The organism is Yoonia sp. SDW83-1, from assembly GCF_046762885.1.
Taxonomy (GTDB): Bacteria; Pseudomonadota; Alphaproteobacteria; order Rhodobacterales; family Rhodobacteraceae; genus Yoonia.
Genome location: NZ_JBKQXO010000010.1, coordinates 1 through 56,771, shown reverse-complemented (window position 1 = coordinate 56,771; position 56,771 = coordinate 1). Strand labels below are relative to the sequence as shown.

Sequence of the window (56,771 nt, the reverse complement as noted above, 5' to 3'; positions counted from 1 at the left end):
TACTAACTCTTCCGTATCCAAACGGATCCATTCGGTATTTTTCATATCAGGTTCAAAGCGTTGCGTCTGAAAGCATTCGGAGAACTCAGTTCCAACGACCGCACCGCAGATACATATTCGGGTCGGGCCATCGTCCCCGTTGATCCCGCAGCAGCCGATAAGTTTGTGTCTTGGCTTGGTGTACTTCACCATTTCGGAAACGTCCCCAAGACTGGCAAAGCTACCGGGGACGTCTAATTGAGTTCCTGTTTCCTTCACGAAAACTTTCCGTAACTCCAAGCTCGGCGTTAGAAACCAGCCCGACGCAATGCCAAGACCATCGGCATGGTTCTCGCAGTGTTCAAGGAGCTGCGGATAAGTCACAATCGCTCGAACAGGATTGCTCAGGAAAGCGTGGCATATCCTGCAGGCAAGCACATATCTCGTTGGTTCTCTCATCTCATTCACTCTCAAATCAAACCACGACCGGAACAAGGCGTTTGCAGGATGATTTTCCGCCACCGGATTGCTCCGGGCTGGGGTTGAACCAGCACAGGCCTGATGGCCCAAGCCCGTTTGGGCCTCGCGTCTACCTGTAATCCTGCAGGCATTTCCAACTCGTAGGTCCGGGGGACAAGGGTGCGTGAGATGCGTTTCCGCGACGATTTTGGGTCGATGTAATCCCACGGGCATTCCCCCGGTTGTTTCCTTTCTGTTGCGATGAGGCACGGCCCGGTGATGCCGCAAGGCGCCTCGTTGAATCCTTTTGGCTGGAAGGGCAGGGTTCGAACCTGCGACCTGCGGTACCAAAAACCGTTGCTCTACCAACTGAGCTACCTTCCAATATTGGCTCGGCTGGTAGGGGTCGAACCTACGACATCCTGATTAACAGTCAGGCGCTCTGCCGCTGAGCTACAGCCGAATAGTGGAGGACAAGAATTCAGTGAGACGCTGACATTTTGGCTAGATGTAGTCCCACAGGCATTCCTCCGGTTTGGGTGGTCAGGGATAGAGGATTTGAACCTCCGGCCTCTGCAATCCGAATGCAGCACTCTACCAGACTGAGCTAATCCCTGGCCGTTTTGATCCCGAACGGGGCCGTCATGGGCGGTACATTTTTAGCACCGCTCGATTTGGCCCCGCAAGGGGGTGATCAGAAACCCCGGCGACAAGAAAAGGTGAAACGTTACGCGCTCTCTCCGCTGAGCTACCCTGCAATGGAAGCAGGGGTGGGATTCGAACCCACGACCTCGACATTCGTAATGTAGTTCCAACCAGCATTCGCCAGGGTTTGGTTTCGGGTCCGGCAACAAGGGTACAGTGAAACATTCGCGCTCTACCAACTGAGCTACCCTCTCGGGGCGGGACTCGAACCCGCGACCACGACATTAAGAATGTAGTTCCACCAGCATTTGCCGGATGTTTCGGGGCTGGCGACAAAGGGTAAAGAAACGTTTCGGGGCCCCGCCCCCATGTCCGAAGATATGGTTTTCCGTCTGGGCGTGTCGCAAGAGGGGAGTTGAACCCTCGGGTGATCCCGCTTTGGTGCGATGTAGTTCCTTTGGCATTCGCCAGTGATTTCGGGTCTTGGCAACAAGGGTTTGATGAAACAGCTTACGCGCCCGTGATCTGCAAGCAGAACCGGCATCGCGTCCTGGATGTAGTTCCATCGGCATTTGCCAAGATGTTTGTCTTTCGGTCCCGGCGACAAGAGTGGGTGAAACGTTCACTGAGCTACATCATCTGCATGATGGCGAGAGTTGAACCCGCGACCTCCGGCCCGTGCGGACCGGCGCTCTATCCCTGTAGTTCCACCAGCATTCGCCGGGTCAGTCATTCCTTTCTATTCCAGCAGCCTTGCGACCGCCTCTTCCAATCTCATTGGGGTGAAGCCGGTGGCATCCACCCCCACATTTCCACGCCGTTTCCCCGAAACAAAATCAGGTTTGTGCGTATGGCAATGCAGATGCACCGCCCCTCTGTACCAGCCGTCCCACTCCTCGATCGGATAGTGAAACAGGACCGCGCGGGTCTTGTTGCATTTGACCCGCATGTAATCCGCGCCCCAGCCATTGGGGTCATGATTGCCCTGCAGGCGGACGATCCGACCGTTCAGGCGTTTCAGATATTCCTCACCCGGCCCACCCCGAAAGGCAAAATCACCCAGATGATATACCGTGTCCCGCTGTCCTACGACCGCATTCCAGTTGGCGATCAGTGTCCGGTCCATCTCATCCACATCTGCAAACGGGCGGTTTGCCAACTTGATGATATTGGCATGCCCGAAATGGGTGCAGCCCGTTACAAAATCAGTCATTCCCTTTGTTCCTTCGGTTGGGTCAGGCGCAACCGCCTGACCCGTTTTCAAACCTCCACGGCCTCGATTTGACCAGCCCAGTGGTCCGGACCCATCTCGCCGCTCGCAAAAGCCGCGATCTGGTCAAAGACCGTGTCCGAGAACCCGCCGATGTTCAGCACATCGGCACGCTCTTTCGCCTGGGTCGTCCCGTATGGGGCGATGTCGATGCAGACCAGTTTGGCCTGCGGGTTCCGCTGTTTCAGCTTCTCCCACGCTTGCATCATCACCGTCCCGGCATTGCCGTACTGGTTATGCGCCCAGGACTGGTTGTCCGAGACGATGATCACCAAATCCGGGGCACGCCCCTTCTTCAGCAACCATTGCAGCGGTGCCGCACAGTTGGTCCCGCCGCCCCACTGATCCGCCAAACGCGCCGCGTTTGTCAGGATCGTGTCGCGTGGTTCCAGCCGCGTCTCGCGCACCTTCACCTCGAACGGCAGCACCGTCGCGGACGGGTTACGCCGCAGCACAGCCGCAGACACCAGACCAGCCACATCCACGAACCGGGTCGCTGTTGTGGCCCCCTTGCGGAAACCGGTCACAGCGCCGGACATGGACCCGGACACGTCCGGGGCGACAACCACCTGACCGCGCAGCTTTGGCACGTTTTGCACCGAAAGCTCCATCGCGTCATGCAGCGCCTCCCGGATCTCCTCCGGCATCTCCGCCGACAGGGCCTGGTAGGCCGTCATCAGCTGGTACGGGAACACCCGCGCCTTGGCGATCAGGTCCGGATCACGCAAACGATCCGCGATCATGCGCCGCATCTTCGGCAGGGCCAGAACCCCGTGCCGCAGGAACGTGTTCAGGTTCATACGGGTCATCTGCCAGGATGCGTTTTCAGCGATCCCTGCCCACTGCTTCGTGGACAGCTCAATCTGCGTCAGCATCTGGAACGGCACATCCGGCACGCGGCCACGCCCCGTTTTCTTGAACCGCAGGAAATCCTGCACATTTTCCGGCAGCAGGGCCACGTCACTCGGTTTCCCGATGATCCACGCAAAGAGCGCTTCACGCGCCTTTGACGCAGGCTTCGGGTGGACCATCCTGATCACATCCGCCAGCGACGGGTCGTTACCCACATTGGCCTGCAACAGCGCCCGGTCGGACGCATTGATCAGCCAATTCGCGACCATCCGCTTTGGCGCAGAGCCAAGCGATTTCCGCCCGGTCTGCCCCGACCGCATGACCTGCACAAAGGTGCGCAGCATCTTCCCGTTATCCACAACACGCCCGAAAACGCGCTGAAACAGGATCGGGTCACGGCCCGAAAGCACCGCCAACAGAACCGCAGGCATATCCTTCATATGCCCTTCGGTCCGGGTATATACCGCCGCCTTTGCAAGGAAGGACGGATCAACCTTTTGCGCCAGTTCCAGCGTGCGGGACAGCTCCTGCATCGGGTCCTGGTAGAATGTCTGCCCAAACGTGCCGGTCATCGCCAGCTGCGCCAAGGCATGCGCATCGGAATAGGTGTAGGCCGGTGCCCCCGCCAGGTTCTTGGCAGAAGCCGCCGGAAGCAACCGGCCCTTCAACGATGCAAACACGGATTTGTTTGCCATTTCTCTCTTGTCCTTCTCTCTTTCAGTGAGGCTGTTCTCGCTGATTTGCACCGCCGGACGAAGAAATAACGAAAATGCTGTAACGCACTGTTTTTATTTGAGTATTTTTGGAAGAATGAAATAGTCAGTCAGAAAAGCGATTGAAATGTATCGCATCTTATCTGTATGGATAACATCATGAAGAATAACGTGGTCATCGGCTTTCTCGGCACGAATCTGGATGCGGGCAAACGCCGGCGCTGGCGCCCATCCGTCCAGATCGCCGAACATGCCGATTTTCCGATCGACCGGCTGGAGCTGATCTATTCCGGTCGCTGGCGTGGCCTGGCCGAAAAGATCAAAGGCGAGGTGACGCGTAAGAACCCTCAGACCGAGGTCCTGCTGCAGCGGATCGACATCGCCGATCCCTGGGATTTTGAGGAAATGTATGGCGCGCTCTATGATTTCGCGCGCGATTATGGGTTCGACGACGAACGCGAAGACTATCACGTTCACCTGACCACCGGCACGCATGTCGCCCAGATCTGCTGGTTCCTGCTGACAGAATCCCGGCACATCCCGGCCAAGCTGGTCCAGACCGGGCCACCACGGGGCGACGACATTGGCCCCGGCACCCTGCAGGTCGTCGATCTGGACCTGTCGAAATACAACGCCATCCAGCAACGCTTCGATCTGGTCACCCGCGAATACAACACCCTGCTAAAAGGCGGGATCGAAACGCGCAACGCCGGCTTCAACGCCATGATCGACCGGATGGAGGTTGTGACATCGAACTCCGACGCCCCGCTTTTGCTGATGGGACCCACGGGCACCGGCAAATCCGATCTGGCCGCGCGCCTGTACGAGTTGAAACTGCAACGCCGCCGCATCAAGGGGCGACTGGTGCATGTGAATTGTTCAACGCTCAAGGGCGAACGGGCCATGTCCACCCTGTTCGGACATCGCAGGCAAGCCATCCCCGGTGCAGGGGCCGACCGGCGCGGGCTTTTGCAAGAGGCGGATGGCGGCGTCCTTTTCCTAGATGAAATCGACGAACTTGGCCTTGATGAACAGGCGATGATCCTGCACGCGATCGAGACTGGCAAATACTTCCCGCTTGGATCGGATTACGAGGTCACCAGCCGGTTCCACCTGATCGCCGGAGCCGGGCGCGATCTGGCCGCGCAGGTCGCCAAAGGCCGGTTCCGCGCCGATCTTTTCGCGCGCCTCAACCTCTGGACCTTTGCCTTACCTGCCCTGCGCGACCGGCCAGAGGATATCGCCCCGAACCTCGAATACGAGCTGGCCCGCGTCGAAAAATTGCTCGGCACGCAGGTCAGCTTCAACGCCGACGCCTTCACTCGCTATCAACGGTTCGCAACCGACCCCGGCACGCTCTGGCCGGGCAATTTCCGCGATTTGTCTGCCTCAGTCCAGCGCATGTGTACCCTCGCCCCGCGCGGGCGGATCACGCTGGCCATGGTCGAGGATGAAATCACCACGCTGCAATCGATCTGGACGCAGGCCAGCCGCGACCCGGACATGCAACTGCTGACCGAACATCTGGGCGAGGCCGCACAGAACATCGACGAATTCGACCGCGTGCAGCTGGCCGCCGTGATCCGGGTCTGCCAGCAATCCGCCAGTATCAGCGCGGCGGGTCGCAGGCTCTTTGCCGCCTCGCGGGCCGCCAAATCCAGCCGAAACGATGCCGACCGCCTGCGCAAATACCTTGACCGGTTTGGTTTGGACTGGGCGCAATGCCAGCAATAGGCGGTCCGCTGGATTTTCCGCATACAAAAGCGCACCATACCTGTCGATTTGCAGTTGAAATTTGGCCGGAACACCTAATTTAACATCAAACATCTTTGACCATTTGGAAACAAATTACGTCGCGTCCCCTTGAGGATAGCGCCGATTTAGCACAAACAGGTCAAGGTCGAAGACCCTTAGATATGGAGTGCGCGTGTCTCTCTTTCTTGTCGTCGCTGTACCTTTTCTCGGGGCGCTTCTTCCCGGTTTGATGTATTCAGCAGGCCGTGCAGCCTGCGCGGGCGTGACCTTTACCGTCGCGCTGGTCGCATTTGTGGGCCTTTTGACCAATCTGCCAGCCGTGATCGCGGGCGAGGTTGTGACCGTCGGGGTCGACTGGCTGCCGTCACTCGGCCTGAATGTAACCTTCATGCTCGATGGGCTGGGGTTCTTCTTTGCGTCACTGATCCTTGGCATCGGCCTTCTGATCATCACATATGCCCGCTACTACCTGTCGCGCGACGACAATATGGGCGAATTTTTCACCTACCTCCTGCTCTTCCAGGGCGCGATGGTGGGGATCGTTCTCAGCAACAACATCCTGCTTTTGCTGATCTTCTGGGAACTGACATCGCTGTCATCCTTCCTGCTGATCGGCTACTGGAAACATCTGCCAGAAGGGCGGCAAGGCGCGCGGATGGCGCTCGCCGTGACCGGTATGGGTGGCCTTGCCATGGTCGGTGGCATGCTGATCCTTGGCAATATCGTGGGCAGTTATGACCTGACCGTCATTCTGGAAAACCGCGATCTGATCCAGGCATCACCGCTTTACCTGCCTGCGCTGATCCTGATCCTGCTGGGCTGCTTCACCAAATCCGCCCAATTCCCGTTCCATTTCTGGTTGCCCCACGCCATGGCAGCACCAACACCCGTGTCGGCCTATCTGCACTCGGCCACCATGGTAAAGGCCGGGATTTTCCTGATGGCGCGGATGTGGCCAGTTCTGTCCGGAACCACCGAATGGTTTGTCATCGTCACCACCGCAGGCCTGATCACCATGGTTCTGGGGGCGGTTATCGCGCTCTTCAAACACGACCTCAAGGCGCTGCTCGCCTTCTCAACAGTCAGCCATCTGGGGCTGATCACCATGCTTCTTGGCACCGGCACGGCCTTCGGCGCCATGGCAGCGGTATTCCACATCCTCAACCACGCCACGTTCAAGGCCGCCCTCTTTATGTCCGCCGGGATCATCGATCACGAGGCGCATACACGCGACATCAGGCGTCTGGGCGGCTTGCGGCACCTGATGCCGATTACGTTCATCATCGCAACGCTCGCGGCCCTTTCCATGGCTGGCATTCCGTTCCTCAACGGCTTCCTGTCGAAAGAGATGATGCTGGAAGAGGCGAACCATACGGTCCTGTTCAACTCGCCCATGCTGGTGCCGGTTCTGGCCACCATCGGATCGCTCTTTTCCGCCGCCTACTGTTTCCGTCTGATCTGGCATGTCTTCCTTGGCCCGGTCCGCGATGATTACCCGGCCAAACCGCATGACCCTGGTTTTGGGATGTGGGGGCCGCCATCACTGCTGGTCATTCTGGTGGTTGTCATCGGCTCTGCCCCGTTCCTGGCCGAACCTTTCGTCAAGATGGTTACCGCCTCCGTGCTGGGGTCAGCGGCAGAAGTGCCATCGAACTATCTGAAAATCTGGCACGGTCTGGTGCCTGCGCTTTACATGTCGATCATCGCCGTGGTCGGCGGCCTGATCGTACTGGCCATGCTCAAGCCGCTGCTGAAAGCGTGGGATGCAACGCCGCGGCCCGAGGCGAAAACCATATTCGACGCCATCATCGCCGCCGCGGTCACGCTGGCGCGTGGATTCACCCACACTCTGCATAACGGCGCCTTCACCCGCTATGCGGCAATCTTTGCAGTCACGGTGATCGGTGTCGGCTATCACGCTTGGGCCACCGGCACGGTCGGCCCCGCCACGCGCGAGATGCAGCCAGTAGGCATTGTGCCCATCGCCGGTTGGTTGATGCTGGCTGCGGCCACCATTGGCATGGTGTTCATGCATCGTAACCGCCTGATGTCATTGATCCTGATCGGGATTGTGGGGCTAATGGTATCCATCGGCTTTGTCTTCTTCAGCGCACCGGATCTGGCGATGACCCAAATCACGGTCGAAGTGGTGACAATCATCCTGCTGCTGTTGGCGCTGAACTTTCTGCCCAACCAGACCCCGGTGGAAAGCACTGTTTTCCGGCGCATGCGCGATATCACCGTTGCCGTGGCGGGTGGTCTGGCAACAATGGCAATATCCTTCCACTACTTGCTGCGGGACACGGTCGCGCCAACAATATCCGATTTCCACCTCGCCAATTCCTACAAGGGCGGTGGCGGCACCAACGTGGTGAACGTGATCCTTGTCGATTTCCGGGGCTTTGATACCTACGGCGAAATCATCGTGCTGGGGATTGCGGCGTTGCTGATCTATGCCCTGACCGAAACTCTGTTGTCCGGGCCGGTGCGGGCGCGCCTGTTGAACCGTAAACCCGATCAGCCGCGCGCAGGCGATATGCATCCGATGATGATGGTTGTGCTGACACGGGTGATCATGCCGGTTGTACTGATGGTCGGCTTCTACATCTTCCTGCGCGGCCATAACGAACCGGGCGGTGGTTTCATCGCGGGGCTTGTCGTGTCAATCGGCGTGGTGATGCAATACATGGCCAGCGGGTTCAGCTGGGCATCGGCGCGGCTGCGCTATCCCTATCACGGGATCATCGGGGCGGGCGTGCTGGTCGCAGGCCTCACCGGGATCGGGTCATGGTTCGTCAGCAAACCGTTCCTGACCTCTGACTTCGAATATGTACGCATCCCGCCATTCCAGGAATTCGAACTGGCGACCGCGGCGGCCTTCGACCTTGGCGTGTTCCTTGCCGTTGTCGGCGCAGTGATGCTGTCACTGGAAAGCTTCTCGCGATTGGCGCGGCGCGCCCATGTCGCCGACAGCGATTACCCGATGGATATCGATCCATCCCGCGACGAAAAGGCGGAGGCATAAAATGGAACTCCTCGTTGCTTCCGCCATCGGCATTCTGACGGCTGCAGGTCTCTACCTTGTCATGCGCCTGCGCACCTTCCCGGTGATTATGGGCATATCGCTGCTGACCTACGCGGTGAACGTATTCCTCTTCGCCTCCGGCAGGCTCAAGGTCGGGGCACCACCCATCTTGACGGATGCCACCAACTACACCGATCCGCTGCCGCAGGCGCTGGTCCTGACCGCCATCGTGATTTCCTTCGGGATGACAGCCGTTGTGGTGATGGTCGCTCTGGGGGCCTATCTGGGCTCCAATGACGACCACGTGGATGACCCGGTGACAGACGATACCGCACCCGAGGATGCGACATGAGCCATTGGATCATCCTTCCCGTGATGTTGCCCGCCTTCGTAGCGCCCTTCATCGTGCTGGCCGCCCGATATCAGATCGGCATTCAGCGGGTCCTATCTGTTGCCGGCGTCGTCGGGCTGATCTGCATTGCCGCCGGGCTTGCTTGGCAGGCCTCCGACGGCACTGTCACGCTCTACCAGTTAGGTGACTGGGCCGCACCTTTCGGGATCGTACTGGTCGCCGACCGGCTGTCGACACTGATGGTCCTACTGACCTCGGTTCTGGCGCTCTTCGTGCTGCTCTACGCCATCGGATCGAAATGGGACGAACGCGGGCGGCATTTCCATGCGCTCTACCAGTTCCAACTGATGGGGATCATGGGGGCCTTCCTGACCGGTGACCTTTTCAACCTCTTCGTTTTCTTCGAGGTTTTGCTGATCGCCTCCTACGGCCTGATGATCCACTCCGGCGGTAACGCCCGGCTGCGGGCCGGCGTGCAATACGTGCTCTTCAACCTGCTCGGATCGACACTGTTCCTGTTCGCGCTCGGGTCCATCTACGCCGAAACCGGCACGCTGAACATGGCCGACCTTGCCATGCGGGTGCAATTGATCGACCCGGAGGCCACGGTCGGCATCCGCATCGCCGCGGTGCTTCTGCTGATGGTCTTCGCGATCAAAGCGGCGGTGATCCCGCTACATTTCTGGCTGCCATCCAGTTATGCCGAGGCCCCGGGGCCAGTCGCCGCCCTGTTCGCGATCATGACCAAGGTCGGCGCCTACGCCATCATCCGTGTCTACACCATCGTCTTCCCCCCGGATCTTGAGGCGACAGCAGGGCTGCACGGGCTCTGGCTGCTACCTGTCGCACTGCTATCTCTCGCTATCGGCATGGTCGGGGTCCTCGCCGCCAAGAAACTCGACCGGCTCGTGGCCTTCTCGGTCATCGGGTCGATGGGCATGGTGATGACGGCCACAGCCCTTTTCACGCCCGACGGGATCGCGGCGGCCCTTTACTACATCGTGCATTCCACGCTGGCAGCAAGCGCGCTGTTCCTGATCACCGATCTGGTGCGCAACGGGCGGGCCAACCTGGCGCTGACCACAGCACCGCCCATAGCAGGTGCATCCCTAACAGCGGGGATGTTCTTTGTCGCGGCTATCGCCATGACAGGCCTACCACCGCTATCGGGTTTTCTTGGCAAACTGCTGATCCTTGACGCGACCTTCAATTCGCCGCTTGCTGTCTGGGCATGGGCAATAATCCTGACCGCAAGCCTGATCAGCGTGATCGGCTTCGCCCGGGCAGGCAGCGTGGTATTCTGGAAAGCGCACAGCGTTGAACATCCAGAAGACAGCCCACCGCAAACGGCACCCGCCACCTTGTCATACGTCGCAGTCGGCGGCCTTCTGACCCTTCTGGTGGCGCACACGGTCTTCGCCGGACCCGCCTACAATTACATGACCGCCACATCCGCCCAGCTCTTTGCGCCGGAACCCTATATCAGCACCGTGCTGGACACACCGGGCAAGCTCAGCGAACCAAAGGAAGGGTATTGATATGATCAGATCACTACGCTGGCTTATGCCGCACCCCTTCCTGACACTGCTGCTTGCAGTCGTCTGGACATTGCTCCAAAACAGCGTCTCGGCAGGGATGGTCGTGTTTGGGATCATCCTTGGTATCCTGATCCCCTGGGCAACGGCAGTCTGGTGGCCGGACACACCGCGCAGCTTCCACCTGACCAAGATGATGCGCTATGCCGTGGTAGTCATCTGGGACATCATGGTCGCCAATGTGCAGGTGGCATGGATCGTGCTGACGGTGCCGAATGCAAAACTCAAACCCGCATGGATCGTCGTACCGTTGGAACTCAAACAGCCCGAGGCGATCACGATGCTCGCCGGGACTATCACCCTGACACCCGGCACCGTATCGGCGGACCTGTCCGACGCCGGTCACAGCCTTTTGGTGCATGTCCTGCATACCGATGATCCTGACGCGGTAAGGGACGAGATCAAGGACCGCTATGAACGGCGCCTGAAGGAGATTTTCGCATGAGCTTTGCCGAGGATTTCATGAATATCGCCCTGATCATTGCATTCTGCGCAGTGGCAATTGCGCAAGTCATGTCGATGATCCGGCTGGTGATGGGGCCAACAACCGGCGACCGAATACTGGCGCTGGACACGATGGTGATCAACGCGATCGGGCTGATCGTGCTTTTGGGCATCGCCCAAGGGATACGCATTTATTTCGAGGCATCGCTGATCATCGCCATGCTCGGCTTTGTCTCGACAGTGGCTTATGCACGGTTCGTGCTACGGGGGGACATCATCGAATGATCTGGCAAGTGATCGGTATGTATGCCGTGGGGCTGGCCCTTTTGATCGGGGCAGGCTTTGCACTGGTCGGGGCCATTGGCCTGATGAAATTCAATGACTCCATGACCCGGCTGCACGCGCCGACCAAGGTGGGCACGGTCGGCATCGGGTCGCTCCTGCTCGCCTCGATGATCCATTCCTATGTCTATGCCGAAGGGTCGATGCACGAATTGCTGATCATGGCGTTTCTCTTTGTAACCGCCCCGATTTCAGCAAACTTCATCGCCAAGGTGAACATTCACAAACGGTCCTGCGATACACCACCTTCGCCACCGCGTGACGATACATGGTCAACGCTCAACGTGCCCGAGGCCGACCGCGAAGTCGCCGCCGAATAGCTCAGGCCAGCGCCGCAATCGCGGCCTGACCCAACGATATGCCACCATCGTTTGCCGGGACTTGCCGGTGGGCCAACACGTTGAAACCGTTTGATCGCAGGCGGGCATACACGCCCTCCACCAGCAAACGGTTCTGCATCACGCCACCCGATAAAACGATACGACCCGTCCCCGCCTCGGTGGCGACCTGCGTTACAACATCGGCCAGCGCCACCACCAGACCGCCATGAAAGCGGGCGGCGATCACGCCGTGATCGACCCCTGATCGCAGATCGTCCAGCAATGCCATCCACATGGGCCGCCACGATAAGGTGTTGTCCGCAACACACACCGGATAACCCGTGGCTGGCACTGAACCGGTCACCAAAGCCTCAAGCTCCATCGCCGCCTGTCCTTCATAATGCTGACGACCAAACACGATGCCCAGCGCTGCGGCGACAGCATCAAACAACCGGCCCGCCGAGGACGCAAGCGGCGCGTTTAAGCTTTGAGCGATCATCCGTTCAATCAGATCGACGGGCTTTTCATCCGTAAGATCCGCCAAACCGGTGCCGACAAGATGGATCCGCCAATCAATGCCAAAAGCGGCAACCAGATGCGCGACAAGATTGCGCCACGGTTCCAGAACGGCCCGTTCGCCACCTGGCAGGGCGACGGGCGCAAAATGGGCCTTGCGCTCGAAACCAGCATAATCACCCAACAGGATCTCGCCACCCCAGATGGTTTCGTCCGTCCCAAGACCCGTACCATCCAGGATCACACCAACAGTCTTGGCGTCATCCGGGTCAATCTGATGTTCAGCCAGACAGCCGACCAGATGGGCATGGTGGTGCTGTACCCGGATCAGCGTCGCGCCAGTATCCTCTGCCAACCGCTCACCCCATTTCGTCGACAGGTAATCAGGATGCAGATCAACAGCGACCACCGCTGGGTCAAACTGATAAAGGTCGCGGAACAGCGTGACCTTCTCGCGATAATCGGCATAGGTTTCCGCGTTCTTCAGATCACCGATATGCTGAGAAGGGACCGCCTGACCACCCTTGATCAGACAGAATGTCGATTTCAACTCGGCCCCCATGGCCAGTGTCGGCGGCGCCTCTGCGAAACGCTCGTGCAGCCGGATCGCGGCCGGTGCCATGCCCCGGCCGCGCCGCAAGACGACAGGGGCCGCCAGATCAACCCGCATGATACTGTCATCCAACCTGTTCACGATATCCCGGTCATGCAACAGCCACGCATCAGCGATGCCCGCCAAGTCCACGCGCGCCTGCGCATTATCGGTGACTTGCGGCGTATCGGCGAAATTACCGGATGTCATGACAAGCGGCCCGCCAAATTCAGTCAACAGCAAATGATGCAGCGGCGACTGGGGCAACATGACGCCCATGCAATTCAGCCCCGGCGCAACGCCGATCAATCCCGCATGGTCCCGGCTCCGCAACAAAACAATGGGGGCAATGGAAGAGCTCAGCAAATCCGCCTCCGGCGCAGTCACATCACAAAACCCCCTGATCTGCTCCAGATCCTTTGCCATCAGCGCCAGCGGCTTGGCGACCCGGCGTTTGCGCCGACGCAATTCCGCCACTGCATCCGCACTCGTCGCATCACAGGCCAAATGAAAACCGCCCACGCCCTTGACCGCAATGATCTGGCCTCCCTTCAGACGGCGAACGGCCTCATCAATGGGATCACCCCTTGCGACTTCCCCTCGCACATCCTCGATCCAAAGCCTTGGCCCGCAGATCGGACACGCATTCGGCTGCGCATGAAACCGGCGGTCAGCCGGATCCTCGTACTCCCGGCGGCAGTCATCGCACATGTCAAACGTCCGCATAGACGTGCGCGCACGGTCATACGGTATACCCTCCACGATCGACAGACGCGGACCGCAATGGGTGCAATTGGCAAAGGCATAGCGATAGCGCCTGTCAGCCGGATCGCAGATTTCTCTCAGGCAATCCGGGCATGTTGCAGCGTCCGGCGCAATCTCCGTGTTAATATCTCCATCAACGCTTTGGACAATCTGAAATTGGTCAGGGGGCAACCCTTCAAGCACCGTCCAGACAACCGCCTCAATCCGCGCCAACGGAGGCGGATCACGCTCCAGCTCATGTAAGAACCGATCCAGATCGGCGCTTTTCCCCCAAACCTCAATACGGACACCCGCACCATCATTCAGCACGTGACCGGTCACAGCCGCCTCATGCGCCAGTCGCCAGACAAACGGGCGAAACCCGACACCCTGTACGCGACCTCGCACGGTGATCTGCCGACCAACCACACCCACCTTGGTCAACAGATGCGCGGCAATTGTTCGCCCGCCAGCCAGTCGACAATGCGGGAGCCACCAAACGCAGTCCGCATCTGCACCAGATGCGCGGGGTCCTCCGTCACTTCACCAATGATCGACGCATCGCAGCCAAGAGGATGCGCACGCATCGTGGCCAGCAACGCTTCAGCATCCCCAGCAGGACAAATCGCGATCAGCTTGCCTTCATTGGCCGTGTTCAGCGGATCAAGGCCCAGCAATTCACACGCCGCCGCCACATCGGGGGCGACAGGAACCTGCGCCTCATCCAGCATCATGCCAACCCCCGCCGCTGTCGCAATTTCATTCAGCGTCGCAGCCAGCCCACCACGGGTCGGATCGCGCAGCATGACCATACTCGGAACAGCAGCAACCATCTCCGCCACCAACCCATGCAAGGCAGCCGAATCCGACAATATCTCGGTCTCAAACTCCAGATTTTCCCGTTTCGACAAAACAGCGACCCCATGATCGCCCATCGTGCCTGACACCAGCACCGCCTGACCGGCCCGGACATGGCGCGCGGACAGGTCCAGACCGTCGGGCACAACGCCAAGCCCGGTCGTCGTGATGAACACACCATCACCCTTGCCCCGCTCGACCACCTTGGTGTCACCGCTGATCACCTGCACACCCGCCGCATTTGCAGCACCCGCCATGGACCTGACAATGCGATCCAGATCGTCCAACGGAAACCCTTCCTCCAGAATGAACCCCGCCGTCAGATACAGCGGCTGCGCCCCCATCATCGCCAGATCATTGATCGTGCCGTGAACCGACAGCGCACCGATATCGCCACCGGGAAAGAACAGGGGCGAAATCACATGGCCATCGGTAGACATGACCAGCCGCTGCCCCGGCACACTCACCAGCCCCGCATCATCGCCCCGATCAAGGATCGGATTGGTCAGGTGCCGCTGAAAGACATTGCGGATCAGATCGGCCATGGCCCGGCCACCGCCGCCATGGGTCATGTCGACCATACCGGTCATCATGCGGCGGTTTCCGGTTGGCGCTGGCGGCCATAGCTCCAATAGGCGGCACATGCCCCTTCGGACGACACCATGCAGGCCCCCATCGGGTTGTCCGGTGTGCAGACCGTGCCAAACAGCTTGCAATCCGTGGGTTTCTTGACGCCGCGCAGCACGGCGGGACATTCGCAGGATTTCACCTCGCGCGATTGCTTGTCCGACACGGCAAAGCGTCTTTCGGCATCAAATTCCGCATAAGCCTCCCTGATCCGCAACGCGCTATCCGGCACAGCCCCCAGCCCCCGCCATTCGAAACTGTCGCGCAGCTCCAGCACCTCAGCCACCAAACCTTGCGCCTTTTGGTTGCCATCACGGGTCACCACGCGGGTATACTCATTCTCCACCTCGGCGCGGCCTTCATTCACCTGACGGATCAGCATCAACACCGATTGCATGACATCCAGCGGCTCAAACCCCGCAATCACAACCGGTTTGTGATATCTTTGCGCAGCCGCTTCATAAGGCCGCGAGCCGATCACTGCGCTAACATGGGAGGGCCCCAGAAACCCGTCGATCCGCGCTGGCCCACCCGGTGCAAAATCAGGGGAATCGAGGATATGCCCAATCGCCGCCGGTGTCAGAACATGGTTGCAGAACACCGTAAAGTTGGTCAGCCCCTCCGCCTTTGCCATCTTGATCGCCACCGCCGTCGGCGGTGTCGTCGTCTCGAACCCGATAGCAAAGAACACAACCTGCCGATCCGGATTGTCCCGCGCAATCTTCAGGGCATCCAGCGTGGAATAGACCATACGGATATCGGCCCCATCCGCCTTGGCCCGGATCAGCGACCGCCGCCCGGTGCCGGGCACACGCATCATGTCGCCGTAGGTACACAGGATCACGCCATGCGCCTCTGCCAATTCCACCGCATCATCCAACCGGCGCACCGGAAGCACGCAAACCGGGCAACCGGGGCCATGCACAAAATGCACATTCTCTGGCATCAGATCCTGCACACCATAACGAAAAATCGCATGGGTATGCCCGCCGCAAAACTCCATGAAGTGATAATCGCGCGCCGCATCAGCCTCCTGCGCGATGCCTTTGGCCAGTTTCTCAGCCAGCGCCCGATCCCTGAATTCACTGATATAGCGCATCAGGTCTCCCCTCTGATATCTGCCAGTTCTTCCTGCAGAACACCCGCTTCGGCCATCAACGCGAGCGTATGCGCCGCCTCCTCCTCGCTCAGCAGATGCAGGGCATAGCCCACATGCACCAGCACGTAATCGCCCTCTGCCACCTGCTCCAGCAAGGCGGTCGAAATGCGCTTCTTCACATTCTCAACCGCGACGACAGCCATGTCATCCGGCTCAATGCTCAAAACGCGGGCAGGGATTGCGAGGCACATTATTCCGCCGCCGTGGCAGGGCGCATGGCCGACTGCGCCGCGCGGATCCAGTCGAGCCAATCTTGCATGCCTTCGCCCGTTCGTGCAGAAATCCGGATGAGATCCAGCTTTGGATTGATCCGGCGCGCATTGGCGACAATCCGGTCCATATCCACATCCAGATGCGGCAACAGATCAGCCTTGTTGATCAACGCCAGATCGGCAGCCGCAAACATGTCAGGATATTTCAGCGGTTTGTCCTCGCCTTCGGTTACGGACAGCACAACCACCTTATGCGCCTCGCCCAGATCAAAACCCGCTGGACAGACCAGATTGCCAACATTCTCAATGAACAGGATCGACCCGGACCTGGGCGCCAAATCATCCACCGCATGCCCCACCATATGCGCGTCCAGATGGCAGCCCTTGCCGGTATTGATCTGCACCGCAGGCGCGCCCGTCGCACGGATACGGTCGGCATCGTGCGATGTTTGCTGATCGCCTTCGATCACGGAACAGGCCGCATCACCCAGCATCTCAATCGTCTTCACAAGCAGGGATGTCTTGCCAGACCCCGGGCTGGACACAAGGTTCAGCGCCAGAACATCACCGTCACGAAACCGCTGGCGATTGGCAGCCGCATAGCCATCATTCTTGGCCATGATATCGCGCTCCAGCACGATCTCGCGCGTATCGCCATGGTGGTGCCTGCCGTCGATCTGCACCTGCCCTTCACCACATCCGCATGTACCGCACATCACACGACCTCCAATTTGCTGATCTTCAACGCATCGCCCTGGGTGACCTGCATCTCCACCGCGCCGCAAGCGGGACACGGATCATACCGATGCGCAACCACAGCCACCTGCCCACACGCCAGACACCGCGCCTTCGCCGCTGGCGTCGCAATCTCCAGCGCAGCACCCTCCGCCACCGACCCGCGCATCACCACATCAAATCCAAAGCGCAGCGCGTCCGGTTCAACACAGGACAACGCCCCAACCTCCAGCCAGACCCGATTGACCCGAACAAACCCGCTCTCAGCGGCCTGCGCCTGAATGATATCGCGAATATTCTCGCACAGGGACATTTCATGCATGGGCAAATCCCCCATCAGACCGCACCAGCCAATCGTCAAAAAACGCCAGCGCCAGACGCAGGTTTTCCTCAGCCCTCGCGCTCAAACCTTCCTTCACCTCACCAAACTCATACCCCGTGATCCCCAGCACAAACGCTTCCGGCGTGGCCCCGAACAATGTTCCCGACAAGGCCAGAACAGCCGCCGGGCTCAGGCTGTGACTGGTCACATCATGCCTGTCAGACGGCACAACCGGCGCGAATTCAAACGGCTGCTCCGACCGGATCAGCGCATCGACAAACACAACCCGCTCCGCCTCGGCAATCCACAGCGCGTGATCAACGGTCAGCTGATAATCAGTCGACACCACCACCCCCGGCACATCGCCCATTCGCCCGGCAAAGGCCGGTCCCAGCCCGTCATCCCCCCGCCCCGGGTTACCATATCCAATCAGGCGGATCATGTCGCCCGCGCCCGTTTATCCAGCCTCTGACCCGCGGCATCCAGCAACTCCACCTCAAGCGGCATCTGGCCCAGCGCATGGGTGGCGCAGGACAGGCACGGGTCATAAGCGCGGATCGCCACCTCCACATGGTTCAGCATCCCCTCGGTAATCTCCGGCTGGCCCGAGATATGCTTGACCGCCACATCCTTGACCGCGCGGTTCATGCCCTCATTGTTATGCGTCGTCGACACGATCAGGTTGCAATAGGTCACCTGATCATTCTCATCGACCTTGTAATGGTGGATCAGGTTACCGCGCGGCGCCTCGATCACACCAATCCCCTCCTCGCGCCGATCACCACTCGCCTTCAGGTCGGTCCCCTGCAGATCCGGGTCATGCAGCAATTCGGTAATCTTCTCCACACAATGCAGCACCTCGATCATGCGCGCCCAGTGGTTGGCAAGAACCGCGTGAACCTTCACCGTACCATGCGCCGCCATCAGCTCCTCGCGGGCGGCGTTCGCCAGCGGTGTATCAATCAGGCTGACGGTATTCATACGGGCCAGCGGGCCAACGCGGTACCAACCCGTGTCTGGCCCGATCTCCTTGATGAACGGGAATTTCATGTAGGACCACGACCGCACATCCTCGACCAGCACCTCGTGATACCTGTCATAAGGCAACTGATCAAAAATCGTGCCGCCCTCGGCATCAATCATCCGCAGATTGCCGTGGTATAGGTCCAGCGCTCCGTCGCCTTCCCGGACCAGCGACATGTATTTCGACGGGAAAGACGCAAAACCACCCACCAATTCGGCATGTTCCAGCGTATAATCCCGCGCAAGCGCCAGGGCATCCAGCGACCAGTCCTGCATCTCGGCCACGGTTTTCAGAAATCCATCGCGCGTCTCAATTGGCAGGTTGCGATTGATCCCGCCGGGGATCGCGGCAGTCCCGTGGATCTTCTTGCCCGCCGTTGCCTCGATAATATCCTGCCCGAACTTGCGCATCATGATCGCGCGACGGCCCAGTTCCGGCTTTTCGCGCAGCACCTCAAAGATATTGCGGCGTTCTGCAGGGGCATCGAAACCAAACAGCAGATCAGGTGCTGCCAAATGAAAGAAATGCAGCACATGGCTTTGCATCACCTGCCCGTAGTGCATCAGGCGGCGCATCTTTTCCGCCGTGGGCGGCAGTTGATCAACGCCACAGATCACATCCATCGCCTTGGCGGCGGCCAGATGGTGGCTGACCGGGCAGATGCCACACAAGCGCTGCACGATCACCGGCACCTCCCACAGCAAACGACCATGAATGAAACGCTCAAATCCGCGAAACTCCACGATATGCAACCGGGCTTCATCCACCATCCCATCCTTGTCGAGGTGGATCGTCACCTTGCCATGCCCTTCGACGCGGGTCACAGGCGAGATTTCGATCAGTCGTGGTTCAGCCATCCATTGGCCCCCTAGTCAAAGCGGATATGTGCGCGTTCGAACCCCTGAAACCGGCCACTCAGCAACCCAGCCAGTGCCTCGAAAATCACGTCACCCGTCGGTGCGCAGCCGGGGATCTGGTAGTCGATCTCGACCACTTCGGAACACGGGTAAACCTTGTCCAGCAGCAGCGGCAGGGCCGGATCGTTCGGGATGATCTGGGTCTTGTTCTGGGTGAACGGGCCCTTGATATACGCCTCTTCCAGACATTCGCGCAGGGGTTCGTCCGAATGCATGATCGCATTGCGCATCGCGGGCAGCCCACCCATGATCGCACATTGCCCGATGCCGACAAGGATATCACAATTGCGCCGGAAATCCTGCAACACATGCACATTTTCCTCGTTGCAGCAGCCCCCCTCGATGATCCCGATATCGCAGCGGCGGGTAAACCGTTTGATATCCGTCAGGGGCGAACGGTCAAACTCCACCAGTTTCATCAGTTCGATCAGCCGCTCATCAATGTCCAGCAAGGCCATATGGCAGCCGAAACAGCCCGCAAGCGATGCGGTGGCGATACGGGCTTTGGGCAGATCACTCATCGCGCTTCTTCTCGATGTCATAGCCGATCAGGTGGTCGTCATAATCCCGTTCACCGATGGGTCGGGCAAAGCCTTCGCGTTTGCGGATGATGCAACCCACCGGGCACACCTCGGCGGATATGGCAAAATCCGTCACCTCTGCATCCGTATGCCGCAAATCCGGACCATTCGCTGCGATATGGCGGTGAATACCACGACCGACATAGCCAAAGATGCCTTTGCCATCGACATCCTGCGACGCCCGCACACAACGCCCGCAGGAAATACAGCGGTTGTTATCCAGCGCGATATCAGGGTGCGAGGCATCGACCGGGCGGCAGGGCTCCAGATAGGGGAACTTGGTCGGCTCCGTCATCCCCAGCCGATACGCCATGGCCTGCAACTCGCAATTCCCGCTTGCCTCGCAAATTGGGCACAGATGGTTGCCCTCATTAAACAGCATCCCCACCAGATCGCGGCGTAGCTTGTTGATGTGGGGCGTCTCGTTCTCGACCACCAGATCAGGCGCGGCGGGCTGGGTGCAGGCCGCCACGCTGCGCCCGCCCGCCTTGACCGTGCAGACCCGGCAACCGCCCTGATGGCGCAGCCCCTCATGATCGCAGAGACGCGGGATATAGATACCGGCCTCATCCGCCGCCTCCATGATTGTCTGGCCGGGCTTGGCGGTCACCTCAACACCATCAATCTGAAAGCTAAACCCACTCATTTGGTGAAATCCTTGTCATAGATCGAAGAGCGGCGCTTCGCGAGAACACGCGCGTCACTGATGGCGGACTGAATGTCAAAGGTCGCGCGGATACGGTCCTTGGGCGGCTTGACCATGGCCGAATAAACCAGCGGAAAGTTTTCTAGGGTCGACAGGATCGGATTGGGCGACGTCATGCCCAGCCCACAGCGACTGGTCTCGATAATGGTCGCCGACAGGTCCTTGAGGTAAGCAATGTCAGCAGGGTTGGCGAGGCCCTGACGAAACTTCGCCACCGCCTTTTGCAGAAACACATTGCCCACCCGGCACGGCGTGCAATAGCCGCAGCTTTCATGCACGAAGAACGACATATAGTATTCGACGATCTCCAGAATGTTCCGCTCAGGCGAAAACACCACGATCGCCCCACCGGTCGCCAGATCGTCAAAGGTCAGCTTCCGATCAAACGTATCACGGGCAATCATCGTCCCGCTCGGGCCGCCAACCAGCACCGCGGCCGCATCCTCACCCCCCGCCATCTCCAGCAACGCGCGCACCGACAGGCCATAGGGCAGTTCGTAAATCCCGGGATTGATGCAGTCGCCGGAGACACTGAAAAGCTTGGTGCCGTGGCTGCCCTCCGTCCCCATGTCGAAAAACCACTGCGCACCGCAATCCAGAATACGCGCCGCATGGCAAAAGGTCTCGACATTGTTCACGACGGTCGGAAATCCCAGATACCCGCAGGTCACCGGAAACGGCGGCCGCGTCTTGGGCTCACCCGGCAACCCCTCGCAAGAACTGATCAGCGCACCCTCTTCGCCACAGATATAGGCACCCGCGCCCATCTGCAGGCGGATGTCAAAATCAAACCCCTCAACCCCCATAATGGCCGTGCCCAACAGACCACGCGCACGTCGCTCCGCCAGAACCTCCTCGATCAGCGGGCGCAAATACACATACTCGCCACGCAGATACAAAATACCTTCACGCGCCCCAACCGCCCGCGCGGCAATCGTCATCCCTTCGATCAGCAAATGCGGGCGCTCGGTCAGCAGCACACGGTCCTTGAACGTCCCCGGCTCACCCTCATCAGCGTTACAAATGATGAACTTGCGGTCGGCCTCAGCCTGCGCCGCAAACCGCCATTTCATACCCGTCGTGAAACCGGCACCCCCGCACCCCCGCAAGCCACTCGCCGCGATCTGATCAATGATCGCGGCAGGCGTCTGCGCCAGCGCCTTCATCAACCCGGCATCCTCCGGCACCGGCCCAAGCAGCACCGCACCCGCATGTCTGACGTTATTCTTCACCATCCGCTTAGCGCGCTCATACGGCGACAATGCATCAAACCGATGCGAAATCAGGTCTTCTGGCCGCTTGCCACCCTTCAAGGCAGCCACCATCTCGCGAACCTTCTCAGGTGTCAGACCCGTCAGCACCACATCATTGATCATCGCCGCCGGGGCCTGATCACAAAGGCCGATGCAGGGGGTATATTCCAGCGAAAACGCACCATCCGCCGATGTCTGGCCAACGGCGATGCCCAGCGCGTTCTCAAACGCCTCAACCACCGCAGGCAAACCGGCAAAGCGATCCACGATATCATCACACAAACGGATCGTGACACGCCCCCTCGGCGTCAGCGACAAAAACGCATAAAAACTGGCAACCCCTTCGACAGCAACCTGCGTCAGCCCGGTCTTCGCGGCCACGGTCGCCATCGTCTCACGCGAAATCCAGCGGAACCGATCCTGCACATCGCGCAGGATATCCAGCATCCGGTGCGGATCGCTCTGATAGCGCTCACATATCAGGGCAACCTGATCCTGATCCGCCGTTTTTCCCTGTGCCATATCGTTATCGCATCCCTGCGTTGTTGCATGACACCTACCCAAACGGCGGCAACCCGACATTGATGCAGGTCAATACATTTGCCGCGCACTTGGGCATCATCGGCACGACATTCCGAAACAACGCAAAAGGCGGGACATCGCATGAAAGACCCAGAGATCGACATCCTGATCGCCGAACTGGAACGGCAAACCGACCTGACCGTCGCCGATTTCGACGGGATCATCCATGCGCTGGCATTCCTGCTGCCCGACACGGTCGACCCGGCCAAGAACCCGGCGGACCGGCTGAACACCACAGACGCCGCCATGCATATCGCCGATGATGCCTTTCCCAACTGGGCGGTCCATATCCGGGGGCGTGCCAATGACAAGGACGGACACTGGCGCTGCACATTGCGCGAAAACGACAGCCGCGACAGCGATGCATTCATCGGAACAGGGCGGTCACCGATCCTTGGGCAGGCAGTTCTGGCAGCGGTGATGCGGCTGGCAATGGTCCGGAAAAAGGATTGATGCACCTTGATTGACATCAAACGCGCGCCGCGCGGAAAGGGTATATGCTGGACCGGTCAATAAAAAGGCCAGCCCATGCGCGACATCCTGACAATCACGCTCAACCCCGCCCTTGATCTGGCGACATCTGTCGATCAGGTCATCGCAGGACCAAAACTGCGATGCAATTCACCCCGGATTGACCCGGGCGGCGGCGGCGTCAACGTGGCACGCACAATCGGCAAACTTGGCGGCCATGTCACCGCACTGGTTGCCATCGGTGGGGCAACAGGCGCGCAATTGTGCAACCTTCTGTCCGCTGAAAATATCCCCTTCATCCCTGTCCCCGTCAGTGGCGAAACACGGCAAAGCTTTGCTGTCACCGACGAAACCAGCGGCGCGCAATATCGGTTCGGATTACCGGGGGAGGAACTGACCAGCACCGATGCCACACATCTGCTCAGCATGATCCACGCAGCGGCCCCGCCAGACGGGCTGACCGTCATCAGCGGCAGCGTCGCGCCGGGTCTGCCACCAGATTTCCTGCAACAGGTCATCGCGTCCCTGACGCCAATCGGCAGCAAACTGATCATCGACACCGCAGGTCCGGGTCTGGCCCAACTGATCGCGGCACCGACACAGCCGGTCCACCTGCTGCGCGTCGATCAGAAGGAAGCGAACGAAGCCGCAGGGCACCCCCTGATCACCGTGGCCGACACGATTTCATTCGCCGCGGGGCTGATCGCACGCGGCGTCGCCGAGATCGTGATCAGCGGTCGCGGCGCCGAAGGGTCCATGCTGGTGTCAGCTAGCCAACGGCTGTTTTGCAAGGCGGCCCATGTGCCGGTGCGCAGCGCCATCGGGGCGGGCGATGCCTTTGTCGGGGCCATGACATTGGCGCTGGCCCGTGACGAACCGCTTGATCAGGCGCTGCAATGGGGCGTCGCCGCCGCCAGCGCAACAGTCGGCACCGAAGGCACGGCACTTTGCGACCTGCAAAGCGTCACCGCGTTGCTGCCGCTTTGCACTGTGACCGATGTCTAGCTGGTTTCGGCGGCAGCCACATTGCGCAACACGCTGACAAAACTGTCCGGCGTGACCGAGATACTGTCGATCCCGAACCCGACCAGCCGCTTGGCATAGGTCGGATCATTGCTGGGCGCCTGACCACAGAAACCCACCTTCGATCCGGCCTTGTGCGCGGCCTCGATGACATTCTCGATCATCCACAAAACCGACGGATCATCTTCGCGGAACAACCCCGCCAATTCGTCGGAATCGCGGTCAATGCCCATTGTCAACTGGGTCAGATCATTCGACCCGATGGAAAACCCGTCAAAGCGCTCGGCAAATTCGGCGGCCCGAACGACATTCGCCGGAATCTCGCACATCACATAGACCTGCAGCCCGTCTTTGCCGCGCTCCAGCCCGTTTTCAGCCATCACCGCAAGCACCTGATCCGCCTCTTCCGGGGTCCGGCAAAACGGGATCATCATGATCACATTGTCAAAGCCCATCTGGTTACGCAGTCGCGCAATCGCCTGACATTCCAACGCAAAGCCATCGCGATAACGCGGCGAATAATAGCGCGACGCGCCCCGGAACCCGATCATCGGGTTTTCTTCATGCGGTTCGAAATCGCGCCCGCCCAGCAGTTCAGCGTATTCATTGGTCTTGAAATCGCTCATCCGCACGATGACCGGCTTGGGATAGCAGAACGCCGCGATCCGCGACAATCCACGCGACAACTGGTCCACAAAATATTCTGATTTGGTGTCATAACCTGTGGTCAGGACCTCAATCGCCTCGCGCGCCGCCGCGTCCGTGACCTGCTCAAAATGTGCCAGCGCCATGGGATGCACCTGCACGGCAGAATTCACCACAAACTCCATCCGGGCCAGCCCCACCCCATCCACCGGCAACCGCCACCAGCGCAGCGCAGCCGTGGGATTAGCCAGGTTCAACATCACCTTCGTCTTCACCTCCGGCAACCGATCCAGCGACTCCTCGACCACCTTGATCGTCGAGATCCCCTCGGTCACCACGCCATCCTCGCCGCCCGCACAGGACACGGTCACATCCTGCCCGTCATGCAGAATATGGGTCGCGTTCCCGCAACCAACGATCGCCGGCAAACCCAATTCACGGCTGACAATCGCCGCATGCGATGTGCGTCCGCCATGGTCCGTCACAATCGCAGCAGCGCGCTTCATGATCGGCACCCAATCTGGGTCCGTGATCGACGTCACCAGAACCGATCCATCAACAAACCGGTCAATATCCGTCGCCTTCTCGATCAGACAGACCCGGCCGGCGACAGCGGCACTCCCCACGCTCAGTCCCGTCAGGATCACCTCACCCGGATCCTCAACCGCATAGGATTTCAGCGACCCCACATCGGCCCGCGACTGCACCGTCTCAGGCCGCGCCTGCACGATGTAAAGCGTACCGGTCTTGCCATCCCGCGCCCATTCCATATCCATCGGCTGACCATAATGCGCCTCGATGATCTTGGCCTGCCGGGCCAGCGACAGGATCTCCGCATCGCTTAGCACAAACCGCGCCCGCTCCGCCTTGGAGGTCGGCACATTGCGCGGCGTGCCGTCGCGATCATGGATCATCTTGATTTCCTTCGCCCCCAGCCGTTTCTCGAGGATGGGGGTCAGGGCCTCGTTCTCCAGAAACGGCTTGAACACCTCGTATTCATCAGGATCAACCGCGCCCTGCACCACATTCTCGCCCAGCCCCCAGGCGGCATTGATCAGGACCGCATCGGGAAACCCCGACTCCGTATCAATCGAAAACATCACACCCGACCCGCCCGTATCGGCGCGCACCATCTGCTGCACACCCACCGACAGGGCCACCTGACTGTGGGAAAACCCCTGCATCTGGCGGTAGGAAATGGCGCGATCCGTGAATAGCGAGGCATAGCATTTGCGGCACGCCTCCATCAGCGCGGCCTCACCAATCACATTCAAAAACGTCTCCTGCTGACCGGCAAAGCTGGCATCGGGCAGATCCTCGGCCGTCGCACTGGATCGGACGGCGACCGGCACATCCTTTTCGCCCGCCAGATCGCACAACATCCTGTAATGCTCTGAAATCGCCTTGGCCGTATCCTCCGGAAAATCACCGCTCAGGATCAGCTCGCGCACGGCCAGCCCTGTCTGATGCAACGTCTTCTTGCCACTCGCCAACGCCTCAAGTGCCGCGCCAATCTTGGCATCCAGACCATTCGCCGTCAGATAGGCGCGAAACGCATCCGCCGTGGTGGCAAATCCGGGCGGGACAAGGATACCCTTCTCGCCCAATTCACTAATCATCTCACCCAGCGACGCGTTCTTGCCGCCAACGGTCTCGACATCGCCACGCCGGACTTCGGTGAAATTCAAAACAAGAGGTGTGGATGAGGCCATGGTGTCGTCCTTTTCTGGGATATCTCCGACAGCCTGCGGCATTTCCACAGGACGACAACTGATCTAAATCAACCCGTCATCACTCGCGCCGCAAGGCGTCAATCGGGTTCAACCGGGCCGCACGGCGGGCCGGAAAGAACCCGAAAACCACGCCAACAGCGGCGGAAAAGGCAAAGGCCAGCAGCACAATCTGCGGATCAGGCCGGAACGGGATCGATAGCATATTCGCCCCCAGCAGCCCCATACCCAGCCCCACAACGATCCCGATCAAGCCGCCAAAAAGCGACAGAATGATCGCCTCGACCAGAAACTGCAGCAGCACCTGCCAGGCCTGCGCACCAATAGCCAGTCGGATGCCAATTTCGCGGGTGCGTTCCGTCACCGAGACCAGCATGATATTCATGATCCCGATACCACCAACCAGCAGGCTGACGGCAGCCACAGCCGACAAAAGCCCGGTCAGGATCCCCGTGATCCCCGACAACATCGTCGCCAGTTGTTTCATATCCATGACCGTGAAATCGTCTTCTTCACCGCGCCCGATCCTGCGAAGGTCGCGCATGACCGCTTCAATCTCAGTCTTGGCGCGTTCGGTATCGACACCATCGCGGACCGACACGATAAACAGGGACACATCCGTGTTTCCGGCGATCCGCCGTTGAAATGTACGGATCGGCATGATGACAAAATCGTCCTGATCGCTGCCAAAGGTGGACGCACCCTTGGATTTCAGCAGCCCGATCACCTCGCAAGACAGCGTCTGTATCCGGATCTCTTCGCCAATCGGGTCAGATGTTCCAAATAGATCCTTGCGCACGGTTTCACCGATCACACAGACCGGCTTTCCGGATTGAAGCTCGGTGACATCAAACAGACGGCCGCGATCCACCTCCCACTGGGCTGCGCTAAAGTACCGATTATCGGTGCCGACCATATCGGTGCGGCGGTTTTCGTTGCCAAAGACGACGCGCGCGCGACCCATGCTCAGCGGGGCCGATACCTCTATGACACCCAACTCTTCTTCCAAAAGGTCATTCATGCGGATCGAAAACAGCTGCACCGCCGTCCCAACCGGCCCGCCCTCCATCGCGTCCTGACCCGGCATCACCATCAGCATGTTGGTGCCCAGTTTCTCGACATCCGCCGTGACCTGTTCGGTGGACCCTTGACCAACCGTGACCATGGCAATGACCGCCCCGACACCAATAACGATGCCCAAAACTGTTAGAAACGACCGCAAAGCGTTGCGAAAAATGGCCTGCACGGCAAGTTTGACAGTTTCCCACAACATTTCAGGCGGCCCTCGATGTTCGGCCGTCACGTTCGATCCGGCCATCCACCATCCAGATCAAACGATGGGCAAATTCGGCCATATCGGCCTCATGCGTGACCATGATAATGGTCAGCCCGTCTTCTTCATTCAGCTTCTGCAAAACCTCCATGATCTCTGCCGACAGCTTTGTATCCAGATTGCCGGTCGGCTCATCCGCCAGGATCACCTGCGGATTACCCGCCAGGGCGCGGGCAATGGCCACCCGCTGCTGCTGCCCCCCGGACAATTCCGAAGGATCATGGCTGGCGCGATGGGCCAAACCGACCTTGGCCAGCGCTTCGGTCGCCGCCGCATGACGCTCCGCCCGGCCCAGCCCCTTGTAGATCAGCGGCAGTTCCACATTCTGCAAGGCACTGGTGCGTGGCAGCAGATTATAGCCCTGAAAGATGAAGCCCAGATAATGACGGCGCAGCAAGGCACGCTGATCCTGCGTCAGATGGGCAACCTCAACCCCGTTGAAGTGATACTGCCCGCTTGTCGGCACATCGAGGCATCCAAGCACATTCATCGCCGTCGATTTGCCGGACCCGCTGGGGCCCATAATGGCCACGAACTCACCCTTTTCGATATCAAGGTTGATACCATCAAGGGCCCGCACCTCCGCCTCGCCCATGCCATAGACGCGGCTGATATCGCGCAGCCGGATCAGCGGCAGATCTGTGCTTGCGGGATCAGCCATCGATCCGGTCCACGATCACCAAATCACCGGGGGCAAGATCCGCTTCAAGTATCTCGGTCATGCGACCGTCGCTCTGGCCCGACCGCACGCCGATTTCCTGCGGCACATCACCCCGCATCACCCACAGGGTTTTGTCATCGCCAAGGTTGCGACCGTCATCGCCATCCGGGATCAACATGCCCAACAGACCGCTCCGGTCTTCTTCCTCCGTCGGCGCAGCCGGCGGGGCATAGCGCAGGGCAGCATTCGGCACGACCAAAGCGTCCTTTATTTCAGCAACGGTGATATCCGCCGTGGCGGTCATACCCGGACGCAATGACAGGTCGGAATTGTCCACGCTCAGAATGGCCTTATAGGTGACCACCCCATCAACCGTGCGCGGGGCAAAGCGGATTTCGGAAATCTCTGCCGGGAAAACCCTTTCATCATAGGCATCAACGGTAAACGTCGCGCTGTTCCCCACCGCCGTGCGCCCGATATCCGCCTCGTCAATATCAACCTGCAACTCCATCTGGGACAGGTCCTCAGCCACTGTAAACAACACCGGAGCGGACAGCGCGGCGGCCACGATCTGGCCTTCATCAACGGCCCGATCCAACACGACCCCATCAATGGGCGAACAGATGCAGGCCTTCTCCAGTTCCGCATGATGCAGATCCAGATCAGCCTCGGCCAACGCCCGATCTGCCAGCGCTGATTGCAACGCAGACTGGGCCCGCACGTAAGCGGCACGGTGCGAGATGAACTCCTGCTGGGGCGTGAAACCGCGCTCTTCCAACCGCAAGGCGTTCTCATATTTTGCCCGGGCTTCGTCCAGCGTCGCCTCGGCCATCGCAACACGGGCAATGGCACTGTCCAACGACGCCTTGCTGACGGCCAGCAAGGCATCCAGCTTGGTGGTATCCAGTTCTGCAAGCACGGTACCCTTGGTGACCGTGTCGTTGAAATCGACATTGACGCTGGCCAGAATGCCCGACAACTCGCTTGAGATATCAACCAGATTGGTCGGCTCAACCGTGCCGGTCGCCGTCACCGTAACCCGCAGGTCGCCCGTGGCGGCGGGGGCCGTCACATAAGACACATCATTTTCCGGGCCCGCCGCTGACGTCCAGTAAAAGACACCGCCGGCAATCACGACAATGCCAATCAGATACTTGACCCATGTCGGTATCAGGCCGCCTTTGCGATCCAGCCCCAACCGAGCAACAACATCTTCCGGTGTTTGCGACATAACGACCTCTCAGCAGCGCGATTCCACCGTCAATCTAGGGCCTCAGCACAAGGCTGCATTGACACTGATCAACACGCTTCATTTATGCTGATGGGCTTGGTTGCGTTTTAGTTCGGGATTCTGAACGTCATCACAGGCTCGACAATTGGTCGGACGTCGCGCCGTGCTCTCACTCGTCCACCCGCCCGCGCAATGCCTTTACTTCGCCACGGACCTTCTTTGCCTTCAACCGCCGCTTGACCGAACCATAGGTCGGTTTCGTCGGCACGCGGCGCTTGGGCTTTTCACAGGCCTTTCGGATCAGCTCCGTCAATCTATCCCTGGCAATCTCGCGATTGCGGGCCTGACTGCGGGTCTCCTGGACAAAAATAACAATCGCCCCATCCTGCGTCCAGCGGCGACCCGCCAGCCGGCGCAAGCGGCGCTTAACCGGATCAGGCAGGTTCGGCGACCGCTCCGCCTCGAACCGCAGTTCAACCGCTGTCGACACCTTGTTCACATTCTGCCCGCCGGGACCCGACGACCGGGCAAAGCTCTCCGTCAGCTCCCAATCGGCAATCTCGATCTGATCGTTGATTTTCAATGGATGTACCATGCGTTGGGGTCCGACGTTTTGCCGACGCATATCCGACCCAACGCCGACCGTCAAAATCCCATAGAAAAAGGGCCACCCCGGCGATGGGATGGCCCTTTCCTGAATTACGGAGGCGGGTCGGTTAGGTTGCCCACCTTGGGTCTACTTCAGCCAAGGGCTGCCCTAGCTGCGTACCCCCCAAGTTGTCCCGACACACTTCTCCAATACCTCATGATGCACTGGATCACCTCCTTTCAAAATGTTTCGCCTGAACGCAAGTTCGCACAGATTTGGTATATTTCAAGTAAAAATATACCAGTGGTCGCGTTTAAGTGACCGTCCGCTGCATCCGCCCAACAATGATGCGAAACGGCACCAGCGCAATCAGCGCGACAGCCAGCTTCACACCCCAGTCGGCAACGGCAAGCGAGACCCACAACGGCGCCATCGGACCGGTCATCAAAAACGGCACAGCATCCTGCGCCCAGACCACTTCGTCAGCCGCGGCAGCACTGAAACCGTTGAAAACAGCCGCAAAGGCAATCGAAAAGAAAATCAGCGTATCAACTGTCGAACTGATCAAAGTGCTCCCGAGCGGGGCCTTCCACCAGGACCCCTGGCGCAGGCGGTTGAACACAGCGATATCAAGCAGTTGCGCAACCAGAAACGCCGTGGCCGACGCGATGGCGATACGCAATGCGACCGCCGGATATTCAAACCCGTCACCCTGCAACATGATCTGCGATCCGATCAGGCTGCAGATAATCCCGACAACCAGCCCCGCGAAAACCACCTTGCGCGCGGCGGCAGATCCATACACCCGGTTCATCACATCGGTCACCAAAAACGCCAGCGGATAGGTGAACGCGCCCCATGTCAGCAACCCGTCAAGGATCAGGAACTGCACAAGGATGTTGGACGCCACAACAATGGTGGCCATGGCGAGAACGCCGGGAAGGATACGTGTCATGTCTTTGGTTTCCGTTTTGGCAAGGGTGCGGCACTTGGCCCCGCGGATCATCCGGGGACGGCGCGCAATAGCGCCGCCGGCCCCTGCCTGTCAATCGCTGATGCGATATTCCACGATCTCGGTCCGTTGAAAACGGCGGAAGTTATCGTCAGAAATCAGCGTCATCCGCAGCCCTTCATCATCCGCCCAGACACTGATCCCCTCCAGATTGTCATGGGTGCCGATCCCCGTCTGCAACAGCACTTCCTCGTTCCCGCCGCCCAGATCAAACCGGCGCACACGGCTGCGAAAACCGATCCCGACAAAATCACGCTCCAGCACATAGAGCCGGCCATCCGGGCCGATATCGGCCCCGGAAACCAGGAACGCACCACGCCGCGGAATATCAAAGGGCTGATCCCATTTACCATCCAACAAACGGTAAACCGGAAACGGACGCTCCGCGCGCCCCGACCGTTCCGGCAGGGCATAAAGCGCGCCATCAGGGCCCAACGCCAGTGCCTCCAGCGACGAATTGGCTTGCAGCACACCAAACCGGGCATCGGTGATCAGGTCGGTGATCGCGGCGCCAGACGGCTCGAACACGCGCACACCGTCATATTTCCCCTCAAACGATACATAAAGCGGCGTATCAGGGCCAATCGCCAACCCTTCACTATCTGTCTTTTCGCCAGCAAGCGGCAAGTCATCCACATCCAGAAGCGGCTGCACCTGACCTGCGGACACACCCGTAATCACACCGTCGGCGCGGGCAATATCCCCGATAACCAACGCGCCACGATCGCTGATCGCGACAAAACCCAACCCGTCATCGGTCACCTCAATGGCCGAAAACCCGCCAAATTGCGGATCATCGCGGGTCCATTCATAGGTCCCGATCAACGCGGTCTGGGCGCAGGCGGGCACGGTCCCCAGCAGGACAAACAGAAAAAAGAAACGCAGCACGCAAATCGCCTTTGTCAAAACCAGGGTGAGCCACCCCGTTCTACACGACATACGTGCAGTTCTTAGTCAGGAAATCGTTACTCTGCGTTCAAAACGGCAAGGCATTGCCCAGGCAGGCTCGCCATCGTCAACTCGCGCCGTGGGGCTGGCGGGGGCGCATTGGGGTCCGGCGGTGGCGGGTTCAGGATATTATTCACCCATTGCTGGGCATCCGCACAACCATCGCCCGCAGGAGGCGGGGCCTGATCGGCACAGCCCGTCGCCCCGGCAGGGCAGTTCAGACGCACATGAAAATGATAATGATGGCCCCACCAGGGGCGGATCTTGTTCAGCCAACTGCGATCACCGGTTGCCGAATTGCACATCGCCACCTTGGCCCCCGGAAACACGAAAATCCGGGCGACACGCGGGTCAGAGGCGGCAGCCTTCAAAATCGCCTCATGCTGCGGGGTCCAGCTGCTGTTGGTATAGGCACCATTATTTCGACGCATCGAAATAGACGAAATATTCTCACGCTCGGTCGCCGACAGGTTCAGCCGCTGCGGCGGCAGCATCCAGATATCGGCGTCCAGACCGGTCTGATGGCTGCGATGACCGGTCAACATCGGGCCACCGCGCGGCTGGCTCATATCGCCAACATACAGCCCCTCCCAGCCCGGTTGGGTCGCGGCAAAGCGGCTCAGATCCTGTACGAAATCAACGGTCTCTGGCTGCGCCCAGTTGCGATTGCGGGACAGGCGCATCGCCTGCCATGTGGGGCCGGTTTCAGGCAGTTGAACTGCCCCGGCCTGACAGCCACGGGCATAGCCGCCAATCGATTGCGGCGACTGGTTCGATCCCCGCGGCATCGCCCCAAACAGCGTTTTGGCAATACGTGTGTCATTCACGTTCTGCGTGGCAAAACTCAACTCTGGCGTGGGCGCAGGCGGCGGTGCGGCATTATCCCGACACGCGACCAACCCGAGGATGACAAATACAACTGCTACGATGCGGACCATTCTGCACGATCTCCGTCCTTATTGACCCATCGTAACAACAAAAGACCCAACAAGAAAAGGATGATCACAGGCAAAAAACCCAATTGCACATTGCCGGTCATGTAAGTGAACAGGCTGATCGACGCCGGCGCCAGAAACGCGGTCGCTTTGCCTGACAGCGCGAACAGACCAAACGCCTCTGCCGGGCGGTCGGGGTGAGTATGACGCACCATCATCGACCGGGATGCGGTATAGACCGCACCACCGGCCCCGCCGATGCACATCCCGCAGATATAAAAGATGATATCAGGAACCTGCGATCCTTCGGCCAGCGGGATGCCAAAGATCTGCTCGCGCGACATGCCCACGATAATCGCCGACACCACAATCAGCACCCAGACCGTGATCCGGATCACCGGTTTCGGCCCATAGCGCTGGTCGGCCAGCCCCGACAGCCACGTCGTGATTGCGGCGGCAATGGCGGCAATAATCCCGAAAACGCCGATCTGAATGGTCTGCCAATCCAGAACAAGTGCCGCATAGACCCCGCCAAACGCATAAAGCGCATTCAGCGCATCACGGTAAAACATTGAGCCAACAAGAAAGTTCAACAGGCTTTTGCGATGCAAGACCGACTTCAGCGTGCTCATCAAATCGCCTGCGACAGCCCCGATTTTCGTTGATTTCGTTGGCGCATTTGGATCGTCCCGCACCCACAGGAAAAACGGTATGATGAAAATCGCATACCAGATACCGATAAACGGCCCCACAGATCGGGTGCCTTCACGCAGTTCCGGGTCCAGCCCGAAAAGCGGCGCAATTCCCAGCATCGTGACGCCTTCATCATTTTCAGCCAGCAACAGCAACATGATGAACAGCGCCGTCACCCCGCCCCAATAGCCAAAGGCAGCACCCGAACCTGAAATGCGCCCGACCTCATGTTCGTCGCCCAGTGATGGCAGTATCGCATTGACGAAATTCAGCGCGCTTTCGGCGGCAAAAAAGCCGACATAAAACAGGATCAGGATCAAAAACAGGCGGGCACCGTCCGGCGTCAGCCCCCATAACATGCAGGCAGCCACAACATAGATGACCGAGAAAAAGGCGATCCAGGGAACCTTGCGGCCAGAATTGTCAGCAAAAGCCCCCAGAAACGGGGCGGTAAAGGCGATGAACAGACCCGCCACCGTCTGACCTGCCGACCAGATGGATTGGGCCTGCGCCTTGGCGGCTCCATCCTCCATCCCGCTATTCAGAAAATATTCCGCCGCGACCGCCGCGAAATAAGGGCCGAAAATAAAGGTCAGACCCAGCGTGTAAAACGGTTGCGACGCCCAATCAAAGGCCATCCAGCCCCAGATACGTTTCTTACTCGCCGCCATGTCACCTGCCCCTGATTTTCTTTCCGACGATCAAACACCGTTAATCGGGGCAGTGGCAAGCACAGGTTTACGTCAGGCCGTTATCAACCGGCGGCCATGGCCGGGTTGCATCAGCATCAATCCACGCCTGCACCCAATCGGGCAGTTGCGGTTGCGGCTCGTCAAAGCCCATGACCTCGAACACGCGTTCCGGTGGGATCAGCCCATTCTTGTCGGTCACCGCAGACCGATACAGCGCCTGCACCGCACATTCGTCGCCAATCCAGATCGACTGATCCAGATACATGAACCGATGATCCCAGCCAACCGCCTTGCTGACCGTGCGAAATTTCACGAACGGGCGGATACGCTTGCGGTACCGCACGGACACACCCGCCATCGTCAAACCCCAGCGTTTCTGGCGCAAAGCCCCCAACAAACCGGCGCGGTAGGCCAGTGTCGTGCGGCCCAGATCAAGCATCGTCAGGATGCGCCCGTTGTTCATCTCCATGAACAGATCAAGGTCCTGCGGCCAGCAGCGATGATAGGACACATGCGTACCCAACGCCGGCAGCGGTGCGGCGCTGCGCGCTGTCACATATTCTTTCGCCAATCTGACAAGGGGATACATCGCGGGGCCTTTTGCTCAACTCTGCCGTCAGATGTGTAAAGTTGACGCAAACGTCAACCTTAACCTTGGGTCACGACAGGTCTTGTCTGACAAGGGCGAAACGCTTAGGTCCTTGCGAGCATCGCAAAAGGACGGCCCGCATGATCGGCACACTTATCGTTATCCTGCTTTACCTGATCAGCATCGCCTGGTTCGTGGTCATCGCGCATTTCATCATGAGCTGGCTGATCCGGTTCGAGGTGCTGAATGTGCGGCAGGAAATCGTCGGGCAAATCTGGTACACCCTGCAACGGCTGCTGGAACCGATCTATAGCCGGGTGCGGCGGTTCATGCCCGATCTGGGCGGGATCGACCTGTCACCGGTGGTCGTGCTGATCGGGCTGGAAATCCTGCGGATCATTCTGACACGCATGGCCATCGGGCTGAGCTAGTCCGGCCCATCCACTTTCCGCCTATCGGAAAACGGGCGGCAATCAAGCGGTTGCACCCTCCCGCAAATTCCCCGAAACTGTCTGACCAAGGGGCAACCGGTCCGCGCCAGCGGACCGAAGACAAAGGAATTTACCCATGGGCTTTTTCAAACTTACCAAAACCGGCATCTCCATCGCTCTGTCGGCGCAACTGATGCTGTCCACCACCGCCGTGACCATGGCGCAGGCCGAAATGCTCGGGACCGATGCGGCGATCTCAAAATATGCCCAGCACAGCGACCGCAGCTTCCTGATGGGCGAACTCCAGCGCGAAGAGGTCAGGGCGCAGATCGTGGCCCTCGGTGTTGACCCCGCCGAGGCCGAGGCGCGACTGGCCGCTCTCTCCGACGCCGAGGTCGCATCCATCGTCACCCAGATGGAAAATGACAGCGCCGGCGCCGACATCATCGGCACGCTCTTCACTATCTTCATCATCCTGCTGGTGACCGACATCCTGTGTCTGACACGGATCTTCAACTTCACCCGTTGCGTGCGCTAAGGCTCTTCTGCCTGCTGGCCTTCAGCTGGCTGGCAGGCTGTGCGGCACCCTTCAATCCGGACGAACGGCTCACGGTCGATGTGCCAACGCGCGCGACCGTGACAGGCGTACCGCTGATCCAGCAAGAGGCGTTCTATTGCGGCCCCACCTCCATCGCGATGGTGATGCAATGGTCGGGGCACGATGTGACGCAAGACGATATTGCCTCCCTCGCCTTCAGCCCCGGCGCGGGGGGCACATACCTTGCCGATATGATCGGCAGTGCGCGGCGCAAAGGCCAACTGGCGGTCGAGATCAACAATTTCGATGCCCTGCTGACCGAGATTAACGCAGGTCATCCGGTGATCGTCTTCCAGAACCTCGGGCTTGGGATCGCCCCGGTCTGGCATTACGGGGTGGTCACCGGCTACGACCTGCAAAAGGACGAGGTTTACCTGAACTCCGGTCAACTCGACCAGATGGTCATGCCCTTCGCACTGTTCGAACGCACATGGCGGCGCGGCGATTTCTGGGGGCTGGTTGTCCTGCCGCCCGATGACCTACCGGTCAGCGTCAGCGAAACCAAGGTCCTGCAAGCCGCCGCCGCTCTGGAACGTGTGACGCAATTCAAAGCCGCAGAAACACTCTATGAAACCGGCGCGGCAGAATGGCCCGACAACTGGCTCTGGCAATTCGGCCTTGGTAACGCACGCTACGCCCAGGGTGACCTGCGCGGGGCCAGACAGGCGCTCAGGCAGGCTAGGCGTATCGCCCCTGACATCCCCGAAATCCGCAACAATCTCGCCCAGGTCGAAAGCGAATTATAGGGTGGGTAAAATCCGCATTGATCACATAAAGGACCCGCAAGTGACGACAGACGTTTCATCCATCTTGAACGAGGCCCGCACGCTGCTTGATGCGCAATGCCACTGCTCGAACGACACGCTCAACGAGGCAATAAGAAGCTGGATCAAGGAACTGCTTGCACCTTTGGTCAGGCAAGACAACGCCGAGGCCATATGGCTTTCCGGCGCCGCAGAAGACTGGCGCGACTTGAGCGACAAGGAGTGCGATCAACGCCACCTTGAAAGACTTCAAACCGGTGCTGCAGCCGAAATCCCAGACGCCATGTTCTACCTCGCGCATGACCACTACGAGAAAGGCGAATACGAACCGGCCGCCACCCTCTATCGCAAAGCCGCAGATACGGGCCACGCTTACGCCAAATGGTGCCACGGGCTTGATCTGCTGTCGGGAATAGGTGTGACCCAAGACAAACGCGCTGGCCTCAAATTGATCGAAGAGGCCGCCAACCTTCATTTCGAAGGTGCTATTCAATTCATGGCCAACGCCCACGCGCTTGGGCAGCACGGATACCCCAAGGATGAGGCCGTGGCAGCAACCTGGCAAAGGAAACTCGGTTCAAAGCACCTGATCCGGTTCTGAAGCATTTCTTTTTTGCAATCAGGCATAAGACAGAGGTCAAACGACTGCGACGTAGGAACGTGCCGAGGCGTTTACCGAAAACCCGCGAGTCAGACTTTTTGCGAAGCGCTTTAGGTCAACGAAAATGCGGAGCCCTCGCCTGCACTTTTCTGGCCATCGCTCCTTCAGACCGGCTGCTCCCCAGACCCCATGACAGCGGCACGAACCGGGTCAGACACCCAGCCGGCAATATGCTCGTTTAAGAATTGCTGCATCGCCGCCTCGAATTCATCGGCGGCGAGCGGGTTTGTACAGGCAAGTGTCGTGACTAGACCCAAGATCAGTTTCTTCATGATGTTACTTCTCAATTTGCCGCAGATTGCGGCAGAGGAGCCAAAAAATGGTTGAAGGTTGGACGGCGTTTGACGGGGGCAATTCTTAACGGCGCGTTCATAATCGGACCGCGCGCCGCCTTAATAAGCCCAAACCGGCCCTTGGGGTCCGACGCAAGTCCGACGTTTTGCCGACGCGATGCTTACACGACAAAATCGCTAAAACCCCAGCATTAACTGATGATTCGCAAAAATCGGCATGCGAGGGTGTTGCGTCACCCCACCGCCCCCACCGAACGTTGCTACCGCTCGGTCAGTTTCAGCTCGATCCGGCGGTTCTGTGCGCGCGCCTCTGGCGTGTCATCCGGGTTCAGCGGCTGGAACTCGCCAAAGCCATTGGCCGCCAGCCGTTCCGGCGGAATATCCAGATCTTCGGACATAAACCGGACCACCGACAGCGCCCGCGCCTGGCTGAGTTCCCAGTTATCGCGATATCGGCTGGTGTTTCCCACAGGGATGTTGTCGGTATGCCCATCAACCCGGATCACCCAATCGATATTCGGTGGAATGTCATCGGCGATCGACCGTAAGATACCGGCAATATTGGAAATTTCGGCCTGACCATCCGCCGACAAAGTCGCACGCCCCGGCTCGAAAAGCACCTCGGACGCAAAGATGAATCGATCCCCTTCGATCCGCACCCGGTCCTGACCTTCCAGCACCTCGCGCAGCTGGCCAAAGAAATCCGATTTGAATCGGGCGAGGTCCTGTGCCTCCGCCGCCAGCCGCTCCGCCTCTTCAGCCAGTCGGGCGGCCTCGGCCTCCAGCCTGATCCGCTCCGCCTCTTCCAGCGCACGGCGCTGACGCTCCTCTGACGCGACTCGCGCAAGGGCCGTGTTCAACTGCGCCCCCAACGTTTCGATCTGCACCTGCGCCTCGCGATCCGACTCCTCCGCAAGGTTCAGAAGGGACTGCAAATTGCCGACCTGCGTGCGCAGCGCGGTCACCTGTTCGTTGAGCAATGCGACCTGTCTTTGGCTCTCTGCTGATAGCGCCTCTTCCTCGGCAAGTGCTTGATTTGCCTGCGCTAATAGGGCGGCCTGACGTTCGGCTTCGGTGCTGCGGACATTCTGGGCACCCTCGGCCTGTGACAGGGCCGCAAGCGCATCTGATAGCCGCGAAAGCAACGCATCATTCTCAGTCCCGCGCGCCGCTGCCTCGGCCTCTGCGGCAGCACGGGCGGCTTCGGCCTCTGACAAGTTCTGGCCCAGTTCAGACTGGCTGGCAAGGATCGCCGCGAGCTCCTGATCCAGCTGTGCCCGTGCGGCGCGCGCAGCAGCGAGCAAGGTCAACGTCTGTTCGGCCTCGCGCCGTTGCTGTTCAAGGTTCAGGGTCATTGCTGTCAGTTCGGTATCGGCATTGGCGAGCCGTTCGCGCAATGCCTCTGCCGCCGCGGCATCAGCGAGACCTTCGGCCTCCAGCGCGGTGATCCGTTTGGCATTTTGGGTGTTTTCTGCTTCCAGATCAGCAACTAACGCCTCCAGCGCCTCACGTCGGGCTGCGGCCAGACGGGCGGCTTCCTGTTCGGCGTTTATCTCGGTCCGCGCCTGGGCGAGGGCGAGGTTGAGCGCGTCCTGCTCGGATATTAACTCGGCCTGTTCAGCCAGCAAGCGCGCCTGTTCTTCCTCCAGCCCCGCAATATTGGCATTGGCCGTTTCGCGCTCTGCCAGTAATCCCGCAACCTGCGCTTCGAAACCGGTGATCTGCGTCTGGGCCTCGGCCAGCGCGCGGTCCTGTTGATCCCGTTCTGCGATCAGCGCGGCAATGCGGCCCGCCTGCGCCTGAGCTTGCGTATTGGCGGCATCCAGATCACTGCTGAGCGCAGCACTCCGCGCCCGTTCGACACCCAGCGTGTCGGTAAGCGCTGCGATCTCACCGCTCAGCAAATCAAGTTCACTTTCCTGCCCGGTGATCGTTTCGCGCAGGACAAACTGGATCACCATAAAGATCGTCAAAACGAACATCAGCACCAGCAAAAGCCCTGTCATCGCGTCCACGAAACCGGGCCAGATGGCGTTCTGGAAACGGTTGGATGATCTGCGGCTCAGCGCCATGGATCAGCCCCTGTCTTTGATCGCATTGGCCAGCGTCAGCAGGTCCTTGCGCAGATCCCCGACGCTTTCCTGACGGCCCGCCGACATCTCTTCAAGAATGCGCAAAAGCTGCACGTCGATGGACCGCAGACGCATGCGGCTTTCCGCGTCGATGCCCTCCATTCCGCTATCGTCGAGCTTCTTAATCAGACGTTCCTGCCCGTCAGCAACACGTGTCAGCAATTCATGCGTCCCGTCATTGCGCGATGTCTGGGTCAGTTGCTCAACCGTCGCGGCGAGGCTGGCAAAGCGTTTGTCGTTTTCCTCGCGATCCTCGTCAATCTGGCCCATGCTCATCTGGATGGTATCCATCAACTCGCCCAACTGATCGACAAAGGCGGCCATGACGCCATGGTCAGCACCGCTGCCGCTCTCATCGCCCTCAAGACCGACGCGGGTGATGGTGGACATCCATTCTTCCAACTCGCGATAGAACCGGTTCTGGCCGTGGCCCGCGAACAGTTCCAGCAGGCCGACGACCAGCGATCCAGCGAGACCTAAAAGAGAGCTGGAAAAGGCCGTACCCATCCCGCCCAACTGACTTTCCAAGCCAGATTGCAGACGGGCAAATATATCGGCCCCGTCTTCGCCTTCGCCGGGATTGAGCGACCGGATGGTTTCAACCAGCGCTGGGACAGTGGTGGCAAGGCCATAGAATGTCCCCAGAAGTCCCAGGAAAATCAACACGTTGCCGATATAGCGCGTGATCTCGCGGTCTTCGTCGATCCGCTGGGCTACTGAATCGAGGATGGATCGGCTGGACGAAGATGAAATCTGCGTGCGCGCGCCACGCGACCGCAGCAGCGTGGCCAAGGGTGCCAGCAGGGATGGTGCGGTGCTGTAGGAATGCCCGCCCGCATCTCGTGCAAACCGTTCAATCCAGCGTACCGATTTGATCAGCAGGAACACCTGATTGAAACAGGACAATACCCCAAGCACAAAGACGGCCAGAATGACCCCGTTGAGGTAGGGGTTGGAGTTGTAGATCGCAATGATCTGGGCCTGCCCCAGATAGAAGCCAGCCCCGATCAGCCCGATCACGACGAACATGAACAGGATCTGTCGGATCGGCTGCGAAAACTGTGGCTGCGCCTTGGGTTCCCTTTTTTCGGACACGGGTCGCCTTATCTTTGTTACTGCTTCGCCCCGATTGGACCATAGGTGCAGCGCCCGAAAAACCCAAACGAAATCGCGGCGGGGGTCATGTTGCTGTTAAGGCACGCACACGGGTGACCAGCCATTCCATATCCTGATCGCGAATGCCCAGTTCCTGCAGGTGGTCGGCCGTATTGAAAAGGTACTCCGTGTTCGGGCCGCGCCCGCCCACGGCCCGCGCGATGATCTGTGCCTGTTTTTCGAGATCAAACTGACAATACTGCACATGATCACGGTTGATGATGTAGGCCAGCGCGGGAATGGTTTCGCCATCATCCGTGATCAGATCGACCGTGTCTTCGTAGTACGCGGACGATATCAATTCGCGCTCCCGCAATATGGTCAGCACAGCGTCCTCTTCCGTTTCCGCCACCTCAAACGCGACACCGGTGCATTGCCCATCGGGAAAGGTATCAAGGGCGAGCACGAGCCCCGGGTCTTCTTCGGAACCACGATGGTGGATCGACAGCATGCAGAAACTGCGGTGATAGTCGTGCAACCGCGCCTTGACCTTGCGGACAGGCGTAAAGCCCGGGTTCCATAGCAGTGACCCATATCCGAAAACCCAAAGCGCCATGATCACGTCCCCTTTTATGGCCCCATATCATTGGAACCATCGGGACGAAAAGGGCCGTCAGACGGCCCGCATCAGATCACCGAAGATGGCTGTGGTGTGGTCCTGCAGATAGATGCGCAGCCACGGCGTATATTGCGCCGGGTGGCGGGCGACATCGGCAGAAAGATCATAGAAATCGACCCACCGGGTGGCCATCACCTCGTCCGGGTTGGGCGCGATCTTCAGGCTGTCCGGCGCATCGGCGACGTAAACCTCGACCACCTCGTGTTCGATCAATCCATTGCCCACATCGGCCCTGTATTCAATCTGATCACGATAGCAGGGATAAAGCCCCTTGATCCCGAGTTCCTCGTCGAGCCGCCGCATGGCACAATCTGCCGGGTCTTCATTCCATGCGGGATGGGTGCAGCATGTGTTCGCCCAAAGCCCAGGCGTATGGTATTTCTCCATCGCGCGCTGCTGGATCAGCACGCGACCCCGGTTCATCACAAAGACGCTGACGGCCTTGTGCTTCAGGCCGCGTTTGTGCGCGTCGAGCTTTTCCACTGGTACCAGTTCACCATTAACCCAGGCCGGGATCATGATCGTCATGTGCGCAGTGGCGACACCAGCCGCGTCAGATGCGCGAGGTTCTTGATGCCGATTTTCAGATGGGCCATTGGGCGTGCCTTCACCAGTTTCTTGTTCATGTAAGCCTCAAAAGTCAGCTTTTGTACGTCCACATCGTGGCAGAGTGAGACAAACCGTTCACGCCGTTCGTCGCTGCGGTAATAGGCGTTTTGCATCGCGCCCAAAACCCTGAACACCTGTTTGTGTTCGCGCATGAAAAGTTTGCGGGCCAATTGCAAATCTTTTGCGCGCCCTGATGCCAAAGTGGCCGCAGCAGCGGTGGCTGCAACGCGCCCGCCCACCATCGCATAATAGATCCCTTCGCCGGATGAAGGGGCAACCACCCCCGCCGCGTCACCGGCCAACACAACATCCTTGCCGTTGTCCCATCGGTCCATCGGTTTCAGCGGAATAGGTGCGCCTTCCTTGCGAATGGTTTTGCAGTCAGTCAAGCCGGAGGCCGCGCGCAAATCTGCCGTCGCCTGCTTGAGGTCCACGGATTTCTGCATCGACCCCATCCCCACGCTGGCCTGTCCGCCGTGGGGAAAGACCCAGCCGTAGAAATCGGGGGAGATACGCCCGTCATACACCACATCGCAACGCAACGGATCATAGCTCTCTGTGCGATCCGGAGCCTCAATGATTTCGTGATAGGCGATTACATAAGGCGTCTTGTCGCCCCCGGGGACCTCTAACCGGGCCACGTTGGATCGTGCGCCGTCAGCGCCGACGATCAGCTTGGTTTCAAGCTTGATGACATTCCCGCTGATCTTATCCCGAAAGACGACTTTCGTGGCGTCGCCTTCCCGCTCGATCCCTTGAAAGGTGCCGGTATAACGGTGTGCGCCTGCATCCTTGGCCCGATTGCGCAGGAATTCGTCGAAATGTTCACGGTCGACCATGCCCACAAAGCCGTTTTCAATCGGGATATCCACGTGCCGCCCTGTGGGCGAGATCATGCGCGCGGTGTTGACCTTGGCGACCAGTTGTTCGTCGGGAATAAGGAAATCCTCGATCAGACGCGGTGGAATGGCGCCACCGCAGGGCTTGATCCGCCCGTCGCGGTCGATGAACGCAACCTTGTGCCCTGACCGTGCGAGGTCTTCGGCAGCGGTGGCCCCGGATGGGCCAGCGCCCACGACGACAACATCATATTGCATTGGCTATTCTCCCGGAACGAGGGTTACGGACGGCATGCGCCGATCCATGATTTTCGCGGCCATCGTCGCCGCCGCAACAAAAAGTGTGGCTTCAAAAAGGAACACCGATCCAAAGGCTTGGGTGTCAGTGAAGAGCGCACGCAGCACGTCAACCATCCCGGCCCCGACCAATCCGCCAAAGCCGGCGGCAACCGCCTGGGCAGCGCCCCAAAGGCCCATGCGCGTCCCTTCGCGTTGTTCACGGCCCTGTCCGGCCAACGCCATCATTGATCCAATGGCCGCAACAGCGAACATCCCGTTAAAGAACCCAAGACCGACAACAGCAGGGGTAAGCGGCGCAGCGGGCCCCAACGGCCCAAGCATGGCGATCACGGCCAGTGCAGCCGCAGATCCAAGACATCCGGCCATGACCCAATGACGCAACGCGCCTATTTTCAGGCCGGTCGCGAGGATACCGACGGTTAGCATCCCGATGAAAACGCCGCCATTTTGGGCGCCCGAAAGCGATGTGGACTGGCCCGGCGTGAATGCAAAGACAAGACCCGCATAGGGTTCCAGGATCAGTTCCTGCATGAAATAGGCGGTCATTGAAAGAAAGACGAACAAGGTGAAATTACGTGCCTTGCGTTCCTGCCAGACCTCGGCCAGCCCTTGGCGGAACGGCGTCGGATCAGGTTGGCGCACAGCGATCAGTTTCCTCTCGACCCCCCAGACGGCAAGGCAGGTCAGACCCGTGGCGGCGAGTACCACAATTCCCACGATCTTGATCAGTAATTGCGGTGTATATGGGTCGATCAGCTTGCCCACGACCCCTGCGGTCACAGCGATACCGAAGATCATCATCAGCCACGTAATTGTCGCTGCGGCGGCGCGGCGGTGCGGTGCGGTTGTGGTCGCCAGCAAGGCGAGCAGTGATGTACCGGATGCCCCGACCCCCAGCCCGATGAGCGCATAGGCAATGACCGAGATGACCATGCCAGCCGCAAAAGAGCTTTCCAAAACAAGCACACCAATAGCGGCAAGAAACGCACCAAACGCCAACATGGCCATGCCGCCGATGATCCAGCGTGTCCGGCGCCCGCCCGCGTCAGACGCAAACCCCCAATGCGGACGGGTCATTTGAATACCGTAGTGGAGCGCCACTAACAGACCGGGGAGGACGGCTGGCAGCGACAACTCCACTACCATCAACCTGTTCAGGGTTGATGTCGTCAGGACAACGATGGCGCCCAATGCCATCTGTACAAGGCCAAGCCGAAAAATCTGGAACCAGGACAGTGTCATTCTATCCTCCGATTGCGGTTGCGGCGATCATCATGCCGCTGATGTAAAAGAGAATGCCCATGCCCTGATACCAGGGGGTCTTGCCTTCGGGGTCACGCAGCAGCACGCGCATGGCGCCCAGCTGGACGGCCAACATCGCCATGACACCGAGCGCATGAATCTCGTGACCCCAATAAGTTAGAAGACCAACCACGATGACCTGCGGTACAGCCATGATCCAGCATGCAACGCGGGCAGCGCGATCAGGACCAAGCGTAACGGGAAGTGATTTCAGGCCGGTAGCGCGGTCGCCTTCGATGGCCTTGAAATCATTCAGTGTCATGATGCCATGCGCACCGAGGCCGTAAAGCACCGCAATCACAATCACCTGCAGGCTTGGCGCGCCAGCACTGACGACCGCGGCGCCCGTGATCCAGGGCAGGGTTTCATAGGCAAGGCCACATAACCCCGGCCCCCACCAACCGGACCGCTTGGCCCGGATCGGTTCGGCAGAATAGGCCCAGGCGGCCAGCACGGCGAGGATCGTCGCGCCAAAGCCCCACGGCCCAAGCTGGTAGCCGACAATCAGGCCCAGCGCGGTCATCGCCAGCGCGATATAAAGGCCCCAGCGCCCGGGGATCCGCCCGGATGGAATCGGGCGGTCGGGTTCGTTGATGGCGTCCACGTGTCGATCACACCAATCGTTGGCCGCCTGCGACATCCCGCAAACGATAGGTCCGGCCAGGATGACGCCAAGGATAACAAAAAGCCATTGACCAGAGGGGCTTACACCTGATGAAACTACGCCACAAAGATAGGCCCACATGGGGGGAAACCACGTCACCGGCTTGATCAGCCGCAATGCCGCGCGGGGTTCTGGCCAGCGGCGCGAGGTCGTGCTGATCTGTAAATCCGACGTGACACTCATATTGTCAGTTTAGTGTGACAATAGCCTTGCTCGCAAGTGTAAAGGCGGGTTGACACTGCGCTATCGTGTCACTGCGCGATGCGCGGGAAAGCCATGGTGGCAAAGACGCGCTGGCGCAACGTCGAAATGGGCTGTTGATGGGATTTCAGGTCGCGGGCGGTTCCTGCGCTGAAGCCTTGCGCTGCCGGATAGCAACCCGCGCCGGGACAGACACAAAAACGATCATGGCGGCAACCAGAAGCACGCTGGTCAGGAAGCTGAATCCAAACAGTACGCTGACGTTGTAACGCTTCGACAAAGGCGCCTGAAGTATCTCGGTATAGGTGATCGATTCCACCTGACTGAGGGCTGCATGGATGATCGCCGCCTCTGTCAGGAAGGCGGCAATCCCGAACCCGACGATCACCAGAACCCGAAAAATCCACCACTCCACGGCTGATCGCTGTCCCGTCATCCACTGGGCCGCAAAGGAAGATATGAAAAGAGGCGCGAGCGCAAAGATGGGAACAGTCGTGCTGGGATAGAATTTGATGCCATAGACCGGCGCGAAGTAAAACAACCCGACCAGAACCAGCCAGAACAGGCTGGCCATGCCAACGAGGACGAAAGCGGCTTTATAAATTGGAGTCATGGTCCGGTCTTTTTGATTGGGCGTGGTCAGGCGATCACTACCCGAAGGGTTAGCCAGCTTCAAAGGACGTTATTCGTCGCGCGCCTGATCCAGGTATTGCCGCAGCTTTTCAAGGATGGGGAGTACGCGATCCAGATCCGCGGGAGAGACCACCTCTGCGACTGCACGTAAATCCGGCGCGAGGGCGGTAATGGTTTCTTCGCGCAAGGTACGGCCCGCATCGGTGATCCAGACGCATTTCGATCTGGCGTCTTTCGGGTTGGGCCGGATGTCCACCAGCCCATGCTTTTGCAGACCGCCTAATGTATGGGTCATCGTTGTCTTGGGTACCTGGAATGCCCGCGCCAGAACCAGCGGCGTTTGCCCATCCCGGACGCGGATCAAGTGGTTCAGCACCGAGAAATGTGGGGCGATGATCCCATCGGGCAGCTGCGCCTCAAGAAAGGCGCGGCTGAGCTGTTCGATGATCCCGATTTCGTTGAAGAAGGTGAAGTACCTTCCGGTTTGGATGGTTTGGGTCAAATCAATCGCGTCTCCAGTGGCCAGCGTGGCGTGCGGGGGATTTGCGGACCGTAGCCCAAGCGCCCGAGTAACTGAACAGTCTCGCCATCCTTTGCCAACAATTCGTGAGCGGCGGCATAGTGTTCGGCCATTTGTGGATATTCCTGCAACGCCTGCGAGACGGGATGCAAGGCAAGCCCTGCCAGTGTCGTTGCCAGGTTAAGCCGCAGCCATTGCCGTCCGGCCATGATCTGGTCAGCACGGGTATTTGTGGGCGAGGTCAGGACCGCATAGGCTGGAGTTGCGTGCAGCATTTCGTCGTAGATAGCCACGCCCTGCTGAAAGCCGGTGCTTTCCCGATCCAGCTGCTGCTCGCGGTTCAGCAGCCCCACCAGCATCAGGCTTTCCAAGAATGGCCCGCCCAGGTCGATCCCGTCGGGATTGGCGTTGATCTCGGCCTTGCCAAAGCGCATCAGATCGACACTTTCCTTATGGGTCGGGGGATAGGCAAGCTCGGCCAGCCAGGCCTGCCACGTCAGGTCCTTGATCGCCGCGACCTCGGCCTGATCAGTGACAATGGTCGCATAGCTGCCCAGACTTTCCGCCAGTTCAGTTGGGACCGGTCGATCCTCGAATCGTTCCTTGCAGGAACGACGGTCCAGAATGGCGTCGAACAGCGGGTCAGGCGTGCCGCCATTGGCGAATGTAGCGACGGCCGCTGGCCCGTCTTCTCCATCGGGATATATGTCAAAGCTGACCTCGTTTCCCTGTTGGGCAGCGGCGATTTTCATCTGTTCCAGAAAACAACCGAGGCTAACCACCAATTGCCTGTGAAACGGGTCGGTTTCAGGTAACTCGCGGGTTTTGTCCCGCCAGAGGGTCACTGTGTCATCACCCTCCAAACCAACCAGCCACGGTTGAATGTTATGGGCATTGGGTGCCAGCAGCGCATAGGACAGCGCCCATTTGCGCGGATCGTCGTAACCGCCTGCTGCGTCCCAAGGTGCGATTGCCGCATAGGGTGTCCGCGTTCCCAGAAATGTGCCGGCGGCCACAATCGTGCCGCCCCCGATGAGTGCCAGTGCCTTACGTCTGGTGAGAGCCATAATGTTATCCTCATTTGATGCGATATCGTATTAAATAGTGCGATATCGTATCAATATCAAGTCCATTTTATCGCGCTTGTATTTCTTTCTCTTTCGTCGCAACGTCGCCCCAAAGCGCTTTGAGAGGAGGGTGACCAATGACAATCCGCACGGTCGTCTGGGGTGAGAATGTTCATGAGCAGACCAGTCAAATCGTCGCCGATATCTATCCGCGCGGGATGCATGCGGCGATTGCCGATACGTTGCAGGGTGACGATATCTCGGCGACTACCGCCACCTTGCAGGAACCGGAACACGGTCTTCCAGAAGATCGTTTGGCGCAGACCGATGTGCTGATCTGGTGGGGCCATGCCGCCCATGGCGATGTAGCTGATGAAGTGGTCGAACGTGTGGCCACGCATGTGCATGCGGGCATGGGTCTGATCCTGCTGCATTCGGCCCATTTCGCCAAGATTTTCAAGCGCCTGATGGGCACCCCCTGCAACCTGACTTGGCGCGAGGCAGGCGAAAGGGAGCGGCTATGGGTAACCACTCGCAATCATCCGATTGCCGCGGGCCTGCCCGATCATTTCGAACTTGAGCAGGAAGAAATGTATGGTGAGCCCTTTGGTGTACCCGAACCGCTGGAAACGGTCTTCATCAGCTGGTTTCAGGGCGGCGAGGTGTTCCGGTCCGGCCTGACCTATAAGCGCGGCGCAGGGAACGTGTTCTATTTTCGTCCCGGGCATGAAACCTACCCGACCTATCACGATCCCAATGTGCAGACCGTTCTGCGCAATGCCGTGCGCTGGGCGCACAACCCGGCCCCTCGGGTGATCGGTGTGAATGAGGCCCCCAACGTGCCGGCCGATCAGGCGCTAGAGCCGTTAGAGGCGCGCGGTCCACGGTTGCACCGCGATGGTGAGGAAGGGTTTAGATGATCCGCGTTCTGATCGTCGGCACCGGAGCCATGGCCAGCGCCCATGCGGAGGCTTATGCTGAGATGGATGGGGTTGAGGTCGTCGGCGGCGTGGACACCAATGCTGACAATCTGACTGCGTTTCAAGCCAAACACGGCGTTCCAGAGGGCTTTACCAGCGTGGCCGAGGCCTTGCAGTGGGGTGATTTTGATGCGGCATCCAACGTCACACCCGATGCCGTCCATCATCGCACCACCTTACCATTGCTAGCAGCTAGAAAACATGTGCTTTGCGAGAAACCTCTGGCAACCAATCAGGCTGATGCCGCCGAGATGGCAGCGGCAGCACAGGCGGCAGGTGTGGTGAATATGGTCAACCTGACCTATCGCAATGTGCCTGCACTGATGCATGCCGCCGCAATGGTATCCCGCGGTGATATCGGCGCCGTCCGCCATTTCGAAGCCGCCTATCTGCAAAGCTGGCTGACCCAGCCCGCATGGGGCGACTGGAGAACCGAAGGCCAGTGGCTCTGGCGTTTGTCAGCCGCCCATGGATCCATGGGCGTGTTGGGGGATGTGGGCGTACATATTCTGGATTACGCAACATTTGCCGCCGGATCAGATGCCACCCGTGTCTCCTGCCGTCTGGCGACCTTTGACAAAGCCCCGGATAACCGGATCGGGGATTATACGCTGGATGCCAATGACAGCATGACCATGCATTTGGCACTGCAAAATGGGGCGATAGGTGTTATCCATGCCAGCCGTTTTGCCAGCGGACATCTCAATGACCTCAGCTTGCGCCTGTTCGGCACAAAGGGTGGTCTGGATGTGCGGTTTGAAGGACGTGACAGCAGGCTACGCGCCTGTTTGGATGACAACCTGCAGAGCGGTCAGTGGATCGACGTCGAAACACCAGCGGTTGAGACAAATTTTCAGCGCTTTATCTCTGCCATCCGCACCGGTGATCCGGTCCAGCCCAGCTTCGCACATGGCGCGGGTCTGCAACGAGTGCTGGATCTTGCGGTGCTGTCGGACACAAATGGCGCCTGTGATCAAGTCGTATAATCAGACCACCGTACGGTCCCCGTTTTTGACTTTGCAGCCTGTTTGAGGTTGAGTTCCCGAATGTCACGCACGTTGCATGACAAAGGAGCCCCATGACCGCCATTGCGCATGCCCCAGTAACACATTCCGCCCAGTTACCCTCCAGATTAAACCGACGCGTTGATACTGCCGTATGCGCACCGATTGCCAGATCTGGTGCGGCGGTCGGATACCTTCTGGAAAGGATGCAATGCTATGGCCGTGATCCTGTTTGATGAGTGTTTTGTTATGTGCGGGTTCGTCACATTCGGTGACAGCGCCCGAAAAGAAAGGTCCTAAATGAATGAAATTCTTGTGCCGCTGGCCGCCGTAGACCTGATTGACCGACTTGCTGTTCTGACACTCGCTTCAGAAAACGGCAGCGATGGATCGGTCTTGCAGCAGCGCGACATCCTGCGGCGCACGATTGATCGCGCACTGCCCGCCGATGACGAACTATGCGCCTTGCGCACAGGCCTTTACGAGGCTTATGCAGATATGGAAACCTTGCGAGGCGATCTGCGTCGTTGCGAGGATCTTTCGGACTTTGGCCCAGGCTTTGTGGCCTTGACGCGATCCTATCTCGAAATTCTCGATCAGCGCGATCAGATCAAATCCGATATTGCTGCGCGCCTGCGGCAAATACAGATGGATAGCACAAGCTCCGTATCTCCCGAAAAAGAGTGATTTGCGTTAAATTGTTACCTTAAGCCTGCCTTCACTTCCGTCCGGTTACCACCTGTTCTGGGTGAAAACTGAGGTGGTGAAAATGAGTGCAGGATCAAATGCGCCGGTCATAATCAAACGCAAAAAGGTTGTGGGTGGCGACGGGCATCACGGCGGGGCGTGGAAGGTTGCCTATGCCGACTTCGTGACCGCGATGATGGCCTTTTTCATGCTGATGTGGCTTCTGAACGCAACAACAGAACAACAGCGCAAGGGGATTGCCGATTATTTCTCCCCTACCATCCCGATCAACCGGGTATCTGGCGGTGGGTCCGGCGCCTTTGGCGGCGACAATATCTTTACCGAAGAAACACTGGCCCAGAGCGGAACTGGCATCAATCAACCGACCATCGGTTTGAACCCGATCCGGTCGGAAAGCGACGCCGAAGGCGATGCAGCAGAGGCCGCGCAGGTCGTAGCCCTGCGCGATATTGAGGCTGTGCTGTTCGGCCAGGGCGGCGAAAGCATGGTATCCGAACAGGCACTGCGCCATATCGTGACCCGCCTGACCGATGAGGGGCTGGTCATCGAAATCTTTGATTTGCCTGGCGCGACCCTGTTTGACGCTGACACCGCGACCCCCAATCCCGTCATGCGCGAGATCGGTGCGATCCTTGCCCGGCTTTTCCAAAGCGTCAGCAATCCGGTCGCTGTCAAGGGGCACCTGCAGGCCAGGTCGGTTCTGAAGGTCGACAACCCGGTCTGGGAACTTTCCACCAGCAGAGCCCAGCAGATGCGGATCATGCTGGAGGATGGCGGCCTGAATCCGCAGCGCATTGCGCGCATCACCGGCGAGGGTGACAGGCGCCCTGCCGTGGCCGACGCAACCGCCCCCCGCAACAATCGGGTCGAGATCGTCCTGATCCGCAGTGACCGCTGAGAAAACTTGGATTGCATTTTACACGTTAGGGGGACGTTAAGCCCGGAGGGTTAGGCATTGGAAAACTTTGATGTCATCCCGACGCAGAAAGGCTCATAATGACGATTTCTTCTTCCCTGAATGCAAGTGTTGCTGGCTTGGCGGCGAATGCGTCCCGTCTGGCAACGATTTCGGACAACATCTCGAACTCTTCGACATATGGCTATAAACGGGCAGTCACCGATTTTCAGTCGATGGTCATTGAAAGCGGTCAGGGTACCTATTCAGCGGGTGGTGTGCGCACCACTACCGCCCGTCTGATCGACGAACGGGGGGCATTGGTATCCACATCAAACCCAACCGATCTGGCGGTCAGGGGGCGGGGCATGCTGCCCGTAACCTCGGAAACCTCTGTCGCTGTGAACAACGGTGAAAATCCGCTCTTCCTGACAACAACAGGGTCCTTCCGCCCGGATGCGCAAGGGTACCTGCGCAGCCCGGGGGGGCTGGTCTTGCTAGGCGTGCCTGCCTTGCCGGATGGTACCATCCCCAACTATCCGCGCGATTCCATTGACGGGCTGGTGCCTGTCCAGATCAACGCCAACCAATTCGCTGGTGAGGCGACAACGCGTGTGGATCTTTCCGTCAATCTACCGGCAACTTCGACAAGGGAAGGATCCCCTGGGGATTCCGAATCGCTATCGGTCGAGTATTTCGACAACCTGGGCGCATCTTCCAATCTGTCCTTCACATTCACACCAACCGTGCCCGCCAATGGCGCCTCCAATGAATGGACCATGGTGATTACTGACAGCGAAACCGATGTGGATGCCAACGGGATTCCCGATGTCGTGGGCGAATACACCCTGCAATTTGACGCCTCCCGTGGTGGTGGTGGCACATTGTTGAGCGTGGCGACAACCTCTGGCGGGCCCTATGACCCGGCAACGGGCATATTCACCATCGCTGTCGATGGTGGTCCGATGGAAATCAACATTGGTGAGGTGGGCAGTTCGATCGGGCTGACACAGCTATCGGATGCCTTCGCGCCGGTTTCAATTTCAAAGAACGGCACACCGGTCGGCAGTCTGACATCGATCGAGGTTGATCAGAACGGATTCGTCAGGGCGTCCTTTGATATTGGCATCAACCGGGTTCTGTATCAGATTCCGCTGGTTGATGTGCCAAATGTGAACGGTCTGGAAACGCTTGACCAGCAAAGCTATCGGGTAACGCCTGACAGTGGCACATTCTTTTTGTGGGATGCCGGCGATGGGCCAACTGGCGATATCGTCAGCTTTGCCCGCGAAGAATCGGCAACTGATGTGGCCGGCGAACTGACCGAGCTGATCCAGACCCAGCGCGCCTATTCATCTAACGCCAAGGTGATCCAGACCGTGGATGAGATGCTGCAGGAAACCACCAATATCAAGCGTTAATCTGACCACGATTGGATAACCGATGAGTATCTCCAGCGCCCTCAACAACGCCCTGTCCGGTTTGTCGGTGACATCGCGGATGGCCGAAACCGTATCATCCAACCTGTCAAACGCCCTGACAGATGGTTACGGACGCCGGTCTCTCGAACTGTCTTCAGGACAAATCGGGGGCGTTGGCGGGGGCGTCAAGATTGAAGCGATGAATCGCTTCGTCGATGCGGGTATCCTGGCAGATCGGCGGCTGGCTGATGCCGCGCTCAGCGGTCAGCAACAGGGTGCCCAGACCCTGAACCAGCTGGAACAGACACTTGGTGGGCCGGACGACCCCGCCGGGCTGGGTGGCCGACTGGCCCAGTTCGAACGAGCCCTGATCAGCGCCGCCAGCGACCCCGCATCCGAGACGCGTCTTGCCACGGTTGTTTCGCGCCTTGGCGATGTTACAGACACGCTTCAGGCCAACACCCGCAGTATCCAATCCATCAGACAAGAGGTCGATGGCGCGATCGCGCGTGATATCGATGTCTTGAATAACGCCTTGATCCAGGTCGAAAATCTGAACGGTGATATTCTGCGATTGAAATCCACCGGCAACGATGTCTCAGCGCTGCTTGATGCGCGCCAAAACGTTGTGGACCAGATTGCCGAGATCGTCCCTATCCGCGAATTGCCACGCGACAACGACACCATCGGGTTGATGACAACGACAGGCACAACCCTGCTTGACGGGCGAGCCGTACAATTCGGCTTTGAACGCACACCAACCATCACGGCAGACATGACGCTGACATCCGGCGCCCTTTCAGGGATCACGCTGGATGGGGTGCCCCTCGATCCGACGACAGGTATCGGGCGCCTGGATGGTGGGTCGCTTGACGCGTCCTTTGCCATGCGCGACGCAACCCTCGTCGAAGCGCAGGCATCACTAGATGAAATTGCCGCTGATCTGATCGTCCGTTTTCAGGATCCAACGAATGACCCCACATTGACAGCAGGCGATGTGGGCCTGTTGACCGATCAGGGCAGCCCATTGAATACCGCCGATGTTCCGGGACTTGCAGGCCGGATCAGCATAAACGCAGCAGTCGATCCTGCAGCAGGCGGCACGCTCAGCCTGCTGCGAGATGGTCTGAATGCGGCGGCTCCCGGCCCAACAGGAAACGCGGCACAACTTGAGCGCTGGATCGATGCACTCGGCGCCGCGCGCGCGGATTTACCCGGTGCGGCCAGCCGATCAGCTGCTGGACGGATCGCTGATTTTACCGCGCAGGTCGGTTCGAGTCGGCTGAAGGCCGAAGAAAAGCTCAGCTTTACTGCGGCGCGCTGGGACACGCTGCGCGAGGCGGAACTCGCCACCGGTGTCGACACCGACCTCGAATTGCAAAACCTGCTGCGGGTCGAACAGGCCTATGCCGCCAATGCCAGGGTCATTCAAACCGTTGATTTCATGATGCAACGCCTGATGGAGATTTAGGATGCCAGTCGTTTCGGTGGGCGATATGGCCCAACAATTCATATCAATGCGTAATGGTAGCACGATCAAAACCGATCTGGCCCGACTAACCGAGAGCCTTTCCACGGGGCGTGTCACAGATATCACTGCAGAGCTTGGCGGTGAGACAACGCGCCTGTCCGGCATAAACTACAGCCTGGCGCAACTGGATGGTTATGAACAGGCCGGACGCGAAACCGGTTTGATGCTCATAAACATGCAAACGCTGCTGAACAAGGTCGACGCCACCCGGGGCGAAACCGGCGCGCGGCTCCTGCTGCTGAGCGACAGCAGTACCGGCGATCAGATCGACGAGGCGGCGCGCGCCGCAGGCAGCGCTTTTGAAACCATTGTCAATACCTTGAACACCCGTCTTGCCAACCGGACTCTGATGGGCGGAAACGAGGTTGACGCGCCAGCACTGGCAGCGGCCGACGATATGCTGGCAGACATTCGAACTGCCCTGGCGGGCAGCACGACGGTGGCTGACATCACCGCAGGTATTGATGCCTGGTTTGATGACCCGATGGGCAGCTTTACCACGATGGGATATCTGGGTGACACAGGACCCGCGCAACAGAAACGAGTTTCTGAAAACAAGCGCTTTCATATTGATATCCGGGCCGATGATCCGGCGATCAGGGATGTGCTCAAGGCTGCAGCCCTTGCCGCTGTCGCCAGCGAGCTGCCGGGCCTCGATGACCGCGCGAAATCTGGCCTTTTGCAAGAGGCCGGCCTACGCATGTTCAGCTCCGCCAGCGGGATTGTAGCCGCACAATCGCGCATCGGTTTTGTAGAGGCCGGTGTGGAACAAGCTCTTGTTGAAACCGGTGCGCAAAGGGCTGCGTTGGAGATGTCCAAGAATGACCTGATCTCGGCCGATCCTTTTGACACGGCATCAAAATTGCAAAATGTGCAGTTGCAGCTTGAGACGCATTATAGCGTCACGGCCCGTCTGTCTCAGTTGAGCTTGCTGGACTACATCTGATGGCTGTTTTTCGGTTGATCTTCGCGCTTGTTTTTCTGATTTTTCCGCTTGCCGCGCAGGCAACACCAATTCGGATCAAGGATCTGGTAGAGTTTGACGGCGTCAGGTCAAATGATCTTGTTGGTTATGGTCTCGTTGTCGGTTTGAACGGAACTGGCGACGGGCTGCGCAATTCACCTTTCACGGAAGAGATGCTCAGCAACATCCTTGAACGGCTGGGTGTCAATGTAACCGGTGAACAATTCAGACCCAAAAACGTGGCAGCGGTTCTGGTCACGGCAAGCTTACCCCCCTTCGCGCGGGCGGGCAGCCCGCTGGATGTCACCGTTTCCGCCATTGGCGATGCCAACAGTCTTCTTGGCGGCACACTGATCATGACACCGCTCAACGCAGCGGATGGCGACATCTACGCCGTTGCCCAGGGAACCATCATCGCGGGTGGGGCATCGGCGACAGGTGAAGGTGCAACCGTGATTCAGGGCGTTCCCACGGCCGGCGTCATTCCCTCCGGCGCCACGATCGAACGGGAAGTGGCCTTTGACTTCTCGGGCATGACGACGTTGCGACTAGCGTTACGAACACCGGATTTCACGACTGCCGGCCGTATTGAGCAGGCAATCAATCAGAATTTCAGCCGTACTGTCGCTATCATGCTTGATGCGGGGACCGTCGAACTGAACATACCCGCGACGCGCATGCGGTCGCCCGCCCACGCATTGGGCCGGATCGAGAACATTCTGGTTGAACCAGAACGACGCGCGCGGGTCGTGGTGGACCAGCGGTCCGGCACCATCGTCATGGGCGAGGACGTAAGGATCAGCCGCGTGGCGGTCAGTCAGGGCAACCTGACATTACGCATTCAGGAGACACCTTTGGTCGCGCAACCCAATCCGTTCTCGCCCGGTGAAACCGTGATCGTCCCCCGCACGAACGCGGCCATCGTGGACGAACCGGGCATTGGCCTTGCCGAAGTCCGCGAAGGTACATCGCTGAGCGAGGTTGTGGCCGGCCTAAACGCGCTTGGTGTCGCACCACGCGATATGATTGATATTCTAAAAAGCATCAAAGCCAGCGGCGCACTGCATGCGGAGTTTATGGTGAGGTAGCTGGGATGTCTGAGAGACCATCAAACGGTTCAATTCGAAAGTTAGGCCAAAAGACGGCATTGAAGATGACAAATTGAACTCGATCTTCCGAAAAGATAAGGCCGCAGGCGGCGACCAGAATGCTAAATTGCCGTATCTTAGGGTCAGGGCCGATTGATTTCTTTTATGCGGCTTGCTTCACCGGTTGAAAATCGAGTGGTGATCTGAGCGACTTATAGTGGCTCGATGGCGCGCCTTGAGCCCCACTTTCCGAAGTGTCAT

56 protein-coding genes and 4 tRNA genes (1 of these 60 running past the window's edge) are annotated in these 56,771 nt (G+C 59.1%); 21 read left to right on the top strand and 39 right to left on the bottom strand.

Annotated elements, in window-relative coordinates:
• The 7 genes from ACFWW4_RS13980 to ACFWW4_RS13950 form a co-directional block, all read right to left on the bottom strand.
• A protein-coding gene (locus ACFWW4_RS13980) for a hypothetical protein (RefSeq protein ID WP_411891426.1) crosses the window boundary here: on the bottom strand, nt 1-501 show its 5' portion. 6 nt of this gene lie to the left of the window's left edge; only the first 501 of its 507 coding nucleotides appear in the window; it begins with the start codon at nt 499-501; its stop codon lies off the left edge, out of view.
• Nucleotides 502-746: 245 nt separating this feature from the next.
• Nucleotides 747-822 (bottom strand) — tRNA-Gln (locus ACFWW4_RS13975).
• Nucleotides 823-826: 4 nt separating this feature from the next.
• A tRNA-Asn gene (locus ACFWW4_RS13970) sits at nt 827-901 on the bottom strand.
• A 77-nt stretch (nt 902-978) separates the two neighbouring features.
• Nucleotides 979-1,055: transfer RNA gene (locus ACFWW4_RS13965), tRNA-Pro, on the bottom strand.
• 142 nt (nt 1,056-1,197) lie between these two features.
• Nucleotides 1,198-1,337 (bottom strand) — tRNA-OTHER (locus ACFWW4_RS13960).
• A 485-nt stretch (nt 1,338-1,822) separates the two neighbouring features.
• Nucleotides 1,823-2,296 carry a metallophosphoesterase gene (locus ACFWW4_RS13955; RefSeq protein ID WP_411891425.1) on the bottom strand — a complete coding sequence of 158 codons (474 nt, stop codon included), beginning with the start codon at nt 2,294-2,296 and terminating at the stop codon, nt 1,823-1,825.
• Nucleotides 2,297-2,343: 47 nt separating this feature from the next.
• Complete coding sequence (locus tag ACFWW4_RS13950; RefSeq protein WP_411891424.1) at nt 2,344-3,900, bottom strand: RNA-binding protein; 1,557 nt, start codon at nt 3,898-3,900, stop codon at nt 2,344-2,346.
• Nucleotides 3,901-4,077: 177 nt separating this feature from the next.
• Between ACFWW4_RS13950 and rtcR the strand changes: the two genes are divergently transcribed.
• The 7 genes from rtcR (at nt 4,078) to mnhG (ending at nt 11,751) form a co-directional block, all read left to right on the top strand.
• Nucleotides 4,078-5,652 carry an RNA repair transcriptional activator RtcR gene (rtcR, locus tag ACFWW4_RS13945; RefSeq protein ID WP_411891423.1) on the top strand — a complete coding sequence of 525 codons (1,575 nt, stop codon included), beginning with the start codon at nt 4,078-4,080 and terminating at the stop codon, nt 5,650-5,652.
• 193 nt (nt 5,653-5,845) lie between these two features.
• Nucleotides 5,846-8,698 (top strand): monovalent cation/H+ antiporter subunit A, encoded by a 2,853-nt coding sequence (locus tag ACFWW4_RS13940; protein WP_411891422.1) that lies wholly within the window; start codon nt 5,846-5,848, stop codon nt 8,696-8,698.
• Between the two features lies 1 nt (nt 8,699).
• A complete protein-coding gene (locus tag ACFWW4_RS13935; RefSeq protein WP_411891421.1) occupies nt 8,700-9,050 on the top strand; it encodes a Na+/H+ antiporter subunit C in 351 nt (116 codons plus the stop codon).
• Nucleotides 9,047-10,588, top strand: coding sequence for a monovalent cation/H+ antiporter subunit D (locus ACFWW4_RS13930; protein WP_411891420.1), 1,542 nt, complete (start codon nt 9,047-9,049; stop codon nt 10,586-10,588). The genes ACFWW4_RS13935 and ACFWW4_RS13930 overlap by 4 nt, the downstream gene beginning before the upstream one ends.
• A gap of 1 nt (nt 10,589) precedes the next feature.
• Nucleotides 10,590-11,090, top strand: coding sequence for a Na+/H+ antiporter subunit E (locus ACFWW4_RS13925; protein ID WP_411891419.1), 501 nt, complete (start codon nt 10,590-10,592; stop codon nt 11,088-11,090).
• Entirely contained in the window at nt 11,087-11,374 is a 288-nt protein-coding gene (locus tag ACFWW4_RS13920; RefSeq protein ID WP_411891418.1) for a K+/H+ antiporter subunit F, read from the top strand. The genes ACFWW4_RS13925 and ACFWW4_RS13920 overlap by 4 nt, the downstream gene beginning before the upstream one ends.
• On the top strand, nt 11,371-11,751 hold the full coding sequence (gene mnhG, locus ACFWW4_RS13915; protein WP_411891417.1) for a monovalent cation/H(+) antiporter subunit G: 381 nt from the start codon (nt 11,371-11,373) through the stop codon (nt 11,749-11,751). Before ACFWW4_RS13920 ends, mnhG begins: the two co-directional genes overlap by 4 nt.
• Nucleotide 11,752: 1 nt before the next feature.
• Here the strand turns inward: mnhG and hypF are convergent, their stop codons facing one another.
• Genes hypF through ACFWW4_RS13860 form a run of 11 tightly spaced genes read right to left on the bottom strand, consistent with a single transcriptional unit; the run spans nt 11,753 to nt 22,519 of the window.
• Nucleotides 11,753-14,011 carry a carbamoyltransferase HypF gene (hypF, locus tag ACFWW4_RS13910; protein WP_411891416.1) on the bottom strand — a complete coding sequence of 753 codons (2,259 nt, stop codon included), beginning with the start codon at nt 14,009-14,011 and terminating at the stop codon, nt 11,753-11,755.
• A 32-nt stretch (nt 14,012-14,043) separates the two neighbouring features.
• Nucleotides 14,044-15,054, bottom strand: a complete 1,011-nt coding sequence (gene hypE / locus ACFWW4_RS13905; RefSeq protein ID WP_411891415.1) for a hydrogenase expression/formation protein HypE — start codon at nt 15,052-15,054, stop codon at nt 14,044-14,046.
• Nucleotides 15,051-16,187, bottom strand: coding sequence for a hydrogenase formation protein HypD (gene hypD, locus ACFWW4_RS13900; protein WP_411891414.1), 1,137 nt, complete (start codon nt 16,185-16,187; stop codon nt 15,051-15,053). Before hypD ends, hypE begins: the two co-directional genes overlap by 4 nt.
• Nucleotides 16,187-16,438, bottom strand: coding sequence for a HypC/HybG/HupF family hydrogenase formation chaperone (locus ACFWW4_RS13895; RefSeq protein ID WP_411891413.1), 252 nt, complete (start codon nt 16,436-16,438; stop codon nt 16,187-16,189). The genes hypD and ACFWW4_RS13895 overlap by 1 nt, the downstream gene beginning before the upstream one ends.
• On the bottom strand, nt 16,438-17,175 hold the full coding sequence (gene hypB, locus ACFWW4_RS13890; protein ID WP_411891412.1) for a hydrogenase nickel incorporation protein HypB: 738 nt from the start codon (nt 17,173-17,175) through the stop codon (nt 16,438-16,440). Before hypB ends, ACFWW4_RS13895 begins: the two co-directional genes overlap by 1 nt.
• Nucleotides 17,175-17,516, bottom strand: coding sequence for a hydrogenase maturation nickel metallochaperone HypA (gene hypA, locus ACFWW4_RS13885; protein WP_411891411.1), 342 nt, complete (start codon nt 17,514-17,516; stop codon nt 17,175-17,177). The genes hypB and hypA overlap by 1 nt, the downstream gene beginning before the upstream one ends.
• On the bottom strand, nt 17,509-17,958 hold the full coding sequence (locus ACFWW4_RS13880) for a hydrogenase maturation protease (protein WP_411891410.1): 450 nt from the start codon (nt 17,956-17,958) through the stop codon (nt 17,509-17,511). The genes hypA and ACFWW4_RS13880 overlap by 8 nt, the downstream gene beginning before the upstream one ends.
• A complete protein-coding gene (locus tag ACFWW4_RS13875; protein WP_411891409.1) occupies nt 17,955-19,397 on the bottom strand; it encodes a Ni/Fe hydrogenase subunit alpha in 1,443 nt (480 codons plus the stop codon). The genes ACFWW4_RS13880 and ACFWW4_RS13875 overlap by 4 nt, the downstream gene beginning before the upstream one ends.
• A gap of 11 nt (nt 19,398-19,408) precedes the next feature.
• Entirely contained in the window at nt 19,409-19,978 is a 570-nt protein-coding gene (locus ACFWW4_RS13870) for an NADP oxidoreductase (RefSeq protein ID WP_411891408.1), read from the bottom strand.
• The gene (locus tag ACFWW4_RS13865) at nt 19,971-20,684 is read right to left on the bottom strand and encodes a 2Fe-2S iron-sulfur cluster-binding protein (RefSeq protein WP_393933036.1); all 714 of its coding nucleotides are present in this window, start codon (nt 20,682-20,684) and stop codon (nt 19,971-19,973) included. The genes ACFWW4_RS13870 and ACFWW4_RS13865 overlap by 8 nt, the downstream gene beginning before the upstream one ends.
• Complete coding sequence (locus tag ACFWW4_RS13860) at nt 20,681-22,519, bottom strand: NAD(P)H-dependent oxidoreductase subunit E (RefSeq protein WP_411891407.1); 1,839 nt, start codon at nt 22,517-22,519, stop codon at nt 20,681-20,683. The genes ACFWW4_RS13865 and ACFWW4_RS13860 overlap by 4 nt, the downstream gene beginning before the upstream one ends.
• A 141-nt stretch (nt 22,520-22,660) precedes the next feature.
• On the opposite strand from ACFWW4_RS13860, the gene ACFWW4_RS13855 reads away from it, so the two are divergent.
• Nucleotides 22,661-23,032, top strand: coding sequence for a hypothetical protein (locus ACFWW4_RS13855; protein ID WP_411891406.1), 372 nt, complete (start codon nt 22,661-22,663; stop codon nt 23,030-23,032).
• A gap of 75 nt (nt 23,033-23,107) precedes the next feature.
• On the top strand, nt 23,108-24,055 hold the full coding sequence (locus tag ACFWW4_RS13850) for a 1-phosphofructokinase family hexose kinase (RefSeq protein WP_411891405.1): 948 nt from the start codon (nt 23,108-23,110) through the stop codon (nt 24,053-24,055).
• Here ACFWW4_RS13850 and ppsA read toward each other — a convergent pair.
• The 10 genes from ppsA to ACFWW4_RS13800 all read right to left on the bottom strand — a co-directional run bounded on the left by ppsA (nt 24,052) and on the right by ACFWW4_RS13800 (nt 35,131).
• A complete protein-coding gene (ppsA, locus tag ACFWW4_RS13845; RefSeq protein WP_411891404.1) occupies nt 24,052-26,430 on the bottom strand; it encodes a phosphoenolpyruvate synthase in 2,379 nt (792 codons plus the stop codon). The genes ACFWW4_RS13850 and ppsA overlap by 4 nt on opposite strands.
• 79 nt (nt 26,431-26,509) lie before the next feature.
• Nucleotides 26,510-27,721, bottom strand: a complete 1,212-nt coding sequence (locus tag ACFWW4_RS13840; RefSeq protein WP_411891403.1) for an ABC transporter permease — start codon at nt 27,719-27,721, stop codon at nt 26,510-26,512.
• Nucleotide 27,722: 1 nt separating this feature from the next.
• Nucleotides 27,723-28,442, bottom strand: coding sequence for an ABC transporter ATP-binding protein (locus ACFWW4_RS13835; protein WP_393933024.1), 720 nt, complete (start codon nt 28,440-28,442; stop codon nt 27,723-27,725).
• A complete protein-coding gene (locus ACFWW4_RS13830) occupies nt 28,435-29,673 on the bottom strand; it encodes an efflux RND transporter periplasmic adaptor subunit (protein ID WP_411891402.1) in 1,239 nt (412 codons plus the stop codon). Before ACFWW4_RS13830 ends, ACFWW4_RS13835 begins: the two co-directional genes overlap by 8 nt.
• Before the next feature lie 169 nt (nt 29,674-29,842).
• Entirely contained in the window at nt 29,843-30,268 is a 426-nt protein-coding gene (gene arfB, locus ACFWW4_RS13825) for an alternative ribosome rescue aminoacyl-tRNA hydrolase ArfB (RefSeq protein ID WP_411891401.1), read from the bottom strand.
• A gap of 307 nt (nt 30,269-30,575) precedes the next feature.
• A complete protein-coding gene (locus ACFWW4_RS13820) occupies nt 30,576-31,217 on the bottom strand; it encodes a queuosine precursor transporter (protein WP_411891400.1) in 642 nt (213 codons plus the stop codon).
• A 90-nt stretch (nt 31,218-31,307) separates the two neighbouring features.
• Nucleotides 31,308-32,162 carry an esterase-like activity of phytase family protein gene (locus ACFWW4_RS13815; protein ID WP_411891399.1) on the bottom strand — a complete coding sequence of 285 codons (855 nt, stop codon included), beginning with the start codon at nt 32,160-32,162 and terminating at the stop codon, nt 31,308-31,310.
• A gap of 77 nt (nt 32,163-32,239) precedes the next feature.
• Nucleotides 32,240-33,160 carry a penicillin-insensitive murein endopeptidase gene (mepA, locus tag ACFWW4_RS13810; protein WP_411891398.1) on the bottom strand — a complete coding sequence of 307 codons (921 nt, stop codon included), beginning with the start codon at nt 33,158-33,160 and terminating at the stop codon, nt 32,240-32,242.
• Nucleotides 33,145-34,521: an MFS transporter gene (locus tag ACFWW4_RS13805; protein WP_411891397.1), complete on the bottom strand. Its 1,377-nt coding sequence runs from the start codon at nt 34,519-34,521 to the stop codon at nt 33,145-33,147. Before ACFWW4_RS13805 ends, mepA begins: the two co-directional genes overlap by 16 nt.
• Nucleotides 34,522-34,588: 67 nt before the next feature.
• Nucleotides 34,589-35,131, bottom strand: a complete 543-nt coding sequence (locus ACFWW4_RS13800) for an acyl-CoA thioesterase (protein ID WP_411891396.1) — start codon at nt 35,129-35,131, stop codon at nt 34,589-34,591.
• A gap of 140 nt (nt 35,132-35,271) precedes the next feature.
• On the opposite strand from ACFWW4_RS13800, the gene ACFWW4_RS13795 reads away from it, so the two are divergent.
• The 4 genes from ACFWW4_RS13795 to ACFWW4_RS13780 all read left to right on the top strand — a co-directional run bounded on the left by ACFWW4_RS13795 (nt 35,272) and on the right by ACFWW4_RS13780 (nt 37,525).
• A complete protein-coding gene (locus ACFWW4_RS13795; protein ID WP_393933008.1) occupies nt 35,272-35,562 on the top strand; it encodes a YggT family protein in 291 nt (96 codons plus the stop codon).
• A gap of 136 nt (nt 35,563-35,698) precedes the next feature.
• A complete protein-coding gene (locus ACFWW4_RS13790; RefSeq protein WP_411891395.1) occupies nt 35,699-36,100 on the top strand; it encodes a PA2779 family protein in 402 nt (133 codons plus the stop codon).
• Complete coding sequence (locus ACFWW4_RS13785) at nt 36,058-36,906, top strand: PA2778 family cysteine peptidase (protein WP_411891394.1); 849 nt, start codon at nt 36,058-36,060, stop codon at nt 36,904-36,906. Before ACFWW4_RS13790 ends, ACFWW4_RS13785 begins: the two co-directional genes overlap by 43 nt.
• 40 nt (nt 36,907-36,946) lie before the next feature.
• Complete coding sequence (locus ACFWW4_RS13780; RefSeq protein ID WP_411891393.1) at nt 36,947-37,525, top strand: tetratricopeptide repeat protein; 579 nt, start codon at nt 36,947-36,949, stop codon at nt 37,523-37,525.
• A gap of 164 nt (nt 37,526-37,689) precedes the next feature.
• Here the strand turns inward: ACFWW4_RS13780 and ACFWW4_RS13775 are convergent, their stop codons facing one another.
• The 11 genes from ACFWW4_RS13775 to ACFWW4_RS13725 all read right to left on the bottom strand — a co-directional run bounded on the left by ACFWW4_RS13775 (nt 37,690) and on the right by ACFWW4_RS13725 (nt 47,919).
• Nucleotides 37,690-37,857, bottom strand: a complete 168-nt coding sequence (locus ACFWW4_RS13775) for a hypothetical protein (protein ID WP_411891392.1) — start codon at nt 37,855-37,857, stop codon at nt 37,690-37,692.
• Between the two features lie 281 nt (nt 37,858-38,138).
• On the bottom strand, nt 38,139-39,950 hold the full coding sequence (locus ACFWW4_RS13770; RefSeq protein WP_411891391.1) for a peptidoglycan -binding protein: 1,812 nt from the start codon (nt 39,948-39,950) through the stop codon (nt 38,139-38,141).
• Nucleotides 39,951-39,953: 3 nt separating this feature from the next.
• Complete coding sequence (locus ACFWW4_RS13765; protein ID WP_393933158.1) at nt 39,954-41,039, bottom strand: biopolymer transporter ExbB; 1,086 nt, start codon at nt 41,037-41,039, stop codon at nt 39,954-39,956.
• A gap of 151 nt (nt 41,040-41,190) precedes the next feature.
• The gene (locus ACFWW4_RS13760; protein WP_411891390.1) at nt 41,191-41,721 is read right to left on the bottom strand and encodes a gamma-glutamylcyclotransferase; all 531 of its coding nucleotides are present in this window, start codon (nt 41,719-41,721) and stop codon (nt 41,191-41,193) included.
• Nucleotides 41,722-41,778: 57 nt separating this feature from the next.
• Nucleotides 41,779-42,312, bottom strand: a complete 534-nt coding sequence (gene idi / locus ACFWW4_RS13755; RefSeq protein WP_411891389.1) for an isopentenyl-diphosphate Delta-isomerase — start codon at nt 42,310-42,312, stop codon at nt 41,779-41,781.
• A complete protein-coding gene (locus tag ACFWW4_RS13750) occupies nt 42,309-43,490 on the bottom strand; it encodes a geranylgeranyl diphosphate reductase (RefSeq protein ID WP_411891388.1) in 1,182 nt (393 codons plus the stop codon). The genes idi and ACFWW4_RS13750 overlap by 4 nt, the downstream gene beginning before the upstream one ends.
• 3 nt (nt 43,491-43,493) lie before the next feature.
• Nucleotides 43,494-44,774 carry a BCD family MFS transporter gene (locus tag ACFWW4_RS13745; RefSeq protein ID WP_411891387.1) on the bottom strand — a complete coding sequence of 427 codons (1,281 nt, stop codon included), beginning with the start codon at nt 44,772-44,774 and terminating at the stop codon, nt 43,494-43,496.
• A gap of 1 nt (nt 44,775) precedes the next feature.
• Complete coding sequence (gene chlG / locus ACFWW4_RS13740) at nt 44,776-45,681, bottom strand: chlorophyll synthase ChlG (RefSeq protein WP_411891386.1); 906 nt, start codon at nt 45,679-45,681, stop codon at nt 44,776-44,778.
• Nucleotides 45,682-45,826: 145 nt separating this feature from the next.
• Nucleotides 45,827-46,312 carry a hypothetical protein gene (locus tag ACFWW4_RS13735; RefSeq protein ID WP_411891385.1) on the bottom strand — a complete coding sequence of 162 codons (486 nt, stop codon included), beginning with the start codon at nt 46,310-46,312 and terminating at the stop codon, nt 45,827-45,829.
• 69 nt (nt 46,313-46,381) lie between these two features.
• Complete coding sequence (locus ACFWW4_RS13730) at nt 46,382-46,834, bottom strand: MarR family winged helix-turn-helix transcriptional regulator (protein ID WP_411891384.1); 453 nt, start codon at nt 46,832-46,834, stop codon at nt 46,382-46,384.
• Nucleotides 46,831-47,919, bottom strand: coding sequence for an Acg family FMN-binding oxidoreductase (locus ACFWW4_RS13725; RefSeq protein WP_411891383.1), 1,089 nt, complete (start codon nt 47,917-47,919; stop codon nt 46,831-46,833). Before ACFWW4_RS13725 ends, ACFWW4_RS13730 begins: the two co-directional genes overlap by 4 nt.
• Nucleotides 47,920-48,056: 137 nt before the next feature.
• Between ACFWW4_RS13725 and ACFWW4_RS13720 the strand changes: the two genes are divergently transcribed.
• The 8 genes from ACFWW4_RS13720 (at nt 48,057) to ACFWW4_RS13685 (ending at nt 56,510) form a co-directional block, all read left to right on the top strand.
• Complete coding sequence (locus ACFWW4_RS13720) at nt 48,057-48,839, top strand: ThuA domain-containing protein (protein WP_411891382.1); 783 nt, start codon at nt 48,057-48,059, stop codon at nt 48,837-48,839.
• A complete protein-coding gene (locus ACFWW4_RS13715; RefSeq protein WP_411891381.1) occupies nt 48,836-49,885 on the top strand; it encodes a Gfo/Idh/MocA family protein in 1,050 nt (349 codons plus the stop codon). Before ACFWW4_RS13720 ends, ACFWW4_RS13715 begins: the two co-directional genes overlap by 4 nt.
• 318 nt (nt 49,886-50,203) lie before the next feature.
• Nucleotides 50,204-50,590 (top strand): hypothetical protein, encoded by a 387-nt coding sequence (locus ACFWW4_RS13710; RefSeq protein ID WP_411891380.1) that lies wholly within the window; start codon nt 50,204-50,206, stop codon nt 50,588-50,590.
• Between the two features lie 82 nt (nt 50,591-50,672).
• Nucleotides 50,673-51,509 carry a flagellar motor protein MotB gene (locus ACFWW4_RS13705; RefSeq protein WP_411891379.1) on the top strand — a complete coding sequence of 279 codons (837 nt, stop codon included), beginning with the start codon at nt 50,673-50,675 and terminating at the stop codon, nt 51,507-51,509.
• A 98-nt stretch (nt 51,510-51,607) separates the two neighbouring features.
• Nucleotides 51,608-52,927, top strand: coding sequence for a flagellar hook protein FlgE (locus tag ACFWW4_RS13700; protein ID WP_411891378.1), 1,320 nt, complete (start codon nt 51,608-51,610; stop codon nt 52,925-52,927).
• 22 nt (nt 52,928-52,949) lie between these two features.
• Complete coding sequence (flgK, locus tag ACFWW4_RS13695) at nt 52,950-54,398, top strand: flagellar hook-associated protein FlgK (protein WP_411891377.1); 1,449 nt, start codon at nt 52,950-52,952, stop codon at nt 54,396-54,398.
• Nucleotide 54,399: 1 nt separating this feature from the next.
• A complete protein-coding gene (locus ACFWW4_RS13690) occupies nt 54,400-55,404 on the top strand; it encodes a flagellin (RefSeq protein ID WP_411891376.1) in 1,005 nt (334 codons plus the stop codon).
• The gene (locus ACFWW4_RS13685; RefSeq protein WP_411891375.1) at nt 55,404-56,510 is read left to right on the top strand and encodes a flagellar basal body P-ring protein FlgI; all 1,107 of its coding nucleotides are present in this window, start codon (nt 55,404-55,406) and stop codon (nt 56,508-56,510) included. The genes ACFWW4_RS13690 and ACFWW4_RS13685 overlap by 1 nt, the downstream gene beginning before the upstream one ends.
• Nucleotides 56,511-56,771 lie beyond the last annotated feature (261 nt).

Excerpts from the sequence above, each read along its gene's own strand:
- ACFWW4_RS13955 (WP_411891425.1), bottom strand. The coding sequence starts at position 2,296 with ATGACTGATTTTGTAACGGGCTGCACCCATTTCGGGCATGCCAATATC.
- ACFWW4_RS13950 (WP_411891424.1), bottom strand. The coding sequence starts at position 3,900 with ATGGCAAACAAATCCGTGTTTGCATCGTTGAAGGGCCGGTTGCTTCCG.
- rtcR (WP_411891423.1), top strand. The coding sequence starts at position 4,078 with ATGAAGAATAACGTGGTCATCGGCTTTCTCGGCACGAATCTGGATGCG.
- ACFWW4_RS13935 (WP_411891421.1), top strand. The coding sequence starts at position 8,700 with ATGGAACTCCTCGTTGCTTCCGCCATCGGCATTCTGACGGCTGCAGGT.
- ACFWW4_RS13930 (WP_411891420.1), top strand. The coding sequence starts at position 9,047 with ATGAGCCATTGGATCATCCTTCCCGTGATGTTGCCCGCCTTCGTAGCG.
- ACFWW4_RS13925 (WP_411891419.1), top strand. The coding sequence starts at position 10,590 with ATGATCAGATCACTACGCTGGCTTATGCCGCACCCCTTCCTGACACTG.
- ACFWW4_RS13920 (WP_411891418.1), top strand. The coding sequence starts at position 11,087 with ATGAGCTTTGCCGAGGATTTCATGAATATCGCCCTGATCATTGCATTC.
- mnhG (WP_411891417.1), top strand. The coding sequence starts at position 11,371 with ATGATCTGGCAAGTGATCGGTATGTATGCCGTGGGGCTGGCCCTTTTG.
- hypE (WP_411891415.1), bottom strand. The coding sequence starts at position 15,054 with ATGATGACCGGTATGGTCGACATGACCCATGGCGGCGGTGGCCGGGCC.
- hypD (WP_411891414.1), bottom strand. The coding sequence starts at position 16,187 with ATGCGCTATATCAGTGAATTCAGGGATCGGGCGCTGGCTGAGAAACTG.
- ACFWW4_RS13895 (WP_411891413.1), bottom strand. The coding sequence starts at position 16,438 with ATGTGCCTCGCAATCCCTGCCCGCGTTTTGAGCATTGAGCCGGATGAC.
- hypB (WP_411891412.1), bottom strand. The coding sequence starts at position 17,175 with ATGTGCGGTACATGCGGATGTGGTGAAGGGCAGGTGCAGATCGACGGC.
- hypA (WP_411891411.1), bottom strand. The coding sequence starts at position 17,516 with ATGCATGAAATGTCCCTGTGCGAGAATATTCGCGATATCATTCAGGCG.
- ACFWW4_RS13880 (WP_411891410.1), bottom strand. The coding sequence starts at position 17,958 with ATGATCCGCCTGATTGGATATGGTAACCCGGGGCGGGGGGATGACGGG.
- ACFWW4_RS13875 (WP_411891409.1), bottom strand. The coding sequence starts at position 19,397 with ATGGCTGAACCACGACTGATCGAAATCTCGCCTGTGACCCGCGTCGAA.
- ACFWW4_RS13870 (WP_411891408.1), bottom strand. The coding sequence starts at position 19,978 with ATGAGTGATCTGCCCAAAGCCCGTATCGCCACCGCATCGCTTGCGGGC.
- ACFWW4_RS13865 (WP_393933036.1), bottom strand. The coding sequence starts at position 20,684 with ATGAGTGGGTTTAGCTTTCAGATTGATGGTGTTGAGGTGACCGCCAAG.
- ACFWW4_RS13860 (WP_411891407.1), bottom strand. The coding sequence starts at position 22,519 with ATGGCACAGGGAAAAACGGCGGATCAGGATCAGGTTGCCCTGATATGT.
- ACFWW4_RS13855 (WP_411891406.1), top strand. The coding sequence starts at position 22,661 with ATGAAAGACCCAGAGATCGACATCCTGATCGCCGAACTGGAACGGCAA.
- ACFWW4_RS13850 (WP_411891405.1), top strand. The coding sequence starts at position 23,108 with ATGCGCGACATCCTGACAATCACGCTCAACCCCGCCCTTGATCTGGCG.
- ppsA (WP_411891404.1), bottom strand. The coding sequence starts at position 26,430 with ATGGCCTCATCCACACCTCTTGTTTTGAATTTCACCGAAGTCCGGCGT.
- ACFWW4_RS13840 (WP_411891403.1), bottom strand. The coding sequence starts at position 27,721 with ATGTTGTGGGAAACTGTCAAACTTGCCGTGCAGGCCATTTTTCGCAAC.
- ACFWW4_RS13835 (WP_393933024.1), bottom strand. The coding sequence starts at position 28,442 with ATGGCTGATCCCGCAAGCACAGATCTGCCGCTGATCCGGCTGCGCGAT.
- ACFWW4_RS13830 (WP_411891402.1), bottom strand. The coding sequence starts at position 29,673 with ATGTCGCAAACACCGGAAGATGTTGTTGCTCGGTTGGGGCTGGATCGC.
- arfB (WP_411891401.1), bottom strand. The coding sequence starts at position 30,268 with ATGGTACATCCATTGAAAATCAACGATCAGATCGAGATTGCCGATTGG.
- ACFWW4_RS13820 (WP_411891400.1), bottom strand. The coding sequence starts at position 31,217 with ATGACACGTATCCTTCCCGGCGTTCTCGCCATGGCCACCATTGTTGTG.
- mepA (WP_411891398.1), bottom strand. The coding sequence starts at position 33,160 with ATGGTCCGCATCGTAGCAGTTGTATTTGTCATCCTCGGGTTGGTCGCG.
- ACFWW4_RS13805 (WP_411891397.1), bottom strand. The coding sequence starts at position 34,521 with ATGGCGGCGAGTAAGAAACGTATCTGGGGCTGGATGGCCTTTGATTGG.
- ACFWW4_RS13800 (WP_411891396.1), bottom strand. The coding sequence starts at position 35,131 with ATGTATCCCCTTGTCAGATTGGCGAAAGAATATGTGACAGCGCGCAGC.
- ACFWW4_RS13795 (WP_393933008.1), top strand. The coding sequence starts at position 35,272 with ATGATCGGCACACTTATCGTTATCCTGCTTTACCTGATCAGCATCGCC.
- ACFWW4_RS13790 (WP_411891395.1), top strand. The coding sequence starts at position 35,699 with ATGGGCTTTTTCAAACTTACCAAAACCGGCATCTCCATCGCTCTGTCG.
- ACFWW4_RS13775 (WP_411891392.1), bottom strand. The coding sequence starts at position 37,857 with ATGAAGAAACTGATCTTGGGTCTAGTCACGACACTTGCCTGTACAAAC.
- ACFWW4_RS13770 (WP_411891391.1), bottom strand. The coding sequence starts at position 39,950 with ATGGCGCTGAGCCGCAGATCATCCAACCGTTTCCAGAACGCCATCTGG.
- ACFWW4_RS13765 (WP_393933158.1), bottom strand. The coding sequence starts at position 41,039 with ATGTTCGTCGTGATCGGGCTGATCGGGGCTGGCTTCTATCTGGGGCAG.
- ACFWW4_RS13760 (WP_411891390.1), bottom strand. The coding sequence starts at position 41,721 with ATGGCGCTTTGGGTTTTCGGATATGGGTCACTGCTATGGAACCCGGGC.
- idi (WP_411891389.1), bottom strand. The coding sequence starts at position 42,312 with ATGACGATCATGATCCCGGCCTGGGTTAATGGTGAACTGGTACCAGTG.
- ACFWW4_RS13750 (WP_411891388.1), bottom strand. The coding sequence starts at position 43,490 with ATGCAATATGATGTTGTCGTCGTGGGCGCTGGCCCATCCGGGGCCACC.
- ACFWW4_RS13745 (WP_411891387.1), bottom strand. The coding sequence starts at position 44,774 with ATGACACTGTCCTGGTTCCAGATTTTTCGGCTTGGCCTTGTACAGATG.
- chlG (WP_411891386.1), bottom strand. The coding sequence starts at position 45,681 with ATGAGTGTCACGTCGGATTTACAGATCAGCACGACCTCGCGCCGCTGG.
- ACFWW4_RS13735 (WP_411891385.1), bottom strand. The coding sequence starts at position 46,312 with ATGACTCCAATTTATAAAGCCGCTTTCGTCCTCGTTGGCATGGCCAGC.
- ACFWW4_RS13725 (WP_411891383.1), bottom strand. The coding sequence starts at position 47,919 with ATGGCTCTCACCAGACGTAAGGCACTGGCACTCATCGGGGGCGGCACG.
- ACFWW4_RS13720 (WP_411891382.1), top strand. The coding sequence starts at position 48,057 with ATGACAATCCGCACGGTCGTCTGGGGTGAGAATGTTCATGAGCAGACC.
- ACFWW4_RS13715 (WP_411891381.1), top strand. The coding sequence starts at position 48,836 with ATGATCCGCGTTCTGATCGTCGGCACCGGAGCCATGGCCAGCGCCCAT.
- ACFWW4_RS13710 (WP_411891380.1), top strand. The coding sequence starts at position 50,204 with ATGAATGAAATTCTTGTGCCGCTGGCCGCCGTAGACCTGATTGACCGA.
- ACFWW4_RS13705 (WP_411891379.1), top strand. The coding sequence starts at position 50,673 with ATGAGTGCAGGATCAAATGCGCCGGTCATAATCAAACGCAAAAAGGTT.
- ACFWW4_RS13700 (WP_411891378.1), top strand. The coding sequence starts at position 51,608 with ATGACGATTTCTTCTTCCCTGAATGCAAGTGTTGCTGGCTTGGCGGCG.
- flgK (WP_411891377.1), top strand. The coding sequence starts at position 52,950 with ATGAGTATCTCCAGCGCCCTCAACAACGCCCTGTCCGGTTTGTCGGTG.
- ACFWW4_RS13690 (WP_411891376.1), top strand. The coding sequence starts at position 54,400 with ATGCCAGTCGTTTCGGTGGGCGATATGGCCCAACAATTCATATCAATG.
- ACFWW4_RS13685 (WP_411891375.1), top strand. The coding sequence starts at position 55,404 with ATGGCTGTTTTTCGGTTGATCTTCGCGCTTGTTTTTCTGATTTTTCCG.